At 66.6% G+C, this 57671-nt stretch carries 47 protein-coding genes (2 of these 47 running past the window's edge); 31 read left to right on the top strand and 16 right to left on the bottom strand.

Going from position 1 to position 57671, the window contains the following annotated elements:
• The 3 genes from FQK05_RS14815 to FQK05_RS26385 form a co-directional block, all read left to right on the top strand.
• Positions 1–200, top strand: the end of a protein-coding gene (locus FQK05_RS14815; protein ID WP_158968160.1) for a sugar phosphate nucleotidyltransferase. The gene continues 856 nt to the left of window position 1, outside the view; only the last 200 of its 1056 coding nucleotides appear in the window; its start codon lies off the left edge, out of view; its stop codon occupies positions 198–200.
• A 356-nt stretch (positions 201–556) separates the two neighbouring features.
• Positions 557–1969, top strand: a complete 1413-nt coding sequence (locus FQK05_RS14810; RefSeq protein WP_158968158.1) for a nucleotide sugar dehydrogenase — start codon at positions 557–559, stop codon at positions 1967–1969.
• A gap of 84 nt (positions 1970–2053) precedes the next feature.
• Positions 2054–3226: a calcium-binding protein gene (locus FQK05_RS26385; protein ID WP_158968156.1), complete on the top strand. Its 1173-nt coding sequence runs from the start codon at positions 2054–2056 to the stop codon at positions 3224–3226.
• A 148-nt stretch (positions 3227–3374) separates the two neighbouring features.
• Here FQK05_RS26385 and FQK05_RS14800 read toward each other — a convergent pair whose 3' ends face one another.
• The 6 genes from FQK05_RS14800 to FQK05_RS14775 form a co-directional block, all read right to left on the bottom strand.
• Entirely contained in the window at positions 3375–3986 is a 612-nt protein-coding gene (locus tag FQK05_RS14800; RefSeq protein WP_158968154.1) for a response regulator transcription factor, read from the bottom strand.
• Complete coding sequence (locus FQK05_RS14795; RefSeq protein ID WP_158968152.1) at positions 3983–6811, bottom strand: PAS domain S-box protein; 2829 nt, start codon at positions 6809–6811, stop codon at positions 3983–3985. Before FQK05_RS14795 ends, FQK05_RS14800 begins: the two co-directional genes overlap by 4 nt.
• 131 nt (positions 6812–6942) lie before the next feature.
• A complete protein-coding gene (locus FQK05_RS14790) occupies positions 6943–8157 on the bottom strand; it encodes an FIST signal transduction protein (protein WP_158968150.1) in 1215 nt (404 codons plus the stop codon).
• A 127-nt stretch (positions 8158–8284) separates the two neighbouring features.
• A complete protein-coding gene (locus FQK05_RS14785; RefSeq protein WP_158968148.1) occupies positions 8285–8731 on the bottom strand; it encodes a globin domain-containing protein in 447 nt (148 codons plus the stop codon).
• 141 nt (positions 8732–8872) lie between these two features.
• Positions 8873–9985, bottom strand: coding sequence for a 3-dehydroquinate synthase (gene aroB, locus FQK05_RS14780; RefSeq protein WP_158968146.1), 1113 nt, complete (start codon positions 9983–9985; stop codon positions 8873–8875).
• Positions 9986–9988: 3 nt separating this feature from the next.
• Positions 9989–10585 carry a shikimate kinase gene (locus FQK05_RS14775; RefSeq protein WP_158968144.1) on the bottom strand — a complete coding sequence of 199 codons (597 nt, stop codon included), beginning with the start codon at positions 10583–10585 and terminating at the stop codon, positions 9989–9991.
• 105 nt (positions 10586–10690) lie between these two features.
• Between FQK05_RS14775 and FQK05_RS14770 the strand changes: the two genes are divergently transcribed.
• From FQK05_RS14770 to FQK05_RS14755, 4 genes are all read left to right on the top strand, one after another.
• Positions 10691–10864, top strand: coding sequence for a hypothetical protein (locus FQK05_RS14770; RefSeq protein ID WP_158968142.1), 174 nt, complete (start codon positions 10691–10693; stop codon positions 10862–10864).
• A 4-nt stretch (positions 10865–10868) separates the two neighbouring features.
• A complete protein-coding gene (locus FQK05_RS14765; protein ID WP_158968140.1) occupies positions 10869–12563 on the top strand; it encodes a hypothetical protein in 1695 nt (564 codons plus the stop codon).
• Positions 12564–12568: 5 nt separating this feature from the next.
• Positions 12569–13534 carry a site-specific tyrosine recombinase XerD gene (locus FQK05_RS14760; RefSeq protein WP_158968138.1) on the top strand — a complete coding sequence of 322 codons (966 nt, stop codon included), beginning with the start codon at positions 12569–12571 and terminating at the stop codon, positions 13532–13534.
• Positions 13535–13598: 64 nt separating this feature from the next.
• The gene (locus tag FQK05_RS14755) at positions 13599–14906 is read left to right on the top strand and encodes an HlyC/CorC family transporter (RefSeq protein ID WP_158968136.1); all 1308 of its coding nucleotides are present in this window, start codon (positions 13599–13601) and stop codon (positions 14904–14906) included.
• Positions 14907–15103: 197 nt separating this feature from the next.
• Here FQK05_RS14755 and FQK05_RS14750 read toward each other — a convergent pair whose 3' ends face one another.
• Positions 15104–16291: an ABC transporter substrate-binding protein gene (locus FQK05_RS14750; protein ID WP_158968134.1), complete on the bottom strand. Its 1188-nt coding sequence runs from the start codon at positions 16289–16291 to the stop codon at positions 15104–15106.
• A gap of 208 nt (positions 16292–16499) precedes the next feature.
• Between FQK05_RS14750 and FQK05_RS14745 the strand changes: the two genes are divergently transcribed.
• The gene (locus FQK05_RS14745) at positions 16500–16976 is read left to right on the top strand and encodes a DUF302 domain-containing protein (RefSeq protein WP_158968132.1); all 477 of its coding nucleotides are present in this window, start codon (positions 16500–16502) and stop codon (positions 16974–16976) included.
• A gap of 115 nt (positions 16977–17091) precedes the next feature.
• Here the strand turns inward: FQK05_RS14745 and FQK05_RS14740 are convergent, their stop codons facing one another.
• The 5 genes from FQK05_RS14740 to FQK05_RS14720 form a co-directional block, all read right to left on the bottom strand.
• A complete protein-coding gene (locus tag FQK05_RS14740; RefSeq protein ID WP_158968130.1) occupies positions 17092–18351 on the bottom strand; it encodes an MFS transporter in 1260 nt (419 codons plus the stop codon).
• A gap of 132 nt (positions 18352–18483) precedes the next feature.
• A complete protein-coding gene (locus FQK05_RS14735) occupies positions 18484–18942 on the bottom strand; it encodes a nucleoside deaminase (RefSeq protein WP_158968128.1) in 459 nt (152 codons plus the stop codon).
• A 139-nt stretch (positions 18943–19081) separates the two neighbouring features.
• Positions 19082–19864 carry an SDR family NAD(P)-dependent oxidoreductase gene (locus tag FQK05_RS14730; protein ID WP_158968126.1) on the bottom strand — a complete coding sequence of 261 codons (783 nt, stop codon included), beginning with the start codon at positions 19862–19864 and terminating at the stop codon, positions 19082–19084.
• A gap of 39 nt (positions 19865–19903) precedes the next feature.
• A complete protein-coding gene (locus FQK05_RS14725) occupies positions 19904–21154 on the bottom strand; it encodes a vWA domain-containing protein (RefSeq protein WP_158968124.1) in 1251 nt (416 codons plus the stop codon).
• On the bottom strand, positions 21151–22068 hold the full coding sequence (locus tag FQK05_RS14720; RefSeq protein WP_158968122.1) for an AAA family ATPase: 918 nt from the start codon (positions 22066–22068) through the stop codon (positions 21151–21153). Before FQK05_RS14720 ends, FQK05_RS14725 begins: the two co-directional genes overlap by 4 nt.
• A 162-nt stretch (positions 22069–22230) precedes the next feature.
• On the opposite strand from FQK05_RS14720, the gene FQK05_RS14715 reads away from it, so the two are divergent.
• The 15 genes from FQK05_RS14715 to FQK05_RS14650 all read left to right on the top strand — a co-directional run bounded on the left by FQK05_RS14715 (position 22231) and on the right by FQK05_RS14650 (position 39931).
• Complete coding sequence (locus FQK05_RS14715) at positions 22231–22701, top strand: GNAT family N-acetyltransferase (RefSeq protein WP_199252676.1); 471 nt, start codon at positions 22231–22233, stop codon at positions 22699–22701.
• A gap of 87 nt (positions 22702–22788) precedes the next feature.
• Complete coding sequence (locus FQK05_RS14710) at positions 22789–23835, top strand: glycosyltransferase family 2 protein (protein WP_158968120.1); 1047 nt, start codon at positions 22789–22791, stop codon at positions 23833–23835.
• A 574-nt stretch (positions 23836–24409) separates the two neighbouring features.
• Entirely contained in the window at positions 24410–26212 is a 1803-nt protein-coding gene (locus FQK05_RS14705) for a sulfatase-like hydrolase/transferase (RefSeq protein WP_199252675.1), read from the top strand.
• Between the two features lie 590 nt (positions 26213–26802).
• Positions 26803–27009, top strand: coding sequence for a cold-shock protein (locus tag FQK05_RS14700; protein WP_158968118.1), 207 nt, complete (start codon positions 26803–26805; stop codon positions 27007–27009).
• Complete coding sequence (locus FQK05_RS14695) at positions 27006–27242, top strand: hypothetical protein (protein ID WP_158968116.1); 237 nt, start codon at positions 27006–27008, stop codon at positions 27240–27242. Before FQK05_RS14700 ends, FQK05_RS14695 begins: the two co-directional genes overlap by 4 nt.
• 163 nt (positions 27243–27405) lie before the next feature.
• Positions 27406–27570: a hypothetical protein gene (locus FQK05_RS25885; protein ID WP_199252674.1), complete on the top strand. Its 165-nt coding sequence runs from the start codon at positions 27406–27408 to the stop codon at positions 27568–27570.
• Between the two features lie 249 nt (positions 27571–27819).
• Positions 27820–29244 (top strand): alanine/glycine:cation symporter family protein, encoded by a 1425-nt coding sequence (locus FQK05_RS14690; RefSeq protein ID WP_158968114.1) that lies wholly within the window; start codon positions 27820–27822, stop codon positions 29242–29244.
• Between the two features lie 250 nt (positions 29245–29494).
• The gene (locus tag FQK05_RS14685; RefSeq protein WP_158968112.1) at positions 29495–30511 is read left to right on the top strand and encodes a calcium-binding protein; all 1017 of its coding nucleotides are present in this window, start codon (positions 29495–29497) and stop codon (positions 30509–30511) included.
• Positions 30512–30773: 262 nt separating this feature from the next.
• Entirely contained in the window at positions 30774–31814 is a 1041-nt protein-coding gene (gene pyrC / locus FQK05_RS14680; protein ID WP_158968110.1) for a dihydroorotase, read from the top strand.
• Between the two features lie 328 nt (positions 31815–32142).
• On the top strand, positions 32143–33495 hold the full coding sequence (locus tag FQK05_RS14675) for a calcium-binding protein (protein WP_158968108.1): 1353 nt from the start codon (positions 32143–32145) through the stop codon (positions 33493–33495).
• Positions 33496–33906: 411 nt separating this feature from the next.
• Positions 33907–35043 (top strand): calcium-binding protein, encoded by a 1137-nt coding sequence (locus FQK05_RS14670; RefSeq protein ID WP_158968106.1) that lies wholly within the window; start codon positions 33907–33909, stop codon positions 35041–35043.
• Positions 35044–35432: 389 nt separating this feature from the next.
• The gene (locus FQK05_RS14665) at positions 35433–36107 is read left to right on the top strand and encodes an orotate phosphoribosyltransferase (RefSeq protein WP_158968104.1); all 675 of its coding nucleotides are present in this window, start codon (positions 35433–35435) and stop codon (positions 36105–36107) included.
• A 233-nt stretch (positions 36108–36340) separates the two neighbouring features.
• Entirely contained in the window at positions 36341–37861 is a 1521-nt protein-coding gene (locus FQK05_RS14660; protein WP_158968102.1) for a replicative DNA helicase, read from the top strand.
• A 469-nt stretch (positions 37862–38330) separates the two neighbouring features.
• The gene (locus FQK05_RS14655) at positions 38331–39137 is read left to right on the top strand and encodes a DUF1194 domain-containing protein (protein WP_158968100.1); all 807 of its coding nucleotides are present in this window, start codon (positions 38331–38333) and stop codon (positions 39135–39137) included.
• Positions 39138–39229: 92 nt separating this feature from the next.
• The gene (locus FQK05_RS14650; RefSeq protein WP_158968098.1) at positions 39230–39931 is read left to right on the top strand and encodes an RlmE family RNA methyltransferase; all 702 of its coding nucleotides are present in this window, start codon (positions 39230–39232) and stop codon (positions 39929–39931) included.
• Positions 39932–40040: 109 nt separating this feature from the next.
• Here the strand turns inward: FQK05_RS14650 and FQK05_RS14645 are convergent, their stop codons facing one another.
• Positions 40041–40922, bottom strand: a complete 882-nt coding sequence (locus tag FQK05_RS14645; protein ID WP_158968096.1) for a YihY/virulence factor BrkB family protein — start codon at positions 40920–40922, stop codon at positions 40041–40043.
• Positions 40923–41067: 145 nt separating this feature from the next.
• On the bottom strand, positions 41068–42195 hold the full coding sequence (locus FQK05_RS14640) for an AI-2E family transporter (RefSeq protein WP_158968094.1): 1128 nt from the start codon (positions 42193–42195) through the stop codon (positions 41068–41070).
• Positions 42196–42374: 179 nt separating this feature from the next.
• On the opposite strand from FQK05_RS14640, the gene FQK05_RS14635 reads away from it, so the two are divergent.
• Positions 42375–43622 carry an AI-2E family transporter gene (locus FQK05_RS14635; protein ID WP_233270517.1) on the top strand — a complete coding sequence of 416 codons (1248 nt, stop codon included), beginning with the start codon at positions 42375–42377 and terminating at the stop codon, positions 43620–43622.
• Positions 43619–44800, top strand: a complete 1182-nt coding sequence (locus FQK05_RS14630) for an acetoin utilization protein AcuC (protein ID WP_158968092.1) — start codon at positions 43619–43621, stop codon at positions 44798–44800. Before FQK05_RS14635 ends, FQK05_RS14630 begins: the two co-directional genes overlap by 4 nt.
• 263 nt (positions 44801–45063) lie before the next feature.
• On the opposite strand, the gene FQK05_RS14625 is transcribed toward FQK05_RS14630, so the two are convergent.
• Positions 45064–45498 (bottom strand): potassium channel family protein, encoded by a 435-nt coding sequence (locus tag FQK05_RS14625; protein ID WP_233270516.1) that lies wholly within the window; start codon positions 45496–45498, stop codon positions 45064–45066.
• A gap of 144 nt (positions 45499–45642) precedes the next feature.
• Here FQK05_RS14625 and FQK05_RS14620 point away from each other — a divergent pair, with 144 nt between their 5' ends.
• Together FQK05_RS14620 and FQK05_RS14615 are read left to right on the top strand one after the other, a co-directional pair.
• Positions 45643–46293 (top strand): ABC transporter ATP-binding protein, encoded by a 651-nt coding sequence (locus FQK05_RS14620; RefSeq protein ID WP_199252673.1) that lies wholly within the window; start codon positions 45643–45645, stop codon positions 46291–46293.
• Positions 46290–48701, top strand: a complete 2412-nt coding sequence (locus tag FQK05_RS14615) for an FtsX-like permease family protein (RefSeq protein WP_158968090.1) — start codon at positions 46290–46292, stop codon at positions 48699–48701. The genes FQK05_RS14620 and FQK05_RS14615 overlap by 4 nt, the downstream gene beginning before the upstream one ends.
• 40 nt (positions 48702–48741) lie before the next feature.
• Here FQK05_RS14615 and FQK05_RS14610 read toward each other — a convergent pair whose 3' ends face one another.
• On the bottom strand, positions 48742–54981 hold the full coding sequence (locus tag FQK05_RS14610; RefSeq protein ID WP_158968088.1) for an autotransporter outer membrane beta-barrel domain-containing protein: 6240 nt from the start codon (positions 54979–54981) through the stop codon (positions 48742–48744).
• A gap of 385 nt (positions 54982–55366) precedes the next feature.
• Here FQK05_RS14610 and FQK05_RS14605 point away from each other — a divergent pair, with 385 nt between their 5' ends.
• The 4 genes from FQK05_RS14605 to FQK05_RS14590 form a co-directional block, all read left to right on the top strand.
• Positions 55367–56356, top strand: coding sequence for an AbrB family transcriptional regulator (locus FQK05_RS14605; protein ID WP_233270515.1), 990 nt, complete (start codon positions 55367–55369; stop codon positions 56354–56356).
• Between the two features lie 89 nt (positions 56357–56445).
• Positions 56446–57195 carry a glycosyltransferase family 2 protein gene (locus FQK05_RS14600; RefSeq protein WP_233270514.1) on the top strand — a complete coding sequence of 250 codons (750 nt, stop codon included), beginning with the start codon at positions 56446–56448 and terminating at the stop codon, positions 57193–57195.
• Entirely contained in the window at positions 57192–57503 is a 312-nt protein-coding gene (locus FQK05_RS14595; RefSeq protein WP_158968084.1) for a lipid-A-disaccharide synthase N-terminal domain-containing protein, read from the top strand. Before FQK05_RS14600 ends, FQK05_RS14595 begins: the two co-directional genes overlap by 4 nt.
• Positions 57496–57671 carry the 5' portion of an ArnT family glycosyltransferase gene (locus FQK05_RS14590; RefSeq protein WP_158968082.1) on the top strand. 1291 nt of this gene lie beyond the right edge of the window, so only the first 176 of its 1467 coding nucleotides appear in the window; its start codon is at positions 57496–57498; its stop codon lies off the right edge, out of view. The genes FQK05_RS14595 and FQK05_RS14590 overlap by 8 nt, the downstream gene beginning before the upstream one ends.

Here is a 57671-nt window from a genome sequence, read left to right as displayed (position 1 = left end):
CCGGCCGTGCAATGGCCAGCGCACCGGCCCTGCAGCCGGCCACGCGAACCGGGATCTTCGGCACGGTCCGGATCACCGGACGACCGGATGCGTTCGGGCCGATCACGTTTCCTGCATCCCCAAATTCCGCGTCTGCCCGGCGAACGGGACCGGGCACTGCCCGTCTGGCCCCGGACACCGGCAAACGGGAGATGGCCTGAAGGGTTCAACCCTCACCCCCTCACGGACGCCCGACACGGGCGCCCGGCCCAAAGGACCATCGACCCCGTTCAGAGGCCCGCGCGTTTGCCCAACGCGCGGGCCTTTTCCATTCCGACGCTAGCAACCCTCCCGCAGAGCAGCGGCCGGGCCGGTGAGGGGCGCGATTCCCGCCGTCGCCCGGGGTCCGCAAACGCCTTCGCAGCACCCGCGCTCTCCTTCTCGCCGGCCGACTATACCAAAGCGCAGTCGACCTCGCCTCTCGTGCCAAGTCTTAGCCATTCTTACCAAACATTAAGGTTAACGGGACAGTTAGAACCCCTGGCAGATCGAACACATCGTCCAGAAGGACCCTGCCATGACCGCGTACTTGCCAATCCTGACCGCCCCGCATGCCGCAAATGTCATCCCCGTGGGCTTCCCTCTTACGGCGCCGCGCGAGTCCGTCAGCGTCGTGGGTCTGGGCTATGTCGGAGCCGTCTCGACCGCGTGCCTTGCCAGCCTTGGGCACCGCGTCGTGGGCGTCGATATCGACCCGACCAAGGTCGCCACCATTGCCGCCGGCTGTTCGCCCATCCACGAAGACCGGCTGGAAGAGCTGCTGGCCGAAGGCGTCGAAAACGGCATGGTCACCGCAACCGACAACCTGGTCCACGCGGTCATCGACACCGATGTGACCTTCGTTTCGGTCGGCACGCCCACCGCGGCCGACGGCGGCTGCGATTACCGCTATATCGAGGCCGCGGCCCGCGCCATCGGCGAAGGCATCGCGCAGAAGGACGGCTTTCATGTCGTCGTCATGCGCTGCTCGATCCCGCCGGGCACCACGCTGGGCGTCATGACCCCGATCATCGAACTGGCATCCGGCAAGATGGCCGGCCAGGATTTCGGCATCGCCTTTAACCCGGAATTCCTGCGCGAAGGCGTTGCCGTGGCGGATTTCCACAACCCGCCGAAAACCGTCATAGGCGCCACCGATGCCCGCACCGCCGGCATCTTGGTGAGTATGTTCGCGCCCGTCGATCGCAACATCATCGTGACCTCCATCGAAGTGGCCGAGATGGTGAAATATGTCGACAATGTCTGGCACGCCACCAAGGTCACCTTCGCGAACGAGGTCGGCCGGCTGTGCAAGCCCCTGGCGGTCGACAGCCACAAGGTCATGGACATCTTCATCCAGGACACCAAGCTGAACCTCAGCCCCTATTACCTGAAGCCGGGCTTTGCCTATGGCGGGTCGTGCCTGCCCAAGGAGGTGCGCGCCGTGTCCCATATCGGCCGGTCGATGGGCGTCGACCTGCCGCTGATCGAATCCCTGGGCAAGTCAAACGCCGCCCATATCGACCGCGCGGTCGATATGGTCCGTGCCACCGGCGCCCGCAAGGTGGGCGTGCTGGGCCTGGCCTTCAAGCCCGGCACCGACGACCTGCGCGAAAGCCCGATCCTGGACGTGATCGCCGCCCTGCGGGCCGACGGCGTCGCGGTCGAGATCCACGACCACGCGATCACCGCCGACACGCCGCTGGAGGGTCAGCTGGCCTATGTCCGCCATGGCTCTGCCGGACTACAGTCGCTGGCCGGAGAGCTGGCCGGCATGCTGCGCAGCAACCCACGCGGCGTCGTCGACCGGGCCGAGGCCGTGATCGTGACCCATGCCAACGCTGCCTATCGCGACGCGGTGTCCCTGGCAGGCCATCGTCCGGTGATCGACCTGGTCCGCCTGTTCCCCGACACGGACATGTATCCCGCCATCGAAGGCATCGGCTGGTAACCCCGCCCGAACGAAGCAACGACCCGACCTCGCTGCAGGGGCCGGCTCCCGTGCACCCAACCCTCTCTGAGATCGAGAAAATAGATGTTCACCACCCCTTCCACCATTGTCGGGACCGCAGGCGCTGACACGCTGACCGGTTCCTCCCTGCCAGAGATCTTCGCGGGCAAGGGCCAGAACGACACGGTGACCGGCAACAACGGTAACGACACCGCCTATGGCGGATCAGGCGACGACACGATCGACGGCAATTCGGGCGACGACACCCTGTATGGCGGCGGCAGCCCGATCTCTGGCAGCGTTCTGCCCGTCGCGTTCACCTATGACGGATACGGCAACCGCCTGGCCCTGGACGGCACCCAGCTTGCGACAGAAAACGACACGCTGTTCGGTGGCAAGGGCAACGATTTCCTGTCCGGCGGCGTCGACCACGACATCCTGTGGGGCGGTGATGGCAACGACAGGCTTTACGGCAACTCGGGCAACGACTTCCTGTCGGGCGACAAGGGCAACGACCTTCTGTTCGGCGGCAAGGGCAATGACAGGCTGCAGGGCGAGACCGGCAATGATGTCCTGCGCGGCAACAGCGGCGATGACACGCTGGATGGCGGCACGGGGACGGACAAGCTTTATGGCGAGTCTGGTAACGACCGGCTGAACGGCGGCACCGCGGCCGACCTACTGTCGGGCGGTTCGGGCAATGACACGCTGTTCGGCGGCGTCGGCAACGACGTTATGAACGGCGACGACGGCGACGACACGCTTCACGGCGAGAACGGCACCGACCGGATGCGCGGCGCCCGGGGGAACGATTTCCTGGACGGCGGCAACGGGTCGGACAGGATGAACGGCGGGTCGGGCGACGACACGATGCTGGGCGACAACGGAAAGGACAGGCTGACCGGCTACAACGGCGCCGATGTGATCGACGGCGGCAACGGCAAGGACTGGATCTGGATGGGCGCCGGCGCCGACACGGCCACCGGCGGCAACGGGCCCGACACCTTCGTCTTCAGGACAGCCGACATGGACGGCAGCACCGACCGCATCACCGACTTCAAAGTCCAGAACGACGTGTTGGATTTCCGCGACCTCTCGCTGGGTGTCGGCGGCAAGGCGGCGGACGCCTGGCTTTCCGCCCATACCACGAGCGATGCGGGCGGTGCCCTGCACATCGCCTTCGACAGCGGCGCGCTGGTGCTGGACGGCCTGGGCGGGGTGACGTTCAGCGAGCTGTCGGATTCGATCCTGTTCTGAACACGGAACGCCGGATTGGCGTGGGACGCGACCCGAGGTTTTCCCCCAGATGCACCGGGTCGTTTTGGACCGTTCCGCACCAATCCAGGCCAGGAAGGCCGGCTTTCGCAGGCCGGCCTTCCGCTTTTTCAGAAAGATGCCCGGACGATCAGAACAGCCCGGCTTCTTTCGCCTTCAGCGCGGCCTGGGTGCGGTTCTTGACGTCCAGCTTGCGGCACAGGGTCTTCACGTGCAGCTTGATCGTGACTTCCTGCAGGTTCAGCTCGCGCGCGATTTCCTTGTTGGCCAGCCCGCGGCACAAGCCCCCTAGCACTTCCAGCTCCCGCTGGCTAAGGCCCTGCGCCACCGGGTTCACCTCTTCCGGTTCCTCTGCGGTCATGAACTTGATCGGCACATAGGTCTCGCCCGTGGCCATGAAGCGGATCGCGTTCACCAGCGATTTCGCCCCCATGGTCTTCGGCAGAAAGCCGATGGCCCCGGCATCCAGCGCCGCCTGCGCGGTCGCTTTGGGCGCGGTGCCCGACATGATCGCCACCGGCCGCCCGTCGCTGGCCTTGATCGCGCGTTCCAGACCTTCCAGCCCGTTCATGCCGGGCATCGAGTAATCCAGCAGGATCAGGTCGAACATCGTCTTTTCGGCGGCCTTGCAGGCCTCGTCCAGGTCGGCCACGGCGACGGTCTGGATGTCTCGTTCGTGTTCCAGGAAGGCCGCAAGCGTATCCCGGACCAGCTCGTGGTCATCTGCGATCAGGACTTTCATTCCGCCACTCTCCCCTTCCGCGCGACGGCATGGGACACCGCCAGCGCAATCTGTTTCATGTCTACCGGCTTGGCAAAGACGCCACGCACGTTGGGCCCGGACAGCCGCGGATCCGTCAGCGTCCGCGCCAGGGCGGACACCACGAAAACCGGCAGGTCCGGCGCGGCCCTGGCCGCGGCCTCGGCCACGTCGCCGCCGGTCATGGCGCCCATGTCGTAATCGGTCACTACCGCCGACCAGGCGCCGGGATCGTCCTCGATCGCGTCGATCGCCAGGTCCGCGGCATCGACGGCGGCCACCTCGGCCCCCAGCCGTTCGAAATAGGTACCCAGGACATCCGTCACCCGCGGATCGTCATCGACCAGCAGGATCAGCGTGTTTTCCAGCCGCGCCACGTTGTCCGGGGTCGCCTGGGCGCCAAGGATCCGGGGCTTCACCGCCTCTTCCCCGGCCAGGGGCCAATAGACGCGGAAGGTGCTGCCATGTCCCACGGCGGTATCGACCGCCACGGCCCCGCCCAGTCGCACGACAAGCTGGGCGATGCTGGCCAGACCCAGCCCGTTGCCCTGCTTGCCCTTGGTGGAAAAGTACGGCTCGAAGATCCGGGGCAGCACGTCGGGCTTGATGCCGGAGCCGCTGTCCCGCACCGCCAGCACCGCATAGCGCCGGTCGGGATCCAGCCGCCCGGCCATGACCGGAACCCGGCTTTTCCCCTGCGAGAGATAGAGCGAGACGGCGACTTCCCCGGGATTGCCGCCCAGCGAATCCTCGGCGTTCAGGATCAGGTTCACGGCGATCTGGCCGACCTCTGTCTGGCAGCCTTCCACCTTCATCGGGTGACGGGCGAAATCGGTCCAAAGCGTCGTGGCCGATTTCAGGCTGGCCCCGGCCAGGTCCACGGCATCGGACACGGCGACGCGCAGGTCGAATTCCGTTACCTCGCGCTGGCCGCGGCCGACGTCCAGAAGCCGGTTCACCAGTTCCGCCGCCTGACGGCCCGCCGAATGGATCCGTGCAGAATGGCGCATCACCCTTTCGGGATCGTCCTTGTCGGCCTGGATCAGGTCGGCGGACCCGGTGATCGCCGACAGAAGGTTGTTGAAGTCGTGTGCCAGCCGGGCCGCCAGTTCCGACAGCACCTGCTGGCGCCGCGCCTGATCCAGCTGGTCCGCCAGTTCGCGCCTGCGGCGCTGCGCCTCGATTTCCGTCGTGACGTCCCGCACGATCAGGATCCGGCCCACCTTGTGCGCGACCGACAGCGACACCTCGTGCACGCGGCCCGGTTCGACCTTGGAACACGGCAGCTGGGCCGAACTCTTGCCGTTCCTGATCAGGTCGCTTTCCAGCCGGTGCAGCACCTCGCGGTCCGCGTCCTCGCGATAGGCGCGCCACCAGGGGCGGCCCAGAAGCTGGCTTTCCGATCCCGCCCCGAACAAGGCCACAAGGCTGGGATTGGCCTGAACCAGCCGGCCGCTTTCGTCGGTGATGCCGATCCCGTCGGCGGCCGACTGGATCGCCGCCATCCGCTGCCGCAGCATCCGTTCCGCGGTCTTCATCGGCGTGACATCGGTGCCGGAAATCACCATCCCGCCGTCCGAGGTACAAACCGCCCGGACCAGCAGGACCCGCCCGTCCGGAAGCCGCGCCTCCCACCCGGCCGTCTGCTGGACCAGCAGGTCCAGGTCCGGCCTGGCCAGCGGATCCGGCAGGGGATGGAACGACCGCGGGATCGTTGCCAGGTGATCGGCCCAGTTCTGTTCGAACGTGGTGCCGGGCGCCCATCGGACATTGGGCGCGGGAAAGATCGTGCCGAGCATCGGATTGGCAAAGAGCACCGCGTGCTCTCGCGACAGCAGCAGGAAGGCGTCGCGGGTATGGGACAGCGCCTCGTCCATGCGGCGCCGCGCAGTTTCGCGTTCGATCTGGGCGTTCACCCGTTCCGACACGTCCGACTGGGTCGCCACCACGAATTCCGTCTCGCCCCTTTCGTCGGCCACCGGGAACAGCGTCAGCTCGCTCCAGAACGGGTCGCCGTTCTTGCGGCGGTTGCGCAGGACGAAGGTGCCTTCTACGACGGTCGACGCCGAATGGCGCAGCTGTGCCAGCACCGTGGAATCCTCGGGCTCGTCCAACAGGAACCTGCAGTTCGTCCCCAGCGCCTCCTCCACCGAATAGCCGGTGATACGTTCGAAGGCCGGGTTGGCGAAGATCAGGGGACGGTTCTCGGCCGGGTGCGCCTTGAAGATCATGAACCCCAGGGCAGAGCCGTCGATCACCGCCGCCTGCAGCCGGTTGTGCGCGGCCAATTCCTGCGCCTGAAGCGCCGGCCCAGCCAGCCGCGCGATCCGCGACAGGATCCGGCGGTCGTGATTGGTGAAGGATGCGGGCTTGTGCCGGAAGGCCGCCAGAGCTGCCACGCGGCCTTCGCCCAGATGCACCGGGGCAGACACCATGCTGGAATAGGCATCGCCCAGCACGGCGTGGATTTCCGCGCTGGAGGCGGACCTGGACAGGTCGGCGACGTTGCGCGCCTTTTCGAAGAGTGCCGGCGCCGGGCCCAACCTGCGCAGCGTCAACCCCTTGGGCGCGGGCTCCAGGATGTTCATGGCGGTGCCGGTATCTTCAAGGACCAGAACGACATCGGCACACAGATGGGATTTCGTGACCTCGATCAGCGCCGCGCGCGTGTCCTGGACGGAAGAGGCCCGGGACACCGATTCCAGCACAGCGTAAAGCGTACGGGTTTCGCGCAGAGCCTCGCTTTCACGTTGCTGCAGAACCTGCATCTCCAGCAGGACTTCGCGAAGTTGTTCATCTTCCGGCATCGACTGCCATTCCGCGGAGAGCGGGCCGATTACGCGTAACAAGGCCCCGTGCCACTCTTACAGGAACTTTCTACCTTAGGGTTACGATGACGTTAAGGACTTACGGACTTTTGTCCGGCGCTGCGCGGCGCTCAAGCTGCAGGTGCGATGATCCCACTGACGGATCGCGTGAAAACAAGACACGAAATCATCAGGTTGCCATGCCGGTTGCCGGCGCCCAGGACCGGCCCCTGTTCGCCGAAGGAAAACAGACCCAGAAAGGGCGCATGGCCCAGGGCGGCGCCTGTGCCGTTCACGATCCGGTCCATCCGGTCCCGCGCCGCCAGCATGCAGCCCCCGCAATAGACCATCAGCGCCCCGGCGATCATGTCGCGGCCGATCCCGAAGGGAACGGCCCGGGCCGCCACCCGGCCCGCGCGGTCGGCCAGCAATCGCGGATCGCCCGTCATCAGGGTCAGCTGCTCGCCCTCGGCCACTTCGCCATAAAGCGTCAGACTGTCGTTCGGCTCGGTCACGCGCGGCTGGACCTGAAGATAGTTGGGCACGCCGCGCAGGTCCGACACCCTCCGGCCCAGGGGCGCCAGCGCAAACCGTTCGGGCATCATGGAACAGCTGTCGGCCGCCCCCGGGGGCAAAACCCGGTCGGCCAGCCATTCGGCGTAAACCTGTCCCGCGGGCCGGTCGTCGATGCTGATCAGACTGCGGCCCCGCGCCTTGGTCACCGTGCCGCGATGGGCCGTCGGCACCAGTCCGTTGCTGAAGGAAAAGGCCACCTGCGTGCTGGGGAACAGGACCGATACGGTCACGCCCTCTGCCGAACTGCCACCCGCGCTGAAGACGTACCACCGGCCCGACATGTCGTTGTCGGCGGCGCTTCCGCCGATGATCGGAACCCCGTCACCAACGACGTCCTGGATGCCCTGGATCAGCTGTTCCTCGGTGCCCGGGGTCGCGGTCAGCCAGACCACGTCCGGCACCTCGCCCGAGCGGCCGGCCCCTGCCAGAGCCGACAGTGTGGCCCGCACCGCCGCCTGCCGCGGATCGTCGCCCAGGTCCTGGCAGCCGGTGCCGTAGTCGCCTTCGGGATCGCGGATCACAAAGGCCGCCAGCGTCGCGCGCTGGCCCGGATCGGCCGACCGGGCCGTCATCGGCCCCATGCAGGATGTCACCCCATGGAGGAAGGTCACCGGAAGGCTGCGTCCCGCCGCGGCCAGCGCCGCAGCGTCCAGATCCGCATCCGCACAGACGAAAGCAAAATCCGCCGTCCCGTCACCGATCTGCGCGCACAGCTCGGATACGGCGATCGCGGGATCGCTGCTGGCGCTTTCGACGATGTCGATCTGCATGTTCCGTCTTCTCGAATACTACGAAACGGATCCTAACCCGGCGCGCCGGGGGCTGCCTGCGCTCTTTCGGGATTTGGTCTATACCAAAGTATAGCCCCTGGGGCGCAGCCCAGCCTCGGCTGCCCTGTCAACGGCCCGTCTCCACCGCAACCGGTTCGCTGTCCAGGGCACTGGGGCCATAGGCGGTCCGGATCATGTCGTCCGACAGGGCGGTATAGATCCGGGCCCAGGCGGCGTTCATTTCAGCGGTGAAGCCTTCGCCCAGCACGCTTGACAGCGTCTCCAGCAGGGCAGTTCCCACGGCGTCGTAGTGGTCCGGCAGGACACCATAGGCGACATGGCGGATGGCCAGGTCGCGCGTGGGTGGGATCAGCTGTTCGGGATCGTCCAGCACGTCGACGATAAAGTTCAGCATCTGTACCAGCTTGCGCGACTGGGCCGCGAGGTCCGAGCTGAAGATGGCCCTCAATTCCGGCTGCGCCCGGAACAGCGCCGCATAGAACCGCTGGCCCAGAAGATCGCGGTCGACAACCGCCATCGCCCAGCTTTCGCGCACAAGAACCTCGTCCGTCATCGCGGTCTCCATCCGGCTGGCCGCCTGCTCGCGGCGGGCTGCCAGATGGGTAGCAAGGCAATTTTACCAAAACTCTAAGATCGGCAGGGCCCGGCCAGAAAGGGCGCCGCGCCGGCCCGTTTCACCGGAGTGGGCGGTGTCTCAGCGGGCGTCCAGCGCCTCGGCCAAGAGGCCATGCACCGTGTCTCGCGGCACGTCCGAGGTCACGAAACTGTCGCCGATCCCTCGTGCCAGGATGAAGCGCAACGTGCCGTCGACGACCTTCTTGTCCTGGGCCATCAACTCCAGCAGACCGTCCGCGTCCGGCAGCTCTCCGGGGATGTCGGCCAGGTCGGTCACCATCTCCATCGCCTTCAGATGGGCGCGGACCCGGCTGGGATCCTCCTGCGGGCACAGGCCCAGACGCGACGACAGTTCGAATGCCAGCGCACAGCCGGCGGCCACGCCTTCGCCATGCAGCAGTCGGTCGGAATAGCCAGTCGCCGATTCCAGTGCATGGCCGAAGGTATGGCCCAGATTCAGAAGCGCGCGGTCGCCCTGTTCAGTCTCGTCCCGAACGACGATTTCGGCCTTCATCTCGACCGAGCGTGCCACGGCATGAGCCAGGGCCGCGATCTCTCCCGCCAGAAGGCGCGGCGCGTTTTCCTCCAGCCAGTCGAAGAAGGCGGCATCGCCCAAGAGGCCGTATTTGACCACCTCGCCGTATCCCGCAAGAAAGTCGCGTTTCGGCAGGCTGGCCAGCACCGACAGGTCCGCCAGCACCAGCGCGGGCTGGTGGAAGGCGCCGACCAGATTCTTGCCCTGCGCGGTGTTGATGCCGGTCTTGCCGCCGACGGAACTGTCGACCTGCGCCAAAAGCGAGGTCGGGATCTGCACGAAACGCACGCCGCGCCGCAGGATCGCGGCGGCAAAGCCCACAAGGTCGCCGATCACGCCGCCGCCAAAGGCCACGACCACGTCGCGCCGTTCGACTTTCTGGTCCAGCAGCCAGTCGATCGTGGCGGTCAGATGCGGCCAGCTTTTCGTGCTTTCTCCCGGCGGCAGCATCAGAGGCTCGGACACGATGCCTTGGGCCTGAAGACCGGCCTGAAGCGTGTCCAGATGCGCCGCGGCCACGCGCGTTTCGGTCACGATCCAGACCTTCGGGCGCTTCAGAAGGGGCGCGATCAGGGCGCCCGCCTCGGCCAGAAGATCCGGGCCGATCACGACGTCATAGGCCCGGTCGCCCAGGGGCACGTGGACAGTGGTTCGCATCTTTCAGGCTCCGAAAACGTCGTCGCGCGCGTCCAGCGCGGCAATCACCCGGTCGACCGTATCCTCGACGGTCGACGACCGGTCCGAAAGCACATGGACCTCGGCCTTGGCATAGTCGGGCGTGCGAGCGGCCAGGATCTGTTCCAGCGTCTCGCGCGGGTTGGCAGTGGACAGAAGCGGGCGATGCGCGCGGTGGCGGACCCGGGTCCACAACACGTCGGCCGGCGCGTTCAGCCAGACGCCCACGCCCTTTTCGGCAATGGCCCGGCGGTTCGATTCCGCCATGAAGACGCCGCCGCCGGTCGACAGGATACCGGGCGCGCCATCCAGCAGCCGTTCCAGGACCTGCGATTCCTTGCGGCGAAAGAAGGCCTCGCCATCGCGGGCGAAGATCTCGGCAATGGTCATGTTCGCGGCGGATTCGATCTCGGCATCGCAATCGCGGAACGGCACGCGCAATCGCGCCGCCAGGGCCCGGCCCACAGCCGTCTTCCCTGCCCCCATCATGCCCACCAGCACGACCGTCTTACGCAATTTCCCGGTTCCCCCCCGCGCCGCCATGTCGGCCGGACGCGCCTCGGGCGGTTCAATTTCGCTCATCCTAGAGTGAATGACGTGATCTGGGCGAAAAGGCCATATATAAAAGAGCAAAGCACCCGGGCAGAACCGGGTGAAAACGGACCGAGGCAGGCAAAGGAATTCGACATGCGTCGACTGATCGCAGGACTGTTCAAGATCTTGTTCCAACTGGCAGTTCTGGTGGGCATCGTCTTCGGCATTGCCGTACTGGGCTTTGCCCTTCTGGGGCCGCTGTTCGGTGCCGACTTCTCGGCCCCGGTGCAGCCCCGGACCGCAGCTGTCACGCTCGAGGTGGAGTAACGCGATGCATCGCGACCGCGCCGTCCAGTCAAGGTCGAAGGCCCGGGTCCGCCCCGTGGCCGCGGCCCTGGCCGTCGGACTGGTCTTTTCGACACCGGCTTCCGCACAGGGCGTCACCCGCACCAGCGGGCAGCCGATGTCGGCCATCGGCTGGCTGAACCAGCCGGCGCTGGAATGGATCCCGGGCCAGTCCGTGGCGCTTCCCCCCGGTGCGTCGCCGGCAGCCCTGCCCCCGGGCGAGCCGCCGGTCACGCGGGGCATCCTTGTGCCCACCGTCGACGTGCAGCCGCTGGGGTCGACCCAGATCGCGGCGGGGCTTGTGCCGCCGAACGTCTCCGGCCTGCCGCGGGACCTGTGGGTAGGCAGCAGGCCGCAGGATCTGGTCGATCTTCTGAGCCGGGTACAGGTCCGCCACAGCCCAGCGCTGCAGCGCCTGCTTTACACCCTGCTGCTGACCGAGGCCTATCCGCCCCAGGCCAGCGGACCCGAGAACACGGTGCTGACCGAACGCATGGTCCGGCTGATGGACCTTGGCGCGGCCGACCCGGTGCGCGCGCTGGCGGACCTGAGCGAACCGACCCGGGCCGGGGACCTGGACACTGACGGCAGCGAGGCAGCCCTGAAGGGCCTGCGCGACCGCTTCCGCCTGCGCTTCGACGCGGCGCTTCTGACGGGGGGCGAGGAACAGGCCTGCACTATCCTGACAGACCTGCCCCGCCTTTCCGACGATTACCGGGCCCAGATCTTCTGTGCCGCGCTGCTGGGCGACTGGGACACTGCGGCGCTGATCTACGACATGGCCGAAACGCTGTCGCTTCTGGACCAGGCCGACCTGCAGCTGCTGGGCCGGTTCCTGCATCCCGACCTGGCGGAAGAGGAAAACCTGCTGCCGCCGCCGACGCGTCCGGATCCTCTGACCTTCCACATCTATTCCGCCATCGGGGAACGGCTGCCCACGGGCCACCTGCCCCGCGTCTTCGCCAATGCCGACCTGGACGACATCGCCGGCTGGAAGGCCCAGATCGAGGCCGCGGAACGGCTGACCCGGTCCGGCGCACTTAGCCCGAACCAGCTTCTGGGGCTTTACACGGCGCAGATGCCGTCGGCGTCGGGCGGGGTCTGGGACCGGGCGGAAGCGGTGCAGCGTTTCGACGTGGCACTGTCGGCCCATGACGGGGCCGCCGTGGCCGCCGCCCTGCCGCGCGTCTGGGAGGCGCTGACCGCCGAAGGGCTGGGCGTGCCCTTTGCCACGCTCTTTGCCCACCGCCTGGCCGAGATCCGCCTGCCCGCCATCGCCGGCGCGCAGACGCTGGCCTGGCAGGTGCAGCTCTTGTCGCCCGATTACGAACTGGCGGCGCGGACGCCGCCCGACAATCAGCCGATGACGGCCTTTCTGGCCGCGCTGGCGCAGGGCAAGCCCCAGACCGTTCCGGCGCCCGACGCCCGCACCCGTGCCATCGCGCGCGGCTTTGCAGCCTCGGGCGAGGCATTGGCCCAGCTGGTGCCGGAAGCCACCCGCGCCCAGTTGTCCAGCGGCCGGCTGGGCGAGGCGATCCTTCAGGCGATGATCCGCTTCACCGCCGGTCTGAACGGCGATACCTCGGCCCTGACCGAATCGCTGGCCACGTTCCGGGCCGTGGGCCTGGAAGACACCGCCCGCCGCGCTGCCCTTCAGGCGCTGATCCTGAAGAGGACTTGACGCAGATGCCCGGCCCCTCCCGCGACCATGACTGGATATCGGCCTTCCTGGATGCCTGCGCCGCCGAACAGGGTGCCGCGCGCAATACCCAGCTGGCCTATGGCCGCGACCTGAAGGACGTGGTGGCCTGGATGGCGGGCAAAGACCTGGCCTTCCAGACCCTGACCCGCGAGGAGGTCGAGGCCTACCTGGTGCGCTGCGATGCCGAAGGCCTTTCGCAGGCCACACGCGCCCGCCGCCTGTCGGCGATCCGCCAGATTTACCGCTTCGCCTTCGAGGAGGGCTGGCGAGAGGACAACCCGGCAATCGAGATCCGCGGCCCCGGCCGTGCCAAGCGCCTGCCCGACACCCTGACCGAGGACGAAGTCGACCGCCTGCTTGACGGCGCACGCGCCCATGGCCGGACCGTGGCCGACCGCCAGCGCAACGCCTGCCTGATGGAAATCCTCTATGCCACGGGCATGCGGGTCAGCGAACTGGTCTCGCTGCCCGTGGCCGCCGCCCGGGGCGATCCGCGGATGCTGCTTGTCGTGGGCAAGGGCGGCAAGGAACGCATGGTGCCCCTGTCGCCTCCTGCACGCGAGGCCCTGGCCGAATGGCTGGTGATCCGCGACGCCCAGTTCGAGGCCCGCGCCGCCAAGGCCGGACGCACCACACCGCCCCCGCCGGAAGCCAGGTTCCTGTTCCCGTCCCGCGGCAAGCAGGGCTACCTGACGCGCCACGGCTTCTACCTTCTGATCAAGGAATTCGCGGTCGCGGCCGGCATCCCGCCGTCCCGGGTCACGCCCCACACGCTGCGCCATGCCTTTGCCACGCATCTTTTGGCCCATGGCGCCGACCTTCGATCGATCCAGACGCTGCTGGGCCATGCCGACGTGGCCACGACCGAGATCTATACCCATGTGCTGGACGCCAGGCTGGCGGATCTGGTCCTCAATCACCATCCGTTGGCCGACAAGTCCGGCGACTGAGCGCCCCACCCCCTTGAACGCCCCAACCCCGGCAGCGCATAAGCGGCGCGCCAAGGAGTGAGCCATGGATCAAGCTGCATCGCATCTCGACACCGCGTTCTGGGTCACCGGCGGGGGTATCCTGCTGCTGATCGTGCTGTCCGCGTTCTTTTCCGGGTCGGAAACGGCCCTGACCGCCGCCTCGCGCGGAAAGCTGCGCAGCCAGGCCGACAAGGGATCGCGCGGGGCCGCGACCGCGCTGAAGGTGACCGAAGACAACGAACGCCTGATCGGGTCGGTCCTTCTGGGCAACAACCTGGTGAACATCCTGGCCACCTCGCTGACGACGGCGCTGTTCACGCGGGTCTTCGGCGACGGCGGCGTGGCCATCGCCACATTGGTCATGACCTTCCTGGTCCTGATCTTTGCCGAAGTCATGCCCAAGACCTATGCCATCACCAATGCCGAAAAGGCCGCCGCCACCGTGGCCCCCGCGATTGCCGTGGTGGTGCGCCTGTTCTCGCCCGTCGTATCGGCGGTCCGGGTGCTGGTCCGCGCGGTGCTGCGGCTGTTCGGTGTCAGGATCGACCCGGACAGCCATGTCCTGGCCGTGCGCGAGGAGATCGCCGGCGCGCTTTATCTGGGCCATTCCGAGGGCGTCGTCCTGAAGGAAGACCGCGACCGGATCCTGGGCGCGCTGGACCTGGGCGACCGCTATGTCGAAGAGATCATGCTGCACCGGTCGGGGATCGAAATGGTCGACGCCGATTCCGGGGCCGAGGCGATCCTGGCGCAATGTCTCGACAGCCCGCACACAAGGCTGCCGGTCTACAAGGAAGACCCAGAAAACATCATCGGCGTGATCCATGCCAAGGACCTCTTGCGCGCGATGTACAAGCTGATCGGCGGGCCCGATGGCGATGCCAGCATCCTGCGCAGCTTCGACGTGCGCGACGTGGCGACGCCGCCCTATTTCGTCCCTGAAACGACCGCACTGGACGACCAGATGCGCGAATTCCTGCGGCTCAGGACCCATTTCGCGCTGGTGGTGGACGAATACGGCTCGCTCCGCGGCCTGATCACGCTGGAAGACATCCTGGAAGAGATCGTGGGCGAGATCACCGACGAATTCGACCAGCCCGAGACGCAAACCCTGACCATGGGCGACGACGGCCAGTACCTGGTGGAAGGTGCAATGACGATCCGCGACCTGAACCGGGCGATGGACTGGTCCCTGCCGGATGACGAGGCCAATACAGTCGCGGGACTGGTGATCCACGAGGCCCAGATGATCCCGACCCGGGGACAGGTGTTTTCCTTCCACGGCTTCCGCTTCGAGGTGACAGAACGGCAGGGAAACCGGATCACGGGGCTGAAGATCCGGCCGCTCTGAACCGGTGACCAGTGACAGGCTCCTGCCCCGGGCCCGCGCGATGCGTGGCCTCCCCCCACGGGAATTGAAGACCAGAGACATTGGGCCGGCGAACCCGGGTCCCGGGCCGTTGGGTGCGTGGTTTCCGCACACCGCGTCCCGCAACGAAAAGGGGCGCGTGCCGGAACACGCGCCCCCGATGGCTTTGTGGTTGACGCTTAGCGGTAGCCGACCGTCGCGAAGGCGCCGTCCTTGACCTCGACCTCGCGGTAGCTGCCGGCATTCTCGCCCGGACCGATCAACTCGACCGAAGAGGCGCCGACATAGTCGATGTCGCCACCGGACTTCAGGATCTCGATGGCCTTGGCCAGTTCGCCCGGAAGGATCTTTTCGCCCGGGGCATTGGCCACGTCCATGATCTTGGGCCCGTAGACAGCCGGATCGGTCGACCCTGCCGCCTGCATCGCCAGCATGAACAGCGCCGCGGCGTCATAGCTTTCGGGCGCATAGGCCGACGTGCCGTCAAAGCCCTTGGCCGCGGACATGTCGGTGATCATGCTGGAGCCTTCGCCGCCCGAACCCGCGATCTGGCCGAAGGACCCGTTCAGGTCGTCGCCCAGGGCCTGGGTGATCGAATCGCCGATCATTCCGCCAGGCATGCCGAATGTGTCCCAGGCACCGGCATCCATCGCCGAACGGATGATGCCCAGGCCGCCCTGGTCCAGATAGCCCGCCACGACCAGGATGTCGCCGCCAGCCGCCGACAGGGCCGCCACTTCGGCGGAATAGTCGCCGCGGCCGTCTTCGTGCGCGGTCACGATGGTGACCTCGCCGCCAGCCTCCTCGAACGCGTTTTTGATCGCGTCCGCCAGGCCCTTGCCATAATCGTTGTTCGTATAGGTCAGCGCGATGGAGTTGATGCCGCGTTCCTTCAGGATCTCCGCCATCACCTGGCCTTCGCGGGCGTCCGAGGGCGCCGTACGGAAGAACAGGTCGTCGTCCTCGGCCGTCGACAGCGCCGGAGAGGTGGCGGAGGGCGAGATCATGACCATGCCATTGGCACGCGCCACGTTCTGCAGGATGGCGCCGGTCACGCCGGAACAGTCGCCCCCGATGATCCCCTTCACGCCGTCGGCGATCAGGCGTTCGGCGTTCGACACGGCCAGGCCGTTGTCGATGCAGCCGGTATCGGCGCGCTCCGGCACGATCATGGATCCGTCCAGGATCCCGCCCGCGGTGTTCACTTCATCGATGGCCATCTCGGCTGCGGCCGCCATGGCCGGCGCCAGGCTTTCGATCGGACCGGTGAAGCCGATCAGGATCCCCAGCTTGATGTCTTCGGCATGCGCCATGCTCGCGGCACTCAAGAGCGCGGCAGCAGCGGTGGCCGTCAGGAACTTCTTCATCGGTGACTCCCCTTTTGGTGGTTATGGGCGCGAGGCTATTCAGTCCCGGCCCGCTTGGAAAGCCCTTCGACAGCTCCCGCGGACAACATGCCATCGGGGCAAGCGGCCGGCCTCGCTCACGCCCGGATCGACAGAGGTTGATCGCGGCAAGGTTGCCAGGGCCACCCGCACCTGCAACTGTTTCCCAAAGCCCCGGAAGGTTCCGCCCATGCGTCCCGCTCCCCTTGTCCTCGGCCTTGCCGCCCTTCTGGCCGGTCCTCTCGCCGCGGGCGATCTGACCCGGCGCCCCGGCTGGGTCGTCACGCCGACGACGCTTCCCTTCGAGGAACTGCACACAGCCCTGCGCACCGCCATCGCGGAACACAAGATGGGCCTCGTCACCCAGGCCAGCGCCTCGGACGGCGCGCAGATGCAAGGGATCGATATCCCCGGCAACCGCGTCATCGGCGTCTTCCGCAACGACTTCGCCCGACGGATGCTCGACGCCAGCCTCGCCGCCGGGATCGAGGCGCCGATCCGCTTCTACCTGACGGAAAACCGCGACGGCACCGGCACCCTGTCCTGGAAGACCCCCAGCCTCGTCTTCGCCCCCTACATGGACGAAGGCGGCGCCCCGCTGGCTGAACTGGCCACCGAACTGGACGACATATTCGACGCCATCGCGACCCAGGCCACCGCGAACTGACACCGACCAGCCCCCGCCCCACGGCCTCCACTTCTTTGATCCGAAAATACCTCGGGGGAGCCGCCCGGCACGGGCGGCGGGGGCAGAGCCCCGAACCGCGCCGCCAACGCGCCCCCTAACGCCCCTTCAGCTCCACCATTGCAGTCGCCACGATCCCCAGCGCCAGGAAGACGACCAGGATAAAGGCCGGCCACAGCATGTTCCCGCTCCAATGGATCAGCGCCGTCGACACCAGGGGCGTCAGGCCGCCGAAGACCGCGAAGCCCAGGTTGTAGGTGAAGGCCACGCCGGAAAACCGCACGTCGGTCGGAAAGACCTCGGTCAGGACCGCCGGCGTCGGTCCCCAGGCAAAGGCTGCCAGCACCGACAGGACCAGCATCGCCCCCATCACGTTACCCGCACCCTTCTCGATCCACATGTACAACGGCACGACCGTAACCAGCAGCAGGACCGAGGCGACCAGCGTCGGAAGCTTGGGCCGCCCGGTCCGGTCCGCAATCCATCCCGCGATCGGCATGGGCAGCGAGAACACGATGATCCCCACCAGGCTCGCCGTTGCGATGGGGGCCTGCGGGAACTTCAGAAGCGTCGTCGCATAGGTGTCGAAGTAAAGGTAGAACATCGACACGATCGCAGCACCCAGGCCGGTGATGAAGACGCCGGCTATGACGCCCTTCATGTTGTTCTGGAGCAGCTGCGCCAGCGGCACCTTGTGGGCCTCGGACTCCATCTCTGCAAAGGCCGGCGATTCCGACAGGCGCTTGCGCATGACGAAGCCCAGAAAGGCGATGGCGCCCCCAACCAGGAACCCGATGCGCCAGCCGAAGGACAATATCTGCGCCTGGTCCAGTCCGCTGACCAGCGCCCATTGCACGGCATGGGCCAAGAGCAGGCCGATATTTATCATCAGAAACAGGAAGCCGCAGGCCAGCCCGCGGCGTTCGGGCATCGTCTCGGTGATCAGGACCATGGCGCCCGGGATCTCACCCCCCAGCGACAGGCCCTGCACGATGCGCAGCAGGACAAAGATGATGCTGGCCGCAATCCCGATCTGGGCATAGCCCGGCATCAGGCCCATCAGGATCGTGGCCCCGGCCATCCCCGCGATCGACAGCCGCAACATCCCCTTGCGCCCGAACCGGTCTCCGAAATGCGAAAAGACGATCCCACCGAAGGGCCGGGCCAGGTAGCCTATGGCAAAGACCGTGAAGGCCGCCAGCAGGTTCGCCACCGCATTTCCGCTGGGAAAGAAGGTCTGCCCGATCACGTCGGCAAAGACCGCGTAGATCACGAAGTCATAGAATTCCAGCCCGCCGCCCAGGCTGCCCAGGACAAGCGCGCGGCGGCGCTCCCCGGCACTGACGCTTACTGACACCTGCGGATCCCCCCGATGGTCCTGCCGTTTCGAACCGACCCTGCCCGGTGCGGGCGCACGCGGTCAAGCGCCGCGCGCCGCGGACGGTCAGTCCGGTAAAGGTCAGTCCGGCAAAGGACGGGAGGGCAAAGGTCAGGCGGGCGGGTCTTCGGCAATGTCCTCGGCCCACAGCGCCGGCTTCTCGGCGATGAAGCGCTCCATCAGCGCCTGACAGTCGGGGTCGTTCGCCAGGATCACCTCGACACCGCGCTCTTCCAGGAAGGCTTCGTTGCCGCCGAAGGTCGCGTTCTCGCCGATCACTACGCGGGGGATGCCGAACTGGACGATAGTGCCAGCGCACATCATGCAGGGCGAGAGCGTGGTATAAAGCGTCAGGTCCCTGTACGAGATCTGCCGCCCGGCCTTGCGCAACGCGTCCATCTCGCCGTGGGCGATCGGATCGCCCTCCTGCACCCGGCGGTTCCGGCCTTCGCCCAGCACTTTGTCGCCCCGTGCGACGACCGAACCGATGGGGCAACCGCCCTCGTCAAAGCCCAGCCTGGCCTGATCGAAGGCTCGGCGCAGCATTATTTTGTCGTTTTCTGTCAGCATGTTGGACTCCACACTTCGTTTCTTCGACTCTCCGACCGACGGCGCGGGCACCGCCGCGGGTCCATGGGACCCGTGGCACGGCGCGGCGGGGCTCGATGCCCCGGCGCGCCGTCGCCTGCCCAGCCCACCCCTGCTAAGCCTAGCCTGCCGTCCAGCCGCCATCCACCACCAGTGACGTGCCCGTCACCATGGCCGATGCATCGGACGCCAGGTAGAGGATCGCGCCCGCGATGTCCTCCACTTCCGCCACCCGGCCCAGCTGGATGTTCCGGGCGATCCATTCGCGCCGTTCCGGCCGGGCAAAGGTCGGCTCCGTCAGGGGCGTGCGGACGAAGGTCGGGGCCACGGTGTTCACACGGATGCCCTTCGCCCCCCAGTCCAGCGCCATGGCACGGACCATGCCTTCCAGCCCCCATTTCGAGGCGCAGTAGACTGACCGCTCAGGTCCGCCGACATGTCCCATCTGGCTGGAGACATGGACGATGGACCCCGGTTTTCCCCGCGCCATCAGTGCCTTGGCGACGGTTGTCGACAGGAAGAACGCCGCCCGCAGGTTTACGTTCATCACCGTGTCGAAGTCGTCGGGCGTGATCGTCTCGGCCGGGCCCAGCCGTGCCGTTCCGGCTGCGTTGACCAGGATGTCGACCTCGCGCCCCGCCAGGGCCGTTTCCATCGCCGCCAGGTCGGCCACGTCAAGCGCCAGCGCCTCGGCCGAATATCCCGCCGCTTTCAGCGCCGCAACCGTGTCCAGCAACGGTCCTTCGCGGCGCGCGAGGCAGATCACGTGGGCCCCGGCATCGGCCAGCGCCACCGCCGCTCCTTCGCCGATGCCGGACGACGCGCCGGTCACCAGCGCCACCCGTCCCGTCAGTCCGAAGGACGGCACCGGGGGCAGTTCTTTCGGTTTGTACGTCTCTCCCAAGGCAGTTTCTCCGTTTTGTACAAAAGGTCCGGGCGCGCGTCAGCGGCCCGTCGCGGCCATCAGCCGGCGTTTTTCGCCCTGGTCGTCGGGGGCGGACAGGACCGCGGCCAATTCCTCCAATGCGGCGATGGAATGGCCCGCGCGGAAGCTGTCGACATAGGGCAGCATCGCCGCCACGCCCCGGGCCTTCGGCGCGAATCCCGACCAGCGCAGCAGCGGGTTGATCCAGACGAGCCTTCGGCACGAACGCTGCAGCCGTTCCGTTTCCGCCGTCAGCAGGGCCGGGTCGCCGCGGTCGAGCCCGTCTGTGATCAGCAGGACCAGCGCGCCCTGCCCCAGCACCCGGCGCGACCAGTCGCGGTTGAAGGCCCTCAGGCTGGCGCCGATGCGCGTGCCGCCTTCCCAGTCCCGCGCCTCGGCCCCTGCGGCCGCCAGCGCGGCGTCGACGTCGCGGCGGGCCAGCGCGCGAGTGATGTTGGTCAGCCGCGTGCCGAAGGTGAAGGCATGGACCTGCCCCCAGCCAGCGCCCCGGCGGTTTGCCACCGCATGGACGAAGTGCAGCACGGTCCGGCTGTAGCGACTCATCGAGCCCGAGATATCGCAGAGCACGACCAGATCCGGCGCCCGCAGCCCCGGCGCGCGGCGTTCCAAGCGATGCAGCTCTCCGCCCGTGCGCAGCGCGCGGCGGAAGGAGGCCCGCGCGTCGATCCGGCTGCCCTGCGGGTCGCGAAGGCCACGGCGCGCGGGCAAAGGGCGCGCCGGCAGCGTCAGGGTTGCCAGCATCCGCCTTGCGTCCGCCATTTCGGCGGCACTCATCTGGTCGAAATCGAGGGTCTTCAGCCGCTCGGTCGCAGACATCGAGCCCTGGGCGTCGACCTCCACCTCCTGCTCTGTCGCCCGGTCGCGGGGGGGCGCGTCGGGGGTCAGGCCATCCAGCAGCGCCTCGGCCGCGCGTCTGCGGCCGGCCTCTGGCGTGTCTCCGGGCGCGGCGTCGGCCATGGGGCGCAGCGCCGCCATCATCTGTTCCAGGAACTTCGGGTCGCGCCAGAACAGGCGGAAGATCCGGGCAAAGATCTGCGTCTCCTCGGGCCGCGAGACGAGGCAGGCATGGAGCGTCCAGTAGAAATCGTCGGCCCGCGTGAAGCCGGCGGCGGCCACGGCGCGGATCGCATCGGTGACCCGGCCCGACCCCACCGGCAGCCCAGCACGGCGCAGCGCGCGGGCAAAATGAACCACGTTCGCCGCCAGGCGCGGGTTCTCTGGCAGGGGCAGCGGGACGAAGTCGGTCATCCCCGGGCAAGACCTTCCCGGGCCTCGGCCAGGATCCGCGCGGCTTCGGAGCCGGACAGGGCCACGACGTCGTCCTGATATTTCAACAGCGCGCCCAGCGTGTCGGCGATGACCGCGGGGGACAGTTCGACGACGTCGAGCGCCAGAAGGCATTGCGCCCAGTCGATGGCCTCGGCCACGCCCGGGGTCTTGAACAGGTCTTCGTCCCGCAGACGCTGGACGAAGGCCACGACTTCCCGGCTGAGCCGGTCGGACAGGCCCGGGGCGCGGGCGGTGACGATCTGCAATTCGCGTTCGAACCCCGGATAGTCGACCCAGTGATAAAGGCAGCGGCGCTTCAGCGCGTCGTGCACCTCGCGCGTGCGGTTCGAGGTGAGGATGACCACCGGCGGTTCGGGCGCGCGGATCGTGCCGAGTTCGGGGATGGTGACCTGGAAATCGGAAAGCGCTTCGAGCAGGTACGCCTCGAACGGCGCATCGGTGCGGTCGATCTCGTCGATCAGCAGGACCGGCGCGCCGGCTTCGTCGGGGCGCATGGCCTGCAGCAGCGGGCGTTCGATCAGGTAGTCGGCGCTGAAGAGGTCGCGTTCCAGCACGTCGCGGTCGGCCTGACCGCCGGCCTCGGCCGCGCGGATGGCAATCATCTGGGCGGGGAAGTTCCATTCATAGACGGCGGACGCGGCATCGAGCCCTTCGTAGCATTGCAGCCGGATCAGGCGGCGCCCCAGCATGGCGGCCAGCGCCTTGGCGATTTCCGTCTTGCCCACACCGGCCTCGCCTTCCAGAAACAGCGGCCGGCCAAGGGTCAGGGCAAGGAAGGTCACGGTCGCAAGCGGTCGTTCGGCGACATATCCTTCGGCGGCCAGGGCCCGGGTCACGGCGTCGATGGATGCGGGGATTGGCTGGCGGGGCATCGGGGACTCCTTGTCGGGGGGCAGAAGGCCTGTCCGGCGGGGGCGCGTCAAGGGGCGGGAAAGGCGGGAGGCGCTGCCCCGGGTTCCGCGCGGGCCTGCGCGCCGGTATGGAGAGCCGTGGGGTGCGTGGTTTCCACGCACCGTCAGCCTTTGGAGGGTGCGATGGGCGGGATCGTTGTGCGGGCGGCAGAAGCCCGGGATGCGGAGGCCATGAGCCTGGTGCTGACGCCGATCCTGGCGCGGTGGGGAAGCGCGCGGGCCGGCGATGCGGCGACGGTGATGGCGCAATATGTGGCGCATCCCGACCGGCTGGCCTGTTCGGTGGCCGTCGGGGACGGAGTGGTGCTGGGGTTTCAGTCGCTGAAGCGGGCCACGGCCGGCAATCCCTACGGTCTGGCACCGGGCTGGGGGATCATCGGAACCTATGTCGACGCGGCGGCCGCCGGGCGCGGCGTGGGGCGGACGCTGTTCGCGGCGTCCAGGGCCGCGGCGGAGGCCGAGGGGCTTATCGCCATCGATGCGACCATCGGACGGGGGAATGCGGAAGGGCAGGCCTATTACGAGGCCATGGGGTTTCGGGCGTATCGCGAGACGGCAACGGCAATTGCAAAGCGGTTCGATCTGACCGTTTGACGCGGCGATGTCTGCCGGGCACGCACCCTGCGGATTGCGGCGGGTGTCGGGCTTGCAAATCTGGGTATTCGGTGGCGGTGTGGCGGGATGGAAATCCTGGCCGTAACCACCATGCGCAACGAAGCCGCGTTCCTTCTGGACTGGCTGGCCCATCACCTGGCCTGCGGGTTCACCCATGTCCTGGCCTTCACCAATGATTGCGACGACGGGACGGACCTGCTGCTTGACCGGCTGGCCGAGATGGGGCTGGTCACCCATCTGCGCAACGACGGGCCCTATGACCGGCGGGGCAAGCAGTTCACGGCGCTGAACCGGGCCCACAAGCTGGATGTCGTGAAGCGGGCCGACTGGATCCTGCCCTGCGACATCGACGAGTTCGTGAACATCCACGTAGGCGGCGGGACCATACCGGACCTGCTGGAGGCCTTGCCGGCCGCGACGGCCATTCCGCTGACCTGGCGGCTGTTCGGCAATGGTGGCGTGGTGGAATACGAGGACCGGCCGGTGCCGGACATCTTTACCCGCGCGGCACCAAGGATCCTGAACTGGCCCTGGCGGGCGGGGATGTTCAAGACACTCTACCGCAACGACGGGACCTACCGGAAGCTGGGAATCCACCGGCCGCGCGATCCCAAGCCACAGCGGCTGGACACGGCGCACTGGGTCGACGGATCGGGCCGGCCGCTGGACCCGGCCTATCGGACGGAACGGATCTTTTCGCCCCTGGGGCGGGATTATTACGGGCTGGTGCAGCTGAACCATTACCCGCTGGGGGCGATGGAAAGCTTCGTGCTGAAGGCCGACCGGGGCCGCGTGAACGTCGATGCGCCACTGAGGATGGATTACTGGGTCGAACGGAATTTCAGTGACGAGGTCGATACATCCATCGCGCGCATGGCCGGGGCCACGGCCGAACACCGGGCGCGGCTGGGGGCCGATCCGGTTCTGGCAGAGCTTCACGCGGCAGCGGTGAAGTGGCGGCACGCGCGGTTCGGGACGCTGATGCTGGAAGAACCCTGGCGGGCCCTGTTCGGGCGGCTGATGATGACGCCGCCGGCCCGGGCCCTGCCCCGGGAAGAGGCCGACCGGTTGCTTCGCCATGCGCTGAAGGCCCGGGCCCTGCGACGCGGATGACCCCCGCAAGGGACCGGAGCGCGCGGTCCGGCGCGGACCTCCGGGCGATCAATTGTAACGCCAGGGACATTCCAACCCTTTGACAATAAATTAAAATTCATTTGCAAATCTTCGGAAAACCGGTCATTATCGCGGCCGACCCTGCCGCCGGTCGGAACCGGGGACATGGCGCCGGAAGGTCGGGCTGAAGCTCTGGTTCCTGCGCCTGATCCCGTGACCGATGCCCTTGTTTCAGGTCCTGCCGGCGGTTCGGCAGAGTGTTTTTTTGTGTGCCGGAGTGTGAGTTCCGGAGGAAGGTAAGGGCGCGCCGACAGAACCGGTGCCGTCGCCCGACCGCCCGGAGCCGGCATCCAGATGCCCCCGGCGGCAAACGTGGTCAGGCACCCCGCGCGACAATTCCAGACACAGCCCCCATCGGGACGGGCGCGCCCTGCCCCGGCCACCACGTGGCCGCGGCTTGCGTCGGCTCTCCGGATAACCCGGCCCTGTGCGCATTGCGACATTCACCGTCAGACGTGAGGCGCCGCCGTGCAGGGAACGATCCACAGAGACCTTGTTACGGAGGATAGTAAACGTGACACCTGAGTATCGAACCATCTCTCGCTCCGGCGGGCGGCTGAAGGGCCTTCTGGCCCTGGCCGTGACGCTGGGCATCGCCGCCCCGGGACTGGCGCTGGCACAAGATGCCGGCACCAATATCCGCGGATCGTCGACCGGGCCGACCTCTGCCCCCGGTTTCGACTATCCGGGCAATTCGCTGCACATGACGGACACCAAGCCCGCGCCGAACATGTACCCGGTCCTGTCGCGTCCCGAACAGGACGCGAATGCGGCCAAGAAGCTGGCCGACCTGGACGCCAAGACCGGCAAGAAGCCCAACGTGCTGTTCTTCCTCCTGGACGACGTGGGCTATATGGATCCCGGCTTCAACGGCGGTGGCGCGGCGGTCGGCAACGACACGCCCAACATGAACCAGTTCGCCTATGACGGGCTGATCCTGACCTCGGCCTATTCGACGCCGTCGTGCTCGCCCAGCCGGGCCACGATCCACACCGGGCAGAACCCGCTGCACCACGGCATCCTGCGTCCGCCGATGTATGGCGAAGCCGGCGGCCTGGACGGCGCGACCACCGTGACCGAGCTTTTGCAGGACAAGGGCTATACGACCATGGGTGTCGGCAAGTGGCACATGGGCGAAAACAAGGGGTCGCTGCCGCAGAACGTGGGCTACGACAACTACGTCGGCTTCCTGGGCGTGTCGGACATGTACACCGAATGGCGCGACACCTACCTGAACCCGGAATTCGCCCTGTCGCCGTCGCGCTTCAAGATGATGGAAGAGGACGGCTTCAACCACTACGAAGTCACCTGCTCTGCCACCGACAAGGACAAGTGCGACAACGGCAAGCTGATCGACCTTGATTACATCAAGGACCTGGACCAGCACTGGAAGGACGTCAGCCTGGACTTCCTGGACAAGCAGAAGGACGCCGACAAGCCCTTCTTCCTGTACCACGCGACCCGCGGCTGCCACTTCGACAACTACCCGAACGACGATTACCTGGGCAAATCTGCCGCGCATACCGTGTTCAGCGACTGCATGGTCGAAATGGACGACATCTTCGGCAGCCTGATGGCCAAGCTGGAAGAAACCGGCCAGCTGGAAAACACGCTTGTCATCCTGTCGTCGGACAACGGTCCGGAATGCGAAGTCCCGCCGCATGGCCGGACCCCGTTCCGCGGCTGCAAAGGGTCCAACTGGGAAGGCGGCGTGCGGGTTCCGACATTCGTCTACTGGAAGGACATGATCACGCCGCGCCGGTCCGACGGGCTGTTCGACTTTGCCGACATCCTGCCGACCGTCATGTCGATGAACGGCGTCAAGGGCGCCGACCTGGTCAAGCTCTTCGACGACAAGACCTATATCGACGGCGTCGACCAGCTGTCGTTCCTGGTCGCCGACAAGGGCTATTCCAACCGCCGCAGCCGTCCCTACACGATCAACCAGTATTTCGGATCGATGCGGGTGGACGAGTTCAAGTACATGTTCACCGGCGAGATCCAGAACTCGATCGTGCAGAAAGGGTCTTGGGGCGGCTTCTCGGGGTCGCTGTTTACCGACACGGGCGGTGCGGTGATGTTCAACCTTTATGCAAACCCGCAGGAGGACGTGAACATCGGCATCCGCCACATCCCGGCGACGGTTCCGGTGATCGGTGCCACCAGCGCCTATATCAAGGACCTGATGGACTATCCGCCGCAATTCAAGATCGGCTTCATCTCGAACAACCCGGCCATGTACGACCTGGCCCCGCAGGCGCGTGAAGCGATGAAGAAGATCATGGACGAAAACGGCGTCGGCCGTCACACGCCGTAATCCGCGGTCCCGACAGCCAGAACGAAAAATGCGCGCGCCCGGTCCACCGGGCGCGCGTTTTCGTGCCCGGCGGACGGCACCCCATCGCCCGGACAGCATCGCCCGCAGGAGGTGGAGCGGCCCGACCGCGCCGCGCCTGCCCCGTTCACCGGACCCGTCCGGGACCGGAAACGAGCCGCCGGCGCATCCCCTTCCGATCTGCGCTTCGTCATGGGCGCGGGCAGACGGTCAGGCGGCCAACCGGACCGCAGCACCGATACAGTTGAGGCATAGGCCCACGGTCGGCGCGGCGACCGCACCGGCCCAGCCGGAGCCCGGCGGGCGAAAATACAATCCCTAATTGTATTTTGAAATAACGCCGGTCCCGGCGACCGCCTGAATTCGCCAGGAATACGAATTGTTGGCGAATTATCGGCAAATGGCGGGAAAGCCCCTTGCAAAAACCGGCGTGGACCCGCATGTACAGGGGGCTAACGTTTCTTCTCTTCGACATGCTGTTGCCGCTCACCCGGTTCCGGTTGATCGACTTGGATCGACTTCGCCGGGCTGTCGCGATTCTGCGGACAGCATTTCTATAGGAGACCACGGATATGGCCAATGGCACCGTGAAATGGTTCAACGCCACCAAAGGCTTCGGCTTCATTCAACCGGAATCGGGCAGCAAGGACATCTTCCTGCACATTTCCGCAGTCGAACGTGCCGGCATCAGCCGCGTTGACGACGGTCAGAAAGTGACCTTCGACATCGAAACCGGCCGCGACGGCCGTGAATCCGCCAGCAACCTGGCGCTGGCGTGAAGCCTTCGCTGGAAGACCTGCTTGCAGGTGTTCCGGCTCAGGAAGGGAATGGTGGGAAGCTTCTGACGCCCACCGTTTCCGCCAATACGAAGGCGTCCGGGCCGGTTTCGCAAATCGACAAGACCACCATGAATGCCAGGCGCATTCTGGATGAAGAGGCCGAGGCGCGCGCCGAAAAGACGGCACGCCTGAAGGCCGCCCGCGAGGCGCGCGACGCTGGCGACCGGGACTGACCGGCCGCCACCCCAGAACCAATCGGAATTCCAGGCAGGCGCGTTGAGTGCGCGGGCACCTTCAGGGGTCGCCCGTTCCGCAATCCCCTTGCCTGGACGATCTGCGGCAAGGCTTGCCTTGCCGCAGACCACGTCCCCGCGACAAAACAAGAGGAGCCAGACCATGGGCTATTCGACCCCGAAGAAGCCGTTGGATCTCAAGGAATTCCTCGCCACGCCGGCCAAGAAGCGCCCGGGCAGCAAGGGCTTCGGGTCCCGCAAGTTCCCCGCCGCGCGCCCGCAGCCGGCCAAGGAACAGCCCGCCAAGCCTGACGACAAGGACAGCTGAGCGGCGCCGCGCATCCGCGGCGACGGACAGGGCGCCCCCTTCCCCGCCGGGGCGCGGCCAGAGTCCGATTTTTAAGCACGACTTCAAGACTTTAGGCCCGCCGGTCCCCCGGTTTGGGCCCGAATGTCGTATTGAACGTTGCACTGCGGGGCGACCTTTGCCCAAGATACACTATACTGGTTGAATGCCGGGTGGTCGGCCCGGCAGACCGTACACCACCGGTCCGCAGTGCAGAATAGGAGTGCTGTCTTGGGTTTTTTCGATACGATTTTCAACGCGATCAATGATTTTACGTGGGGATGGGCGCTTGTACCCTTCCTGGTTGTCCTTGGGGTCTTCTTCACCATTGCCAGCGGCTTTGTTCAGCTGCGGTTCTTCGGCCGGATGTTCAAGGTCCTGACCGGGGACGAGGAAAGCAACGACCCCAGCAAGATTTCCGCGCGCGAAGCGCTGCTGGTGTCGGTCGGCGGCCGGGTGGGCGGCGGCAACATCGCGGGCGTGGCCGTGGCGATCACCGCCGGGGGCCCCGGTGCGGTCTTCTGGATGTGGGCCATCGCGCTGGTCGGCATGTGCTCTGCCCTGGTCGAATCGACGCTGGCGCAGGTCTTCAAGCGGTCCGAACCCGACGGCACCTATCGCGGCGGCCCGGCGCGGGCCATCATCCACGGCTTGGGCGAAAATTATCGCTGGCTGGCCGTGATCTATGCGGTCTGCCTGATCGCCTCCTTCGCCATCGGCTTCAACGCCTTCCAGGGCAACACCGTCGCCGGCGCGGCGCTGGACAGCATGGACATCCCCCGCCTGTGGACCGGCGCCTTCCTGGCGGTGGCCACGGGCCTGATCGTCTATGGCGGCATCCATCGCATCGCCAAGGTGGCAGACGTGATCATCCCCGTGATGGCGGTGGGCTACATCCTGCTGGCGCTGCTGGTGATCGTGGTCAACATCACCTCGCTGCCCGGCGTGATCTGGGACATCGTCTCGAACGCTCTGGGCTTCAGGGAAGCCGTGGCCGGCGGCGTCGGCGCCGCCATCGCCAACGGTCTGCGCCGCGGCCTGTTCTCGAACGAGGCCGGCCTGGGATCGGCCCCCAACGTCGCCGCGACCGCCTATGTGAAGCACCCGGTCAGCCAGGGCATCACGCAAAGCTTTTCGGTCTTCATCGACACGATGGTGGTCTGTTCCTGCACCGCCTTCATCATCCTTCTGGGCGATGTCTACCAGCCCGGGGCCGAAGGCCTGGACGGTGCGGCCCTGACCCAGCAAAGCCTGGTCAGCATGCTGGGCGGCTGGACGCAGTATTACCTGACCGCAGCCATCGTGCTCTTCTCGTTCTCGTCGATCATGTACAATTATTATCTGGGCGAGAATGCACTGTCCTTCATGACCGAAAGCAAGGTCGCGATCCACACCCTGCGCTGGGTGATCGTCGCCATCGTCTTCCTGGGCGCCGTCGCGCCGGGGGCGACGGTGGTCTTCTCGTTCTCGGACCCGCTGATGGGCATTCTGGCGGTGGTGAACCTTCTGGCACTGATGATGCTGTTCCCCATCGCGTTGCGCCTGATCAACGATTTCCGCGCCCAGCTGGCGGCCGGCGTGGCGAAGCCGGTCTTCGATCCGAAGAAATTCCCGGATCTCGACACCGACCCGACCGCCTGGCCGGATGCGAAGTGACCCCCCTGCCATCGTGGAAAAGGGCGCCTTCGGGCGCCCTTTTTCGTTGCAGCGGCCCCAAGAGCACACGGAATTTCAACGTCATTTTCAATATTTCGGAAATGACATCCCAGCCAACGCCATGAAATGGCGTTCACGAACCGCACATTAAATGCGCATTTTTCTTGCCTGATCCCTGTTTTGACACCAAGAATTCCTGTCAGACAGGCCATTTCGACCCTGTCTGGCGAGTTCCGGGAAAGAAGATTTCATGAAACAGTCCATCATCAAGTTCCTTCAGCCTGAGCCTACGTATTACGAGAACGTGTTCTCATTCGCGACGCAGGGCTTCTATTACTTCGACGCCGACGACTGGGCCGATGCCCTGCCGCGCGGCAAGTCGGCCAAGGCGATTTCGGTCACCACCGATTTCACCTACCAGATCCACAACCAGCCCGACTATGCGGCCGAGGTCGGCTACAAGTTCCTGGGCAAGTTTTCCAAGACCGATGCGGGCTGGACCGGCACCATCAACCGTGTCCAGTTCCTGGACGACGGCGACGTCGCCGGCACCATCAACATCAAGTCCGGCGTCGATATCAGCCGGGTCATGAACGTGGGTGGATCAGGCCTGATCTGGAACGAGTTGACCGTGACCGGCGTACGCGGGTCGCTGACCAAGGAGGCGGACTGGGCCAACGGATCCGTGGGCGACGACAAGATCAATCTGGGCGCCGGCAACGACAAGTTCAACGCGTCCCAGGGCGACGACATCGTCAAGGGCGGCGCCGGCGACGACCAGATCGACGGCTTTGACGGGAACGACACCCTGTTCGGCGGCAAGGGGAACGACCGGCTTTATGGCAAGGGCGGCGACGACCGCCTGCTCGGCCAGGGCGGCAAGGACACCTTCGTGAGCGACGGCATGGGCAAGAACGTCTGGACCGGCGGCAAGGGCGGCGACATGTTTCAGGCCTCCAGTCTGAACTGGGATGGCACCAGCAATACCACGGTCACGGATTTCAAGGTCAGGCAGGGCGACAAGCTGGACCTGACCGAGAACGCAGCGCTGCTGTTCAACCAGGTCGACGAGATCGTGTACATCGGCAAGAAGGCCTTTTCCGGGACCGAGGGCGTGATGGAGGTCCGGATGCAGAATGGCCTGGTCCAGATCGACACCAACGGCGACAGCCAGGCCGACTGGGGGCTGGACCTGGACGGCATGACCCAGTTCGCGGCATCGAATACCAGCTGGATCGCCCTGCCCGACGGCTGGGACTTCGGCTGACGGCGAAACACGGCGAAACACCTGGATCGTTACGGGCAGCGGGCGCCTTCGGGCGCCCATTCTGCATGATAGGCTTCTGCGAAACGCCTTCTGGCTGTGCGCGCGGGCATGTTTCCGGGGCACTGGACCGGGCCGCGCCCCGGTCCCGGCAACGGCCACCCTGCCCGCCGCATCCCCTTGCCTCCCGTTGCGATAGGCTTTCCGATGCGCGGGGCCATCCTGTCCTCTGGCACGGCCCTGCCGCGCGTGCTAGCTGGATTTCATGACCCAGAGCCTGACCATTCCCCGCCCCGACGACTGGCACCTGCATCTGCGCGATGGCGCCATGCTGAAGGCCGTCCTGCCCGAGACGGCACGCCATTTCGGGCGGGCCATCATCATGCCGAACCTGGTGCCGCCCGTCGTTACCGCTGCCGACGCTGCCGCCTACAAGGCGCGGATCATGGCGGCGATGCCGGAAGGGGCCGATTTCACCCCTCTGATGACGCTCTACCTGACCGAAGAGACCGATCCCGCCGACGTGGCCGTGGCCGCATCGGAAGGACTGGTCCATGCGGTCAAGCTTTACCCCGCCGGGGCCACGACCAATTCGGCGTCGGGCGTGCGGGACTTCGACAAGGTCCGCCCCGTCTTCGAACGCATGGCCGAGATCGGCCTGCCGCTGTGCGTCCATGGCGAGGTCACGGATTCCGAGGTCGACATCTTCGACCGCGAGGCCGTGTTCATCGACCGGGTGCTGGATCCGATCCGGCGCGCGGTGCCCGAACTGCGGGTGGTAATGGAACATGTTACCACCTCGAACGCGGTCGACTATGTGACTTCGGCCGAGGCCGGACTGGGCGCCACGATCACGGCGCACCACCTGATCATCAACCGCAATCACATCCTGGTCGGTGGCATCCGCCCGCATTATTATTGCCTGCCCGTGGCCAAGCGCGAAAGCCATCGCCTGGCGCTGGTGCAGGCGGCGACTTCGGGCGATCCGCGGTTCTTTCTGGGCACCGACAGCGCGCCGCATGTCGACCCGGCCAAGGAATGCGGCTGTGGCTGTGCCGGCTGTTTCACCGCGACCAATGCCATCCCCCTGATGGCCGAGGTGTTCGAACGCGCCGGCGCGCTGGATAAGCTGGACGGCTTCGTTTCACGCCACGGTGCCGCGTTCTATCGCCTGCCGGTCAGCGCGTCGACGATCACGCTGACCAGGGGCGATGCCACGACCTTCCCGGCCAAGATCGAAAGCGGCGACGGACCGGTCACGGTCTTCGACCCCGGATTCCCGGTCCACTGGACCGTCACCGGCTGAAACGGTCCTTTGCCCGTGAAAGAGGATGCGGTCCGGGCATGCGCACGGCCCGGAATGGCAGTGCATTGGCCGGACAAAAACGGCGCCGGAAGATGCAAAAATCGCATATTATGCAAATTCGTTGGTCATTTTCGACGCGGCTTCGCATGCCGACAATTTTCAAAATTTGTATACGAATTGACGCGTCGGAGCGTCGATATGCCAACACAATGAAGTCATTTCAAAAAGGTTACGTAGCGTCAACTATTGCCTGACTTCCAGACCCGTGCCCCCTCTTCAAACGGGTAAGCCGACACCAATTGCCTATTAGTTTCGAGGACATACTACTATGACGACTTTTACGATCACGGGTTTCTCCCTGACTTACGAAGGAGACGTGGGCGTCCCCACCGGCGAGGCCGTGGTCTCGCTGATCCTTCCGAACAAGAATTCCACCTTCAGCTATTCCATTGACAACTGGGACAGCGACGTCCCGGTCGTCGACCTGAAGGACAATGCCGTCCAGATCGTCATCAACGACATGCTGGCCCAAGACCTCGAAGCCCAGTGGGGCGAGATCTATACCTCGGTCGTGAACGTGTCGTGGGCCGGCAATCAGACCACGGTGATGATGCTGAGCAACGAGAGCGAGGACGAAAACGACGTCGACATGATCTTCGTCCTGTCGGGCGATGCGCTGCCGACCATCACCACCTCGGCCCAATGGGAAGCCTTCGACGACAGCATCACCGCGCTGAAGGAAGCGACCGGCGCCTATGCCCCCGGCCAGCAAATCAAGTGGTCCGACTTCGAAACGGCCGTCGTCACGCAGGACGACGATTTCTGGGGCACGCCCCGTGACGACCGCTATTTCGGCAAGCAGGGCGACGATTACTTCAGTTCGTCCATGGGCGACGACCTTTACAACGGCGGCAAGGGCAACTGGGATCAGGTCAGCTTCCGGAACGACCCGAACGGCGTCTATGCCAACCTGGCCAAGAAGACCGCGACCGACGGCTGGGGCGACACCGATACGCTGAAGAAGATCGAGGTTCTGCGCGGATCGATGTTCGACGACACGCTGATGGGCGACAAGAAGGACAACACCCTGCGCGGCCTTGACGGCAATGACAAGCTGAACGGCGGCAAGGGCAGCGACACGGTCCGCTACGATATCGATTACCGCTATGGCGGCGACAAGGGCGTCACGGTGAACCTGAAGAAGGGCTTTGCCAAGGACGGCTGGGGCGACCGCGACAAGCTGATCAATATCGAGAACGCGCACGGGTCGGACAAGAACGACAAGATGATCGGCGACAATGGCGCAAACGTGCTGTTGGGTCTGGGCGGCAAGGACAAGATGAAGGGCCTGGGCGGCGCCGACGTGATGAACGGCGGTGACGGCAAGGACATGCTGACCGGCGGCAATGGCGACGATACCCTGACCGGCGGCAATGGCGGCGACCGTTTCGTCTTCAAGGGCAAGTTCGGCACCGACACGATCACCGATTTCGACATCTCGGCCAAGGGCGAGACGGTTGTGCTGAAGGGCGTGAAATCGATCACTTCGTTCTCGGACCTGATGAACAACCACGTCACCGACCAGGACGGTTCGGCCCTGATCGAGGACGACAACGGCAATTCGATCCTGCTGGCCGGTGTCGCGGTCAACGACCTGTCGGCGAACGACTTCCTCTTCTGAGGCGCGGCCGGGGCCCCCGGCGGCAGCACACAGTTTCGGGGGGCCGGTCCTGCAGGATCGGCCCTTTCTTCATAAAGCGGCGCTTCCGCAGGCCACTTGGGGTCGGGGCGCACCGGGAATAGTGGTTCTGTTTCCAAGCCGCCCGCCCCCTGAGATCAAGCCGATTTGACGTCCTTCGGATTTGACGGATGCCCCCTATCTCGGCCTTACAAGCGCTTGAAATAGAGACACTATTCCTGCGCACTTGCTCGTGACCAGAGGGGTCATCTGTCAAGCAGACGGTGCAGGATGAACGGATCCCGATCCTAAGATCCTGACCCTAAACTGTTGCGAAACGGGCCGCGCCATGTATCGGTTGTCGGATCGGGGCGACCCGACAGGAACATCCGGGTCTGAACGGGGCGGCCAACCATGACGACAATCAGCATCAAAGGCGTCGGGATCGCCTATTCCGGCGAGACCGGCAGCCCGATCGGCGAGGTCGTGGCCACGATCGTCGCGCCAAGCGCCAGAACCACGTTCAGATATGCGCTGCTGGACCTCTACAACGGCGAGACCGACGTCGAAATCCGGTCCCCCGTCATGCAGCGGTCGATCAACGACATCAACAGGTCCAACCTGGTCGCCGAATGGGGCGAGGCCCATTTTTCGGTCCTCACGGTCGAGTGGGCCGGCAAGTCCACCACCATCGTGACGGTGGGCAACGACACCGATAACGACCCCGGTCACGACATCGACATCAATCTGCACTTCGTACTGGCAGGCGACCCGCTGCCGCGGTTCGAAACGGCCGACGACTGGGCCGCCTTCAGCGCCTCGATCACCGACATCTCTCTGCCGACGGGCGCTCTTCGCCCCGGGCGGCCGATCAGGTGGTCAGATTTCCAGACGGTCGAGATCACCGAGGACGACATCCTTTACGGCACGCCGGACGATGACAGGTTTCGCGGCGGGATTGGCGACGACCGGTTCTTCTCGACCGACGGGCGGGACCGGCTTCATGGCGACGCGGGCGTGGACCTGGTGAGTTTCGAGAACGATCCTTCGGGCGTCCGGGTCAACCTGACGAAGGGCAAGGCCGTGGACGGCTGGGGAAACAAGGACAAGCTGAAGACCATCGAAAACGTCGTGGGGTCCGGCCATGCCGACAGGATCATCGGGTCTAACGGGGAAAACCGGATCGACGGCCTGGACGCCAACGACATGCTGAAGGGGCTGGGTGGCAACGATGTCCTGATCGGCGGTGCGGGCCGCGACGTGCTGAACGGCGGCAAGGGCGACGATCACCTGACCGGCGGCCCCGGGCCCGACCGGTTCCTGTTCCGCGGCAAGTTCGGCGACGACACGATCACCGACTTCGACGTCGACGGCACGACCGACAGGATCGTGCTGAAGGGCGTGAAGACCATCACCTCGTTCGACGACCTGATGAACGATCACGTGAAGACCCATGGCGGTTTTGCCCTGATCGACGACGGTCGCGGCAACTCGATCCTTCTGGAGGGCGTCAAGGTCGGCGACCTGTCGGCCGACGACTTCCTCTTCTAAGGCAAGATCGGGCCCACCAGACCCGCTCCCGGCTCGGGCCCGGTTCGTGCCCGGTTCGTGCCTGTCCTTGCCGCCCCGCCCGGTCCGGGGGCGATGCCGGCGCAACCGGTTCGGCTCTGCACGGACCCGCAGTCCCTTCCGGAACATGGCGGTCGCATCGCAGGCGCCCGACGGGCCCCTTGCATCACGGCCGCCTCCCCATCTGTTCCGACGATGGCCCTGCTGCCCGGGAAAACCGCGGTCCGGCAGCGGACGTCCGGAACGAAGGGACAGCCCCCCCTGTCGGTCACGGTCGCGCGGGGTCGATTGCGGAAACGGCGGGCTGGCGTTTCGATGCGCTCTCGATTAACCCGAGGCCGACGACGTCACCCGGCCCCAGGAGCGACCCGATGATTCCGACCACCTACCCCTCCCGCGAAGAAATTGCCCGCCTCACGGCCCGCATGCTGCTTGAGGTCCAGGCGGTCCATTTCAACGCAGACGACCCCTTCATCCTGTCCTCGGGTCTGCCCAGCCCGACCTATATCGACTGCCGCAAGCTGATTTCCTTCCCGCGCGTCCGGTCGACCCTGATGGATTTCATGGCCGTCACCGTGATGCGCGACGCGGGCTTCGAGGCGTTCACCAACATCGCAGGCGGCGAAACCGCGGGCATCCCCTTTGCCGCCATGGTCGCCGACCGGATGGCGCTGCCCATGACCTATGTCCGCAAGAAGCCCAAGGGGCACGGCCGCGGCGCCCGGATCGAAGGCGTGATGGGCGAAGGTGACCGGGTCCTGCTGGTCGAGGATCTGACCACCGATGGCGGCTCCAAGATCAGCTTTGTCGACGCGATCCGCGAAACCGGGGCCACCTGTGCCCACACGGCGGTGATCTTCTACTACGACATCTTCCCGGAAACCCGGGCCACGCTGGGCGAACATGGCGTGACGCTGCACAGCCTGGCCACATGGTGGGACGTGCTGGCCGAAGCCAAGGAATCGGGCGCCTTCTCGACCTCGACACTCGACGGCGTGGAAGCGTTCCTGAACGATCCCCGCGCCTGGCAGGCGGCGCGTAAATAGGCAGGCCGTGGGCGGATCGCCGCCCGCGCCCCGGTCCTTGCCACACTTTTGCGGGAAAGACCGAAATAGCTGTTCGCATACCCAGATGTTGATATCCTGGCCAAATAGGCTACAATATCAACGGGCAAGCGCCTATACGCAGGCAATGCGCAAGCTATCCACAGGATATACATTTTGCCAAGCACGGGCGGCTTCCCTTAACTGGGCAGATCACCGGGAGTGAGAGGGCAGTAATGAACGAGTTCGCGACCATCAGGTCGGTCTCTGGGCATGAGACGACGCAATCTGACGCGGGCCAGGGCGGTTCGGATGCAGAGCTGACGGCACAGGCCCTGCCCCATTCGATCGAGGCGGAGCAGCAGCTTCTTGGCGCGATCCTGACCAACAACGATGTCTACGACCGCGTTGCCGCGATCATCAAGGCCGACCATTTCTACGACCCGGTCCACGCGCGCATCTACGAGGTCGCGTCGTCCCGGATCGCCAAGAACGCGCTGGCCTCGCCGGTGACGATCAAGGCCTTCATGGAAGGCGACGAAGGCCTGAAAGAACTGGGCGGCCCGGCCTATCTGGCGCGTCTGGCGGGGGCGGCGATCAGCTCCTTCGCGGTACGCGACTATGCCCAGATGATCCACGATCTGGCGGTCCGGCGCGAGCTGATCGGCCTGGGGCGCGAAATCGCGGCCAAGGCCGGCCGGGTCGATATCGAGAGCGAACCCCGCGAACAGATCGTCGAGGCCGAACAGCAGCTTTATCGTCTGTCGGAACAGGGCCAGACCGGCACCGGCTTCCAGACCTTCCTGAACGCGGTCACAGACGCGGTGAACGTGGCGGCCGCCGCTTACAAGCGGACCGGCGGTCTGGCGGGCATTTCCACCGGGCTCGACGACATGGACAAGAAGCTGGGCGGGCTGCACAAGTCCGACCTTCTGATCCTGGCAGGGCGCCCGTCGATGGGGAAGACCTCGCTGGCCACCAACATCGCCTTCAACATCGCCAAGAAATACCAGCGGGATGAAAACGGCACGGTCGACGGCGGCGTCGTGGGCTTCTACTCGCTGGAAATGAGCGCCGAACAGCTGGCGTCCCGGATCCTGTCCGAGGCGGCGGAAGTCCCGTCGGAACTGATCCGCCGCGGCGACATGAACGAAGGCGAATTCCGCCGCTTCGTAGAAGCCGCGCGGACGCTGGAAAGCTGCCCGCTTTATATCGACGACACGCCCGCCCTGCCCATTTCACAGCTGGCCGCGCGCGCCCGGCGGCTGAAGCGGACCCATGGTCTGGACGTGCTGATCGTCGACTACCTGCAACTCGTGCGGCCTGCGACCGCCAAGGACAGCCGCGTGAACGAAGTCTCGGAAATCACGCAAGGTCTGAAGGCCATCGCCAAGGAACTGGACATTCCCGTCATCGCGCTGTCCCAGCTGTCGCGTCAGGTCGAAAACCGCGAGGACAAGCGGCCCCAGCTGTCGGACCTTCGGGAATCGGGATCGATCGAACAGGACGCCGACGTCGTCATGTTCGTGTTCCGCGAGGAATATTACGCGGAACGGGAAAAGCCGTCGGACGACCGCCTGGACGAAATGGCCTCCTGGCAGGAGAGGATGAGCCGCCTGCACGGCCGGGCCGAGGTGATCATCGGCAAGCAGCGTCACGGTCCCATCGGCACGGTGGAACTCAGCTTCGAAGGCCGCTTCACCCGCTTCGGCAACCTCGCCCGCCAGCACCAGGTCGAACAGGCCGGCAGTTTCTAGACCCGCGCCGCCAAAGGGTGCGTGGAAAACCACGCACCCAGCACGTGCCCCCAAAGCCTGGGCGCGTTCTACATGATGCGCCCTGTCTCAGCCTCGAGAAACAAGCTCCGCACGCTCTCTTTACGCGCCGCCACAAAGGGCGCGCCCTCCCTCTTCTTTGGTCTTCAAATATCCCGGGGGTCCGGGGGCAGCGCCCCCGCCTTGCCCGACGCCTGCACAACACCTGCACATGGCCCCGGAAACCAGCACCATTCCCAATCTTCTTTGATCCTCAAATACCCTCGGGGGAGTCCGCGCACCGCACGGACGGGGGCAGAGCCCCCAACCGCCACCGGCCACGCCTCCCGCCGCGCCAGACAAGGCAGCACGGCCCTCCCGCCCTGCCCGTTTCCGCGCAGCCACTCCTGGGCCAATCCTTCTGACGAAGTGTTGAATGGACAGGTCCCCGCTTTCGTGCCGCAATCGGGGCATGCGTCTGACAACCCTCACCGCCTGCCTGTCCTTCCTTGGCGCCGCACCGGCCCTGGCCCAGACGGCAAGGCCGGTCGACGTCGATGTCGAACTGGTGCTGGCCGTCGACGTGTCCCGTTCCATGTCCCCGGCCGAACTGGAAATCCAGCGCCACGGCTATGCCGCGGCCCTCTCCAGCGACGAGGTGATGGGCACGATCGCCAACGGCATGATCGGGCGCATCGCGGTGACCTATGTCGAATGGGCCGGCGACCGGTCGCAGACCGTGATCGTCCCCTGGACCCTGATCGACACGGCCGAGGCCGCGCAGGCCGTGGCCGACCGGCTGACGGCCTACTATGGCAGCGGCATGCGGCGCACCTCGATTTCCGGCGCCCTCGATTACGCGGCCGAGATGTTCGAAACGAACAGTTTCCGCGGGATGCGCCGGATCATCGACGTCTCGGGCGACGGGCCCAACAATGCAGGCCGCCCGGTCCTGTCGGCCCGGGCCGATGTGCTGTCCCGGGGCATTGTCATCAACGGCTTGCCGCTGATGACGGAAAACGATCCCTATGCCCGCTGGGGGATCGACGATCTGGACGTCTACTATACCGAATGCGTGATCGGCGGGCCCGGCGCCTTCGTCATTCCGGTCACCACTTGGGACCAGTTCGCCGATGCCGTCCGCCGAAAGATCGTGCTGGAGATCGCGGGGCTGGATGCGCCCGCAGAGGCAGAGACGGTCCGCAAGGCCGATGCCTATGATTGCCTGGTGGGCGAAAAGATCTGGCAGCGGAACCAGTTCTACTATCTGGAACCCTGATCTGGCGACCTTGCGCCAAAGCTCTGGACTTGAGCCCGCCCTGCCGTCAGGCTAAGGCAGACGACCGAACCCGGCACAATTCAGGACATCCCATGGCCCGCAATACCTCTGGTCGCGGCGAACGCGACCTGAAAGTCAAGGTCAAGACCGCGCGCGGCCGCAAGCTCAGCTCGACCCGCTGGCTGCAACGGCAGCTGAACGACCCCTACGTCCGTCGTGCCAAGGCCGACGGATATCGCGGACGCGCGGCCTACAAGATCCTGGAACTGGACGAGAAATACCACTTCCTGAAGCCCGGCGCCCGCGTCGTCGATCTGGGCTGTGCGCCCGGCGGCTGGCTGCAGGTTGCAGTGCCGCGGGTCAATGCCCTGGGCGAGAAGTCGGGCCAGCCGAAGGGCCGCGTGATCGGCATCGACATCCAGGAGGTCGACCCGCTGCCGGGCGCCGAGATCCTGCTGATGGATTTCCTGGAAGAAGGCGCCGACGAACGGCTGCGCGCCGTGCTGGGCGGGTCCGCGGATGTGGTTATGTCGGACATGGCGGCCAAGTCTTCGGGCCACCGCCAGACCGACCACCTGCGGATCATCGCCCTGTGCGAGGCCGCGGCCGAATTCGCCTTCGAAGTGCTGGATCCGGGCGGCACCTTCGTGGCCAAGGTGCTGGCCGGCGGCGCCGAAGGCGAGCTTCAGGCGATCCTGAAACAGAAGTTCGAGAAGGTGGCCAACGTCAAGCCGCCCGCGTCCCGGTCCGACAGCGCCGAAAAATTCGTGGTCGCCACCGGATTCCGCGGCTGACGGCCCGGCCCTTTCAGGAAAAACCCAGGGAAATCGAGGCGCTGCTACCGAATCCTGTCCGGCGCAGGCGGGCAGTAGGACCGGATCCGGGCCCGCGGCAGTGGACCGCTCAGTCTTCCCCGGCGTCTTCCTGCTGTTTCTCCTTCTCGCGGGCGATCAGGATGCCGTTGAACTCGGCTCCCACGATCAGGATCGCGGCCATGAAGTACAGGAAGATCAGCGTGGCGATCACACCGGCCAGACCGGCATAGGTCGCGCCATAGGTCGCGAAATGCGACAGGTAATAGGCGAAGACGCGGCCCCCCGCGACCCACAGGAAGATGGTCAGCGCCACGCCCGGCAGCGCCTGCCGCAGCGGGATCCGGTGCCCCGGCAGCCACATGTGGAAGGCCGTAACCATCCCCACCAGGAACAGGCCCGTCAGCAGCCAGTTGGCAAAGCGCAGTCCCCCCACGGACAGGTTGTCGAAAGCCGCGATGGGAAACGTCTTCTGGAAGAATTCCAGGTAGATCGGCAGGGCCAGCTGCATCGCAGCCGACACCACGACAACCAGAGCCCCCACGACCACGAAGGCAATCGCGATCAGCCGCGTCTTGTAGAAGGGCCGCGGGTCGGTCTCGCGATAGCCGCTGGTCATCGCCAGCCGGATCGCGTCGATTCCGTTCGAGGCAAAGTAGATCGCGAATAGACCGCCGAAGGTCAGCAGGCTGGTCGAGGCCCCTTCGACCACCGATCGCACCTCGGCCTCGATCGGGCGGGCGATGGCATCGGGCCAGGCGCCGAAGATCAGGTTGTTCACGTCGCTGACGGGGATGTTCTGCGACAGGAAACCGGCCAGCGAGATGATGAACAGGATGAAGGGGAACAGCGCCATCAGAAGCGACATCGCCATGTGACTGCAATAGACCCAGCCGTTCTTGTTGTTGAACCGCTGCATGGCCTTCAGCAGGGCCTTCAGGGGAAACAGGATGTCGCTCAGGGTCAGTGTCATGGGTCCTGCTGGCAGATTGGACCGGGCACCGGTCGTTTCATCTGATCCCGGGTCGGCGTCATATTGCCGATAGCGGGAATGTTACCCACCAGTACCTAGCGCGAACGCCCCCGCCGGACCAGTGCCAGACTGTGCTTCCTGTGCCTCACCCGGCGGAATCTTCGGCCTTTGCCCGGGACTTGGGCGGTGCCCCGGCCGGTTCGATGGAGCCGTTGACCTCGGCCCAGTCGGTCCAGATCGACACGAAGATGGCCGCCACGACCGGCCCAAGCACCAGCCCCGGCGCGCCGAAGATCCCCAGACCGCCCAGGGTCGACACCAGGATCAGCACGTCGTGCAGCCCGCTGTCGCGGCGCACCAGCGCAGGCCGCAGCATGTTGTCGACCAGCACCGCCATCACGCCGCCCCAGACCGCCAGGGCGCCCGCACGGATCATGTCGCCCTCGATCGCAAAATAGATCGCGCCGCAGAAGACGATCACCTGCGCCCCCACCCCCGGGATCATGGCAAAGACCGCCATCACCACCGACCAGAAGGCCGCGGCACCGATGCCCGTGGCCCAGAAGGCCAGTCCGCCGGCCACGCCCTGCAGCACGCCGATAACCAGCATCACCTTCAGCGTCGCGCGGCTGGTCCCGATCATGCGTTCGTACAGACGTTCCTGCGTTTCCGTTGACAGGCCCGAAAGGCGCAATACCTGAAGGATCGGCGGCACCTCCATCGAGATGAAGAAGGCCAATCCATAGATGAAGACGAACAGATGCAGGAAGAACACCGCCGCACCCCGCGTCACCACGGAGAGCGAGCCGAGAAGGAAGGTCGCGATGCCGCCGGCCAGTTCGCTCAGTTTGGCCAGCGCGTTTTCGATCTGGCGCGACAGCCAGGCATGTTCCGGCACCCAGGACGGCAGGTCGAACTGGCCGGTCTGGGCTTCCTGGCTGACATCGGACACGATCTGGTGCGCCTCGGGCAACAGGCTCGCCGCCTGTTCCACGGCCATGGTCACAATGCCGATCAGCGGCACGATGATCGCCACACCGAAGGCCGAAAGCGTCAGCAGCGTGGCCAGCCCCGACCGGTGCCCGGTCAGCCGCAGCGCCCGATGGTAAAAGCCCTTCATCATGTCCGCCGCGATGGCGGCCAGCATCAGCGCCAGCAGGAAATGGCCCACCATGCGCACGAAGACGACAGAGATCAGCGCCGTCACCACCATCAGCGCGAACCAGCGAACCGCGTCGGTTCCTTCGCGCGACTGACCCGCGTTTTCGGACATGTCCTACCCCCCGGGCTGGCGCCGCACGCGACCGGCCCCGGTCCCGCACATCCGCAGACAGTTGCGCCGCAGCACGGCAGGCTGCAACATCGGTTCCATAGCAAAGCCTGCCGGACCGTGCAGCCCCCTTCGCTGCCGCGAGGCCCATTTCCGCCCGTAAGGAGCGTCATGACCCCGCCATGCCACGGCCGAACGGCCCCACGCCCCTGCGCACAGCCCCGCATCCGCGGCGCCCGCAGATGAACGGCCCCGACACCACGCCGGCCGAAGTGCGGGCGGCAGAGCGGCAGCGCAACGCGATGCTGGGCCTGTGGCGCGATGTGCTGATCATCGGGACGCTGGCCATTTCCGGCCTGATCTGGGGCGCGGGATTCCTGATGCCGCTGGTCCTTGCGGTGCTGGTCTTCGTGCTGATCCTGTCGGTCAGCGACACCATCACGACACTGCGCGTGGCGGGCCGGCCGCTGCCCGTCTGGTTCGGCAACCTTCTGGGCGTTCTCGTGGTGCTGGCGGCGCTGCTTTCGATCACCGGCATCATGGTCAACCAGACCAGCAGCCTGATCCGCGAACTGCCGGGCTATGCCGAACGTTTCGACCAGATCGTCGACCGGATGGGCCGCGTCCTGGGAGAGGACCTGGCGGATTCGCTGCAGGCCATCGTGCTGGACATCGACACCTCGCAATTCGCGCTGACCGCCGCCGGCGGCGCTGGTGCGGTGCTGTCGGGCTTCTTTCTGATCTGCCTTTATGCAGGGTTCATGATGGCCGAACGGCAGTCCTTCGCTGACAAGATCCAGCTGGCCGCCCCCGACCCCGAGACGGGCGAGCACATCGCCCAGCTGCTTCACGCCATTTCCCACAGCCTGCAGCGCTATATCTCGATCAAGACTTTCGTGTCGGTGCTGACCGCCGGCATCTCCTATCCGATCTTCAAGCTGATCGATCTGGATTTCGCCGAGACATGGGGCGTCCTGACCTTTGCGCTGAACTTCATTCCGACCATCGGGTCCTTTGTCGCCGTGCTCTTGCCGGCGCTGATGGCGCTGGTGCAGTTCGACACGTTCGGGCCGTTCCTGATCGTGATCACGGGCTGCGGCGTGGTTCAGTTCATCGTCGGCAACATCCTGGACCCGACGCTGCTGGGCCGGTCTCTGAACATGTCGCCCTTCATGGTGGTGCTGTCGCTGATGTTCTGGACTGCGGTCTGGGGCATCACCGGCGCCTTCCTGTCGGTGCCACTGACGGTCTGCATCCTGATCGTCTTCTCGCATATCCCGGCGATGCAGCCCATCGTCCTGCTGATCTCGCAACGCGGCCTGATGACCGTCGAACGCGCCCTGGGCCAGGACATCGACCCCGAGATCGAGGCCCAGCTGGAAGACGAGGTCGTCCCGGATGCGGACCCGGCCCCGGACCCCGCCGCGTGACCGCCGCCCATCCGGCCCCTGTACCGGCGCAGAGCCGGGCTCCGGCCCGGGATCGCGATCGGGACCGGCCGCGTTTCATCGGCAGCCAGGTCTATGCGCGGCCGACCTATGACGGCGTCCATCCGCTGGCCATCCCGCGCGTGCCCACGGTGATCGCACTGGCCCGGGCGATAGGCTGGCTGGACGACAGCCGCTATCTGACCAGTCCCCGGGCCAAGCCATCCGCGCTGCGCCTGTTCCACACGGAACGCTATCTGGACGCGCTGCAAAGGGTCGAGGCAACGCAGGTCCTGACCCCCGAAGACCGCGAGGTCCACGGCCTGGGCACGCTGTCGAACCCCGTTCACCCGCTGATGTACCGCCGCCCCGCCACCGCCGCGGGCGGGTCGCTTCTTGCGGCGGAACTGCTGACCCGGGGCGGCGTGGTCTACAATCCCGGCGGCGGCACCCATCACGGCCATGCCGACCGGGCGGGCGGCTTCTGCTATCTGAACGACCCGGTCCTGGCGATCCTGCGCCTGCGCGCGCTGGGGGTAGAGCGGATCGCCTATGTCGACATCGACGCCCATCACTGCGACGGGGTCGAGGAGGCGCTGGCCGGCCGGGACTGGGTCCGCATGGTGTCGGTCCACGAAGCGCGGCGCTGGCCCTTTACCGGCTCGGCCAGGGACACGGCCGGCGGATCGGCCTTCAACCTGCCGGTCGCCCGGGGCTTCAACGATACCGAGTTCGAACTGCTGTTGCAGGAGGTCGTCCTGCCCGCCGTAGCCGATCACCGGCCAGATGCGGTGATCCTGCAATGTGGCGCCGATGCGGTGCTGGAAGACCCGCTGTCGCGGCTGGCCTTGTCCAATGGCTGTCACTGGCGGACCGTCGCCGCGCTGCGGACGCTGACGCCGCGGCTTCTGGTCCTTGGCGGCGGCGGCTACAACCCTTGGTCGGTCGGGCGGCTGTGGACCGGGGTCTGGGCGACGCTGTCGGGGGCCGAAATCCCCGACCGTCTGCCGACGCAGGCCCAGTCGGTGCTGCGCGCCCTGTCCTTCCGCCGTGCGGCGGGACGCAACCCGCCCGAACACTGGTTCACGACACTGGCCGACGCCCCGAGGGAGGGCGGGATCCGGGACGAGGTGCGGGATCTGGTCCAGATCTCCCGTGCCCGGCTGAAGGCCTTTCATTGACCTGTAGGTGCGAATTTCGACCGGCTACAGCCGGGCGGACCCCGCCGCACCGCCACCGGGGCAGATCGACGCGGCTTTAGGGCGGAGCCCCCGCCGCCGACGAGCCCGCTCTAGCAGGCCGCAGAAAAAGGTCTCAGGCGCGTGCCTCTCGGCCCGCTCGTCATGCTCCGATGCCCCGGATTTTCATCAGCTCGACGTGAGAGCCCGAAAAGTGACGCGCTTTCGCGTCGAAACTGTGGCGGCTAGAGTTTTTCAGCAGCCTGCTAGGACCAGCTCGGCCCGCCCGCGCGGCTCAGCTTGGAGATGTAGGTCACAAGGAACGCGGTCGAGATCCCGAAGCTCAGCGCCCCGGTCATGGCCGCGAAAGCCGCAAAGACGCGCGCCTCGGGGCCCACGACCACGTCGCCGTAACCCACGGTCGTATAGGTCACCAGCGAGAAATAGATCGCCTCGCTCAGCGACTTGAACAGGTCTTCCCACATCATTGCGCCGGCCCAGATCCAGACCTCGATCACGTGCAGCAGTGTGACCGCGCCGACAGCCACCAGTAGGAACAGGGTGTCCCGCAGCCAGGGATGGTCCTTGTCCTTCGCGATCTTCATCAGCAGCCGCATGGCGATGCCGATCCCGAACACGTGGTTCACGATGCAAAGGACCAGCACCGCGCTGCCCCACATGATCTGTTCTGTCAGTCCCATGTCGCTCTCCGCCTGTCGCCGACTGCCGGTTCTGATAGTCAATGCGGGTTCCAAGGTCGACCCCCGCCCGCGGCATCAGCGCGGTGGACAATCCCGGCCCCGGCCCCAATGTTTCCACTCGACGGAACCGACCGGGGCCCAAGCGTGCTGCTGACCATCGACGACCTGACCAAGACCTATCCCGGTGCGCCCGCGCCCGTGCTGGACGGCATCTCGCTGACGCTGGACGCAGGGCAAAGCCTGGCGCTGACGGGCGAAAGCGGCAGCGGGAAAAGCACGCTTCTGCACCTGGCCGCCGCCCTCGACCACTTCGACGGCGGGGAAATCCGCATCGACGGCGCCCCCCTTTCGCCCCTGGACGACGCCGCCCGGGCCGCCTTGCGGCGGACCACGATCGCGGTGGTGTTCCAGCAGTTCAACCTTGTCCCCTCGCTGACCGTAGGTGCCAACCTCGCGCTTCATGCCCGTCTGGCGGATCGCGAGGAACCGGACCGCACCCGCCACCTGGCCGACCGCCTGGGCCTGACGGATCTGCTGGAACGATACCCCGAACAGCTGTCCGGCGGGCAGCAGCAGCGGGTCGCCATCGGCCGCGCGCTGGCACTGCGACCACGACTGCTTCTGGCCGACGAACCCACCGGCAGCCTGGACGAGGTCACCGGCGACCGGGTGATGGAGCTTTTGCGCGAACTGGTGACCGAAACCGGCACGGCCCTTTTTCTGGCGACCCATTCGCCCCGGATCGCGGCCACGCTTGGCGCCCATATCCACCTGAGCCGCGGCCGGCTGGGATGATCCGCACGGTCCTGTCCGCGCTGCTGTCCCACTGGCGCCGCCAGCCGGTGCAGCTGGTGACCTTGCTCGCCGGACTGGCACTGGCCACGGCGCTGTGGTCCGCGGTGCAGGCCATCAATGGCGAGGCGCGCAGCGCCTATGCCCGCGCCGACGCCGCGCTGGGATCGGGCACGCTGCCGTCGCTGGTGTCGGCCACGGGACACATTGCGCTGGACGACTATGTCCGCCTGCGCCGGGCCGGCTGGCAGCTGGCCCCGGTGCTGGAGGATCGCGCCCGGATTGGCGGCACCTGGGTCACGGTCACCGGGATCGACATCCTGTCCTACCCGGTGCTGCCCGTCACCCCGGGCCCCGACGATCCGGACGGACTGACCGGTTTCCTGACCGGTGCCGGCCTGATCTTCGCCCATCCCGAGACCGCCTCGCGGCTGGAGGGTGCCGATGACATGCCGGAAATCCGTCCCAGCACGTCCATCCCGCCCGGCACGCTTCTGACCGACATCGCGGTGGCGGAACGCCTGCTGGACCGTCCCGGCGCCCTGACGAAGCTGCTGATCCTGCCGGACCAGCCCATGGGGCTGGCGCCCCTTGTGGAACTGGCCCCCGACCTGCGCATCGAACAGCGCGGCGCAGCCGCGGCCGACACCGCCCGGCTGACCGACAGCTTCCACCTGAATCTGACGGCCTTCGGGCTTCTCGCCTTCGCGGTGGGGCTTTTCATCGTCCATGGCGCCATAGGCCTGTCCTTCGAACAGCGCCGCCCGGTCTTCCGCACATTGCGCGCCCTTGGCGTGCCCGTCCGCACCCTGTCGTTGTGCCTGGCGGCGGAACTGGCGCTGATGGCCCTGACCGCCGGGCTTCTGGGCCTTGTGCTGGGCTACCTGATCGCCGCAGCGCTTCTGCCGGACGTCGCCGCCAGCCTGCGCGGCCTTTACGGCGCCCCGGTCAGCGGCGGGCTGTCCTTCCGGCCCCTCTGGGCGCTCGCGGGGCTTGGCATGACACTGGCCGGCACGGGTCTGGCCGGGGCGCAGGCGCTGGGGCGGCTGGCGACCATGCCGATCCTTGAAGGGGCCACCACCGCCGGCTGGGTCGCCCGCGCGCGGCGCAGCGCCCGGATCCAGATTCTGGCCGCCCTGCTGCTGCCCCTGGCTGGCATCGTCGCGGTCTGGCGCTTCGACGGGCTGATCGCGGGCTTTGCCCTGCTGGGCGGCCTGCTGCTGGGCGCCGCGGCGCTGGTCCCGCCGCTGCTGGGGCTCGTCACGGCCACCGCCGCGCATCTTGCCCGGCGGCCGGTGGCCCAGTGGCTGTGGGCCGACATGCGCGCACAGGTACCGGGACTCTCGCTGGCCCTGATGGCCCTGCTGCTGGCGCTGGCGACCAATGTGGGCGTGGGCACCATGGTCTCCAGCTTCCGGCAGACCTTCACCGGCTGGCTGGATCAGCGCCTTGCCTCCGACCTCTATGTCACCGCCGCGACCGATGCCGAGGCGCAGGCCATGGCCGAGTGGTTGGCGCCGCGGGTCGAGGCGGTGCTGCCGATCCGTTCCGCGACCTTCGACCGGGACGGCGTGCCCCTGCGCCTGTACGGGATCGTCGACGACCCGGTCTATGCCCGGAATTGGCCGCTGGTCGCGATTGGCGACGACGCCTGGCCCCGCGTCCATAGAGGCCAGGCGATCCTGCTGAACGAACAGATGGCACGGCGGCTCGACCTTTGGCCCGGGGACAGCGTGAACCTGACGCCAACGCTGCGCCTGCCGGTCGCCGGGGTCTATTCCGATTACGGCAACCCGGGCGATCAGGCCATCGTCGCCCTGCCCCTGCTGGAAAGCCTGCGCCCGGATCTGCCGTTCCGTCAGATGGGCGTGCGCGCGGTCCCGGGAACGGCGCCCCGGATCGCGGACGATCTGGCCCGGACCTTTGCCCTTCCCCCGGACGCGGTCGTCGATCAGGCCGGTCTGAAGGCCGCATCCATCGGCATCTTCGACAAGACCTTCGTCGTGACCGGCGCGCTGAACGCGCTGACCCTGGGGGTCGCGGGGTTCGCGATCCTGACCAGTCTCTTCACGCTCTGGACCCGCCGCCTGCCGCAAATCGCGCCGCTCTGGGCCATGGGGATGACCCGCGGCAGGCTGGCCCGTCTGGAAATCCTGCGCAGCGTCGCCCTGTCCGCAGTCACCGCCCTGCTGGCGCTGCCGGTCGGGCTGCTTCTGGCCTGGGCCCTGCTGGCCGTGATCAATGTCGAGGCCTTCGGCTGGCGCCTGCCCATGTACCTTTTCCCCGCCGACTGGCTGCGGCTGTTCCTGCTGGCGCTGGCAACCGGGGCCCTGGCGGCGGCGCTGCCCGCGCTCAGGCTTTATCGCCTGCCACCGTCCGAACTGCTGAAGGTCTTCGCCGGCGACCGGTGAAAGGGGGAACGGCCTCGCCCAGGGACGCCGCTCCCCGCCTTCAGAAGTCGTAGCGAAGGCGCGCGGTAAAGGCCGTGTCCGACACGTCGCTGTTGCCCTGGAACGTCACCCGCGCCTCGTAGCTGAGGCCCGTCTTTCCGACATATTCGGCCCCCAGCGCACCGATACCGTAATTGGACGACCCGCCACCCCCGACGGTGAAGCCCGGAATACCCGCGGGCGTGCCTTCGAAGACCACGTTCTGTGCCAGGTTCTGAGAGCTCCAGAAGCTGGCGCCCAGCCGTCCGAAGGCGCGGAAGGTGCCCTTGCGGCCCTCGATACGCTTGCCCAGTTCCAGCATCGGCGTGGCGGCGAACTGCCAGTCGTCGGCGGCACCGAAGTGCAGGTTCATCGCGCCTGCCCCGGTTTCCGAATAGGCCGGGATGTCGACGCGGACGGCGTCCAGATCGAAGGTCGGCTTCAGATAGAACGCCCCCATGTCGCCGTAATAGGACGCCCGCGCCCGCAGCCCGATGGTGGTCGTGTCGAAGTTCGACTTCGCCACCGCGCCACTGTCGGTCGTGCGGTCCGTCTCGATCGAATTCCGCGTATAGACGCCCGAGAAGGCGAATTGCAGCTTGCTGGTCGGCAGGACCTTCACCACGCCCCCGACCGAGACAGCATCGGTGTCCGAACTGATGCGCCCGTCGCTGCGGGTCGTGTCGGCACTGCCATAGCTGACCATCCCGCCCAGAAAGACGCCGTCCCAGACCTCGGTCTGGCCACCGATGGCCATCTCGTTCCATCTGGTCTTGTAGGTGGCGCCGCCCACCGCGCTTTTCCCGTCGATATGGCCGCCGATCCCGCGAGTATAGAAACAGTTGGTTTCGGTCAGGGCCGCCGTTTCGCCCACGAAGACGGGGCAGGAATGAAGCTGGTCGTTACGCGCGGCCGACTGGATCGGGGCCAGCGTGTTGGCGGTATGCAGACCTGCATCGTTCAGTGTGTTCGTGAAATTGGCCGAATAGGTCGACAAGCCACCGGTGGCGATGCTGGCCTGCGAGGCCATGAAGTCGTTTAGGTCCGACGGCTGCCCGCTGGCCACGATCCGGTCAAGGTGCTGTGCCACGGCCCGGGCACCCGGTTCGACCAGGTCTTCGGTGTCGAACTGAAGCGCGTCGACCTTCAGCCCGATGCTGGACAGTTCGACATTCAGCGAAAACCGCGCGGCGATGGTGTCTGCCACCTGCAGATCCCCGGCATCGATCGTCTTTGCCTGGAAGAAGGTATAGGACGCGTCCGCGGGCTGTCCCCCCACGGCCAGGCCGATCAGGTTCGGCGTCACCGTCCCGGCCAGCCTGGCATCGCCTTTGACCGACAGCACGTCCGATATGCCCGCGGACTGGTCAACGTCGACGATCATGGTGCCCTCTGCCGACTGGTTGAACATCGACGTGACGAAGCTGCTGGTGCCGACCGTGCCGGTGCCCGCGACGCTCAACGTGCCGGAATTGGTGAACCAGTCGGTGCTCGAGGACGTGCCCGTCACCCGCGCATCCCCGCCGATCACCACGTTCCTGAACAGCGTCCCCCAGCGGGGCGCGCCATCGATGGTGACATACTCTCCTGCATTGAAGGTGCCGGAGTTTTCGAACCAGTTGCTGCCATAACCCAGATCGACATTGCCGGTGACGGTGCCCGCGTTCCGGACATAGAGGTTATAGGCCAGCGCATCCGGCACACCCGGCCCCAGAAACAGCGGATCGGTCGCCGCGATGGCAAAGCCGCCATCCCCGGCGGAAACGGTGCCGCCGGCGATATCGATCGTATTGCCCCGCCCGCCGACCAGCGCGATGCCCGCGCCGCGGTTGCCCGATCCCCCGGCGATCGTGCCGTCGACCGTGATCGCGATCTGGCCGTTGCCTTCGCTGCCGGCACTGGGATTGTCGCCATAGAAATCGTGCGGCAGCGGTCCGTCGCCGTACTGGTTGGCATTGCTGCCGCTGTTCAATTGCGTGGCCTCGGCATAGATCGCGACCGCGCCTTCGCCAGTGGCCCGGATCGACCCGTTATAGTCGATGGTGATGCCCTTGGTGGCGGATGCGAAACCGTCGCCCAGAAACTCCGCCCGGGTCAGGTCTGTGGCCGACAGCATCCCCATAAAGGTGCCGTAGCTACCGCCGAAGCCCGAACTGGACTGTGCAAAGATCCCGTGGGCGCCATAGCCGGTGGTGGTGATCGACGGCGCCGCCCCTTCGGCCGTGGTGATCGAGACCTGCCCCGCCAGGCCATCGGTGGCCCATGTGATCGACGGCTGGGTGTTCTGGGTCTGGGCATTCTGCCCGCCGCCGACATGACCGCCACCGCCGCCGATGGACTGTGCAACCACGGCGCTGGACCCGGTGCCACGGGTGGTGATCGCACTGCCCGCCTCCAGCGTGATGCCGACATCGGCCCCATTGCCGCCCGCCCCACCCTTGCCTGCATTGGCGTCGGAGGCACCGTTCAGGAATTCCGACGCACTGCCGCCGACACCACCGCCGCCGCCGATGGACTGGGCCAGGATGCCGAAAGCCTCGTCCCCCCCGGACACGATGTTGCCGCTGTTGATGATGCTGACCGCTCCGCCCACCCCGCCGCCGCCGCCGGTGCCGCCCAGGCCATAGGAGATGCCGACGGTCCCGTCCCCGGATCCGCCGCCCGCGGCCGAAGGCTTGCCCGGCATGGCGTAGACCGGTGCCTTGACCGTCTGCGCATTGCCACCCTTGTCGATCTTCTGGATGTTGGTGAATTGCAGACCGCCGCCACCGCCGATGGATTGCGCGGCCAGACCATAGGCATAATGGCCCTGCGTCTGGACATCGCCGCTGTTCTTGATGGTGACCTCGTCCGCGGGCGAGCCTTCGCCGGCATTGCCGCCGATCCGCACCGACAGCGCCGTGGTCTTCACGAGCGAGCCGGAAGTGGTCGTCGTCCCGCCGATGCCGCCACCGCCGCCGACAGACTGCGCCAGAACGCCCATGGAAAAGTTGCCCTGCGTCGACAGCGCAGCGCTGTTGCCGACGTAAACGCTGCCGCCGCTGCCGCCAGCACCACCATCGCTGCCCACCACGACATTGCCGCCCGTGATCTCGTCCGCGGCCGAGGCCGCGCCGGCCACACCGCCGCCGCCGCCGATGGACTGCGCCAGGATCGCATTGGCCCGGTCGCCTGCGGTGGATATCGCCGCATCGTTTTCAACGATCACCGACCCACCGTTCCCGGCCGAACCGCCCGACCCGCCAACCGCGACGGAAAAGTCGACCGAAGACGGGTAGGCCTTCTCCGGCAGGATCCCGGCCTTGTCGTAAAGGCGATAGATCTTGTCGGCAAAGCCCAGCACGGTGCGGGCCGTGTCCGCGTCGCCGCCCAGTCCGGTGGACGTGTTGGAGATGGTCGCCGTGCCGCCGACCCCGCCGCCGCCGCCCACCGACTGGGCGATGATGCCGGATGCGCCATGGGTTGCCGTGGCAATCGTGCCGCCGGCCTGGTTCGCGACTGTCACGGTGTTTCCGTTGCCCGCGCCGCCGCCGGTGCGACCGACCGCGACCTGAACCGTTGCCTGGGTGGCATTGCCGTCGTCCTGGGCGCCGCCGCCGGCCCCGCCGCCGCCGCCGACCGACTGGGCCAGGATCCCGCGGCTGTCGGTGCCGGCCGTGGCGATCGCACCGGAATTGGTGATCGTGACCGTCCCGGCATCGCCGCCGCCCGCGCCCGCACCGCCGATGCCCACATTGATCGTGTTGCTCTTGCCAAAGACAAACTCGGCCGGGGTCGAATAGGTCGTTCCGGTGCCGCCCCGGCCGCCGCCACCGCCAACCGACCGCGCAGCGACAGCATCGGCATAATTGCCGGTGGTCGTCACGGCCTGCGTGCTGGTCAGGGTCACGGGGCCGCCATCGCCGGCCACGCCGCCGCTGCCGCCCACGGCGACGTCGATCCCGGCATTCACGCCATAGCCCATCCCGTAGGTCGAGGCATGGGCCAGCGCATTGGCCCCCACGCCGCCGCCGCCGCCGATGGAATGCGCCTCGATCCCCACGGAATGGTCGCCATGGGTGGTGACCGGGGCCCAGTTGTTCACCGTCACGACCCCGCCGTCGCCGCCGCCCGTACCGTCGCCCCCGACGCTGACCCCGATAGAGACCGAGAAACCCGTCGTCTTCAGCTCCCGGGCCGAAATCGTTCCGGCATAGGATGTGGCCGCCCCGCCGGCCCCGCCGCCGCCGCCGACGGATTTGGCCAGGATCCCGATGGAATCGTCGTCATATGTGGTGACGGTCGAGACATTGTTCAGCGCCACCGCGCCGCCATTGCCGGCCGCGCCGCCGGTCCCGCCGACGGCCACGCTGATCGCGACCGAGATACCGTCGACCGGGAGGCCCGCGCCCACGCCGAAGGCCCCGCCGCCATCGCCGCCGCCGCCGCCGATGGACGCGGCATGGATGCCGGTGGACCCGACCCGGCGCGTCTCGATCCCGCCCAGCGGGGTCGCGGGCGGCTGGGCAATACCGTCATTGATCAGGACCAGTCCCGCATCGCCGCCTGCGCCACCCTGTCCGCCGACAGTCACATCGACGAAGGGAGCGCCGGCGAAGCTGCCGCCGCCGACACCGCCGCCGCCGCCGATGCTGAGCGCCTGAAGACCGTGCGAATTGGAGCCTTCGGTGGCAATGCTGCCGGTCTGGCTGACGCCGACATTGCCCCCGATGCCGCCGGCCCCGCCATCGCCGCCGCCCCCGAAGAAGAACCCGTCGGCGGTGCCGCCGGAACCGGCGGGCTGTTTCGCGGCCGCGGCCGCATCCGCCCCCAGGGCCACGCCGCCACCGCCACCGGCGCTGAGCGCGATGAGGCCGCTGGCACCCCGGCCCGCGGTCGACACGGCGCCCGCATTGGTCACGCTGACCCCGCCGCCATTGCCCGAACTGCCGCCATTGCCGCCGACGGATACGATCCCGACCGCTCGGGCACCGTTGCCGCCGCCGCCGGCGACCGACTGTGCCACGATCCCGGCCGAGCCCGTGCCTGCGGTCGTCACAGTCCCGCCAGTCCGGTTGACGATGGTGACATCGCCACCGGCACCCCCGGCGCCGCCGCTGGTCCCCGCCGCCTCGAAAAACCCGACGGACGGGGACCCGCCTGCTCCGCCACCGCCGCCGAAGGACTGGCCCACGATGCCATAGCCACCGATGCCGACGGTCTCGACCGTTCCGGCATTGCCGATCGCGACGCTGCCGCCGCCCCGGCTGCCCCCGGCCGCGCTGTCATAGGCATATGCGCCGGGCGCACCGCCGGCGCCGCCATTGGCCTCGGCCAGGATGCCGACGATCCGGTCATTGGAATTGCCGTTGTCCGCCAGGATCCTGGCGGCCGAAGCCACGTCGATCGTGACCTGCCCGCCCTGTCCGCCGTCGCCGCCATTCGACGTGGCCTCGGCCGGCCGGGTCACCGGACCGCCCGCACCGCCATCGCCGCCATTGGCGCGGGCCAGGATCCCGAACCGGGACCCGTTGTCGTTCACACCGATATAGACGTCGTTCAGGGTCACGGCGATGTCGCCGCCATCGCCCCCCGCACCGCCCTGCGCAGGCGCAAAGCTGGACGAGGACGCGGCACTGCCCCCGATGCCGCCATTGGCGGTAACCGTGACGCCGGTGACGGTCTCTGCACCCGCCGTCACCTGCTGGCCGACCTGCGGCTGTGCGGATGCCGTGCCATCCGTCGCTTCCGGCGCATCGAAGGTCAGCGATACGCTGCCACCGTTGCCTCCGTCCCCTGACGCTGTCTGCTCGAACTCGAAATTCTGGCCTGCGCCCCCGTTGCCGCCATTGGACACGATCCCCATGACCGGCTGAGAACCGTTTCCGGGGGCCGAGATGTCGGCCGAAGCAACCACCGTGATCGTGCCGCCATCGCCGCCGGGCTGGCCATCGACCGGTGCGGGGTCGGGATAGAAAGTGTAACTCTGCGGCTCATAGGCATCCCCGCCGGTGCCGCCGCTGCTTTGCAGGAAAACCCCCTCGGTCAGGGCCCCGCCGGGGCCCCCCGGGTAGGTGACATCGATCCCCGGACCGTCCGCACCGGGCGTGGGCGCCACGTTCTGGTCCCGGTCGTCTTCCCAGAAGGCGCTGTAGCCGTCGATGCCGTCCGCGCCCTGATCCTGGATCAGGGTCGAAGGTCCGGCCAGGACAAGCGAACTGCTGCCCAGCCATGCCGCCGCCACCAGGGCCGTGCATGAAAAGAGCCTTGCCTGAAGCGCCATGACGACCATCCCCATCCCCCCTTCGGGTCCCTGTCCTTTCCGGACATGATCTTCTTGTGGAAGGGCGGAACTCTTGACCGGAAAACACATGACCTCGCCGCCCCGTCCAGAAGCTACGAATGGGCAGCTTCACCGACAACCGGAACTTCGGCCAGTGTTTTCGGGTTCTCCGACATCTGCCGCGGGGCATTCGGCCCCCCGACGCACGCGCCGGCGCCCCGGTTCGGGGGCCGGACCGGGGCGCGGAAATCTTCGCTTGCAAGGAACCGCGGTCAGGATCATAGCTCCGACCGTGACGTCTCTTGTTCTTACTGCCCGTAATGTCGTTGGTCTTCTGCTTGCCGGATCGGTGGGCGGTTTCATCATCCTTTTCCTTGGCGGGCCGATGCCATTCCTGATCGGCAGCCTGGTGTCCGTGGGCGTCTTCGCGATGGCTGCAACCGCGATGGACCGGCAGTTGCCGGCCTTCCCGCAAGGTCTGCGCCGGGTGTTCGTCGGCGTGATCGGTGTCATGATCGGGCAGCGCTTTACCACGGACCTCGCCTCCCAGATCCCGGCGCTCTGGCCCTCGCTTCTGGCGGTGCTGCCCTTCGTGGCGGTGACCCAGGCCGCCAATTTCGCGATCTTTCGCTACATCGGGAAATACGACGGGCCGACCGCCTTCTTCTCTGCCATGCCCGGCGGATTGATCGAGGCAATCACCATCGGCGAACAGCAGGGCGGCAACGTGCAGGTGCTGACGATCCAGCACTTCGTCCGGATCGTGCTGGTCGTGATCACCGTGCCGACGCTGTTCCTGATCTTCTCGGGCCATTCGGTGGGCAGCGCAGCGGGCCAGCAGCTGTCGGTCGGACCGTGGACCGCGCTGGACGTGGTGCTGATCGTCGCCGTGGCGCTGATCGGCGCGCCCCTGGCGGTGCGGATCCACCTGCCCGCGCCGATGCTGCTGGGCCCGATGATCCTGTCCGCGGCCTGTCATGCGACCGGGCTGATGGATACCCACAGCCCGTCCTGGCTTCTGCACTTCTCGCAGCTGGTGGTGGGGACCGGCCTGGGCGCGACCTTCGCACGGACCAATCCGCGCCAACTGCTGAACGCCTTCCTGCTGGGCGTGCTGACCCTGGCGGTCATGCTGGGCCTGGCCTGCGTCTTCGCCTTTTCCCTGACGCCGTTCGTGCCGATCTCGACCGAAACGCTGTTCGTCAGCTATGCCCCCGGCGGCGTAACCGAGATGAGCCTGATCGCCCTGTCGCTGGGCGTGACACCCGTGGTCGTGACTGTTCATCATATCGTCCGGATCACCACGGCCATCGTGCTGATCACCACGGTGCCAAAGCGCTGGTATCGCGACGACGAACCGCCCAACGCGGCCTAGGGCGATCCTCCGCCGAGCCGCGGGCCTTTACAAACCGGCGGGCTTGCGGCACTTCCAACCCGCGATCCCAGAAGGCAAAGGCCTGTCCCTTGAAGGTTTCCATCGTCATCCCGATGCACAACGAGGCCGAGAACGTGGCCCCCATGGTCCACGAGATCGAGGCCGCCTGTTCCGACCTGCCGGGGATGGAGCTGATCCTGGTCGATGACGGATCGTCCGACGCCACCGCCGCCAATATCCGCGCGCTGGCCCCGGGCCGGCCCTGGCTGCGGATGGTCCAGCACCCCAAGGCCGGCGGTCAGTCGGCCGCTGTCCATTCCGGCGTTATGCTGGCCACGGGCGATATCGTCTGCACGCTGGACGGCGACGGCCAGAACCCCCCGTCGGAAATCCCGAACCTGGTGGCGCCGCTGCTGGACCCGGCCGCCCCGGCCTCGCTGGGGCTGGTGGCTGGTCAGCGGGTCGACCGTCAGGACACCGCGTCGAAGAAGCTGGGCTCGCGCCTGGCCAACAAGGTGCGGGCCTGGATGCTGAACGATGGAACGCGCGATACCGGGTGCGGGCTGAAGGCATTCCGGCGCGAGGCTTTCCTGGCGCTGCCCTTCTTCAACCACATGCACCGCTACCTTCCCGCGCTCTTTGCGCGCGATGGCTGGACCGTCGCCCATGTCGACGTGACCCACCGCGAACGGTCGGCGGGCACATCGAAATACAACAACCTGCAGCGCGCGCTGGTGGGCGTCCGCGATCTGCTGGGCGTGGCCTGGCTGATCAAGCGGGCCAAGACCGCGCGTCCGACCGAAGAATCCCTGCACGGAACCGACGAGGGCGCGGCATGATCGACTGGCTGATTTCCGTCTTCCACGTCACCACAACGGCCGAGCTTGTCTGGGTCGTCGTGGGCCTGTTCGGGCAACTGATGTTCACCATGCGGTTCCTGATCCAGTGGATCGCATCCGAACGGCAGAAGAAATCGGTCGTGCCGGAAATGTTCTGGTGGTTTTCCATCGGCGGGGGGCTGATCCTGTTCGCCTATGCCTGCTATCGAGCCGACCCGGTATTCCTGCTGGGCCAGAGCTTCGGCGTCGTGATCTATGCCCGCAACCTGTGGCTGCTCTATGCCGAAAAGCGCGCGAACCGTGCCTGAGAGGGGCGCGGACCCTGAGGCTGACCACCTTCTGGGCCGCGCCTGCGTCTGGGCGATCCTGGCGCTGACCGCCTACCGGATCGCGCTTCTGCCCTTTGCCACGATCGACCTCTTCGTGGACGAGGCACAGTACTGGCTCTGGGGCCAGAACCTCGACTGGGGGTACTA

It is taken from the genome of Chachezhania sediminis (assembly GCF_009765275.1).
Classification (GTDB): Bacteria; Pseudomonadota; Alphaproteobacteria; order Rhodobacterales; family Rhodobacteraceae; genus Chachezhania; species Chachezhania sediminis.
The sequence above is the reverse complement of the archived record's forward strand: the minus strand, read 5'-3'. Positions and strand labels throughout refer to the sequence as shown.

What these genes read in the sequence shown, in the direction of transcription:
- FQK05_RS14790 (WP_158968150.1), bottom strand. Translation starts at nt 8,157, where the DNA reads ATGCAGATCGACATCGTCGAAAGCGCCAGCAGCGATCCCGCGATCGCC.
- FQK05_RS14700 (WP_158968118.1), top strand. Translation starts at nt 26,803, where the DNA reads ATGGCCAATGGCACCGTGAAATGGTTCAACGCCACCAAAGGCTTCGGC.
- FQK05_RS14615 (WP_158968090.1), top strand. Translation starts at nt 46,290, where the DNA reads ATGATCCGCACGGTCCTGTCCGCGCTGCTGTCCCACTGGCGCCGCCAG.
- FQK05_RS14765 (WP_158968140.1), top strand. Translation starts at nt 10,869, where the DNA reads ATGCATCGCGACCGCGCCGTCCAGTCAAGGTCGAAGGCCCGGGTCCGC.
- FQK05_RS14800 (WP_158968154.1), bottom strand. Translation starts at nt 3,986, where the DNA reads ATGAAAGTCCTGATCGCAGATGACCACGAGCTGGTCCGGGATACGCTT.
- FQK05_RS26385 (WP_158968156.1), top strand. Translation starts at nt 2,054, where the DNA reads ATGTTCACCACCCCTTCCACCATTGTCGGGACCGCAGGCGCTGACACG.
- FQK05_RS14735 (WP_158968128.1), bottom strand. Translation starts at nt 18,942, where the DNA reads ATGCTGACAGAAAACGACAAAATAATGCTGCGCCGAGCCTTCGATCAG.
- FQK05_RS14750 (WP_158968134.1), bottom strand. Translation starts at nt 16,291, where the DNA reads ATGAAGAAGTTCCTGACGGCCACCGCTGCTGCCGCGCTCTTGAGTGCC.
- FQK05_RS14635 (WP_233270517.1), top strand. Translation starts at nt 42,375, where the DNA reads ATGCCACGGCCGAACGGCCCCACGCCCCTGCGCACAGCCCCGCATCCG.
- pyrC (WP_158968110.1), top strand. Translation starts at nt 30,774, where the DNA reads ATGACCCAGAGCCTGACCATTCCCCGCCCCGACGACTGGCACCTGCAT.
- FQK05_RS14660 (WP_158968102.1), top strand. Translation starts at nt 36,341, where the DNA reads ATGAACGAGTTCGCGACCATCAGGTCGGTCTCTGGGCATGAGACGACG.
- FQK05_RS25885 (WP_199252674.1), top strand. Translation starts at nt 27,406, where the DNA reads ATGGGCTATTCGACCCCGAAGAAGCCGTTGGATCTCAAGGAATTCCTC.
- FQK05_RS14650 (WP_158968098.1), top strand. Translation starts at nt 39,230, where the DNA reads ATGGCCCGCAATACCTCTGGTCGCGGCGAACGCGACCTGAAAGTCAAG.
- FQK05_RS14665 (WP_158968104.1), top strand. Translation starts at nt 35,433, where the DNA reads ATGATTCCGACCACCTACCCCTCCCGCGAAGAAATTGCCCGCCTCACG.
- FQK05_RS14625 (WP_233270516.1), bottom strand. Translation starts at nt 45,498, where the DNA reads ATGGGACTGACAGAACAGATCATGTGGGGCAGCGCGGTGCTGGTCCTT.
- FQK05_RS14645 (WP_158968096.1), bottom strand. Translation starts at nt 40,922, where the DNA reads ATGACACTGACCCTGAGCGACATCCTGTTTCCCCTGAAGGCCCTGCTG.
- FQK05_RS14675 (WP_158968108.1), top strand. Translation starts at nt 32,143, where the DNA reads ATGACGACTTTTACGATCACGGGTTTCTCCCTGACTTACGAAGGAGAC.
- FQK05_RS14605 (WP_233270515.1), top strand. Translation starts at nt 55,367, where the DNA reads ATGCCATTCCTGATCGGCAGCCTGGTGTCCGTGGGCGTCTTCGCGATG.
- FQK05_RS14640 (WP_158968094.1), bottom strand. Translation starts at nt 42,195, where the DNA reads ATGTCCGAAAACGCGGGTCAGTCGCGCGAAGGAACCGACGCGGTTCGC.
- FQK05_RS14720 (WP_158968122.1), bottom strand. Translation starts at nt 22,068, where the DNA reads ATGCCCCGCCAGCCAATCCCCGCATCCATCGACGCCGTGACCCGGGCC.
- FQK05_RS14610 (WP_158968088.1), bottom strand. Translation starts at nt 54,981, where the DNA reads ATGGCGCTTCAGGCAAGGCTCTTTTCATGCACGGCCCTGGTGGCGGCG.
- FQK05_RS14755 (WP_158968136.1), top strand. Translation starts at nt 13,599, where the DNA reads ATGGATCAAGCTGCATCGCATCTCGACACCGCGTTCTGGGTCACCGGC.
- FQK05_RS14795 (WP_158968152.1), bottom strand. Translation starts at nt 6,811, where the DNA reads ATGCCGGAAGATGAACAACTTCGCGAAGTCCTGCTGGAGATGCAGGTT.
- FQK05_RS14760 (WP_158968138.1), top strand. Translation starts at nt 12,569, where the DNA reads ATGCCCGGCCCCTCCCGCGACCATGACTGGATATCGGCCTTCCTGGAT.
- FQK05_RS14710 (WP_158968120.1), top strand. Translation starts at nt 22,789, where the DNA reads ATGGAAATCCTGGCCGTAACCACCATGCGCAACGAAGCCGCGTTCCTT.
- FQK05_RS14725 (WP_158968124.1), bottom strand. Translation starts at nt 21,154, where the DNA reads ATGACCGACTTCGTCCCGCTGCCCCTGCCAGAGAACCCGCGCCTGGCG.
- FQK05_RS14595 (WP_158968084.1), top strand. Translation starts at nt 57,192, where the DNA reads ATGATCGACTGGCTGATTTCCGTCTTCCACGTCACCACAACGGCCGAG.
- FQK05_RS14715 (WP_199252676.1), top strand. Translation starts at nt 22,231, where the DNA reads ATGGGCGGGATCGTTGTGCGGGCGGCAGAAGCCCGGGATGCGGAGGCC.
- FQK05_RS14745 (WP_158968132.1), top strand. Translation starts at nt 16,500, where the DNA reads ATGCGTCCCGCTCCCCTTGTCCTCGGCCTTGCCGCCCTTCTGGCCGGT.
- FQK05_RS14670 (WP_158968106.1), top strand. Translation starts at nt 33,907, where the DNA reads ATGACGACAATCAGCATCAAAGGCGTCGGGATCGCCTATTCCGGCGAG.
- FQK05_RS14810 (WP_158968158.1), top strand. Translation starts at nt 557, where the DNA reads ATGACCGCGTACTTGCCAATCCTGACCGCCCCGCATGCCGCAAATGTC.
- aroB (WP_158968146.1), bottom strand. Translation starts at nt 9,985, where the DNA reads ATGCGAACCACTGTCCACGTGCCCCTGGGCGACCGGGCCTATGACGTC.
- FQK05_RS14770 (WP_158968142.1), top strand. Translation starts at nt 10,691, where the DNA reads ATGCGTCGACTGATCGCAGGACTGTTCAAGATCTTGTTCCAACTGGCA.
- FQK05_RS14655 (WP_158968100.1), top strand. Translation starts at nt 38,331, where the DNA reads ATGCGTCTGACAACCCTCACCGCCTGCCTGTCCTTCCTTGGCGCCGCA.
- FQK05_RS14785 (WP_158968148.1), bottom strand. Translation starts at nt 8,731, where the DNA reads ATGACGGACGAGGTTCTTGTGCGCGAAAGCTGGGCGATGGCGGTTGTC.
- FQK05_RS14685 (WP_158968112.1), top strand. Translation starts at nt 29,495, where the DNA reads ATGAAACAGTCCATCATCAAGTTCCTTCAGCCTGAGCCTACGTATTAC.
- FQK05_RS14775 (WP_158968144.1), bottom strand. Translation starts at nt 10,585, where the DNA reads ATGAGCGAAATTGAACCGCCCGAGGCGCGTCCGGCCGACATGGCGGCG.